The sequence below is a fragment of the Paraflavitalea sp. CAU 1676 genome (genome assembly GCF_029223285.1).
GTDB lineage: Bacteria > Bacteroidota > Bacteroidia > Chitinophagales > Chitinophagaceae > Paraflavitalea.
The window spans coordinates 692,059-749,729 of the sequence record NZ_JARHUJ010000005.1 but is presented as its reverse complement, the minus strand read 5'-3'; the positions used below and the strand labels follow the sequence as shown (position 1 = coordinate 749,729).

45 protein-coding genes (2 of these 45 only partly in view) are annotated in these 57,671 nt (G+C 51.3%); 30 read left to right on the top strand and 15 right to left on the bottom strand.

Annotated features, from left to right (window positions below; all coding sequences use genetic code 11):
• The 3 genes in view from P2H89_RS19455 to P2H89_RS19445 are tightly spaced (at most 9 nt apart) and all read right to left on the bottom strand, a layout consistent with a single transcriptional unit that may run on beyond the window.
• On the bottom strand, positions 1-3,005 hold the 5' portion of the coding sequence (locus P2H89_RS19455) for an error-prone DNA polymerase (RefSeq protein WP_275829923.1). It extends 223 nt beyond the left edge of the window; only the first 3,005 of its 3,228 coding nucleotides appear in the window; its start codon is at positions 3,003-3,005; the stop codon falls past the left edge of the window.
• 9 nt (positions 3,006-3,014) lie between these two features.
• Positions 3,015-4,517 carry a DNA polymerase Y family protein gene (locus tag P2H89_RS19450; protein WP_275829921.1) on the bottom strand — a complete coding sequence of 501 codons (1,503 nt, stop codon included), beginning with the start codon at positions 4,515-4,517 and terminating at the stop codon, positions 3,015-3,017.
• Position 4,518: 1 nt separating this feature from the next.
• Positions 4,519-5,250 (bottom strand): Error-prone repair protein ImuA, encoded by a 732-nt coding sequence (locus P2H89_RS19445; protein ID WP_275829919.1) that lies wholly within the window; start codon positions 5,248-5,250, stop codon positions 4,519-4,521.
• Positions 5,251-5,475: 225 nt separating this feature from the next.
• Between P2H89_RS19445 and P2H89_RS19440 the strand changes: the two genes are divergently transcribed.
• The 7 genes from P2H89_RS19440 to P2H89_RS19410 all read left to right on the top strand — a co-directional run bounded on the left by P2H89_RS19440 (position 5,476) and on the right by P2H89_RS19410 (position 12,556).
• Positions 5,476-5,658 carry a hypothetical protein gene (locus P2H89_RS19440; protein ID WP_275829917.1) on the top strand — a complete coding sequence of 61 codons (183 nt, stop codon included), beginning with the start codon at positions 5,476-5,478 and terminating at the stop codon, positions 5,656-5,658.
• A gap of 269 nt (positions 5,659-5,927) precedes the next feature.
• Positions 5,928-7,433, top strand: a complete 1,506-nt coding sequence (locus tag P2H89_RS19435; protein WP_275829915.1) for a phosphatase PAP2 family protein — start codon at positions 5,928-5,930, stop codon at positions 7,431-7,433.
• Positions 7,434-7,492: 59 nt separating this feature from the next.
• On the top strand, positions 7,493-7,852 hold the full coding sequence (locus tag P2H89_RS19430) for a PKD domain-containing protein (RefSeq protein ID WP_275829913.1): 360 nt from the start codon (positions 7,493-7,495) through the stop codon (positions 7,850-7,852).
• Positions 7,853-8,005: 153 nt separating this feature from the next.
• Entirely contained in the window at positions 8,006-8,218 is a 213-nt protein-coding gene (locus P2H89_RS19425) for a hypothetical protein (protein ID WP_275829912.1), read from the top strand.
• A gap of 137 nt (positions 8,219-8,355) precedes the next feature.
• Complete coding sequence (locus P2H89_RS19420; RefSeq protein ID WP_275829910.1) at positions 8,356-9,852, top strand: ankyrin repeat domain-containing protein; 1,497 nt, start codon at positions 8,356-8,358, stop codon at positions 9,850-9,852.
• Between the two features lie 11 nt (positions 9,853-9,863).
• Entirely contained in the window at positions 9,864-10,352 is a 489-nt protein-coding gene (locus P2H89_RS19415) for a DUF2271 domain-containing protein (RefSeq protein WP_275829908.1), read from the top strand.
• A 14-nt stretch (positions 10,353-10,366) separates the two neighbouring features.
• Positions 10,367-12,556: a PepSY domain-containing protein gene (locus tag P2H89_RS19410; RefSeq protein ID WP_275829905.1), complete on the top strand. Its 2,190-nt coding sequence runs from the start codon at positions 10,367-10,369 to the stop codon at positions 12,554-12,556.
• A gap of 56 nt (positions 12,557-12,612) precedes the next feature.
• Here P2H89_RS19410 and P2H89_RS19405 read toward each other — a convergent pair whose 3' ends face one another.
• Complete coding sequence (locus P2H89_RS19405) at positions 12,613-13,617, bottom strand: FAD:protein FMN transferase (RefSeq protein WP_275829903.1); 1,005 nt, start codon at positions 13,615-13,617, stop codon at positions 12,613-12,615.
• A 196-nt stretch (positions 13,618-13,813) separates the two neighbouring features.
• Between P2H89_RS19405 and P2H89_RS19400 the strand changes: the two genes are divergently transcribed.
• From P2H89_RS19400 to P2H89_RS19330, 15 genes are all read left to right on the top strand, one after another.
• Positions 13,814-15,289, top strand: a complete 1,476-nt coding sequence (locus tag P2H89_RS19400) for a DUF1254 domain-containing protein (RefSeq protein WP_275829901.1) — start codon at positions 13,814-13,816, stop codon at positions 15,287-15,289.
• A gap of 106 nt (positions 15,290-15,395) precedes the next feature.
• Positions 15,396-15,851 (top strand): cupin domain-containing protein, encoded by a 456-nt coding sequence (locus P2H89_RS19395; protein ID WP_275829899.1) that lies wholly within the window; start codon positions 15,396-15,398, stop codon positions 15,849-15,851.
• Between the two features lie 74 nt (positions 15,852-15,925).
• Positions 15,926-18,283, top strand: a complete 2,358-nt coding sequence (locus P2H89_RS19390; protein ID WP_275829898.1) for an arylsulfatase — start codon at positions 15,926-15,928, stop codon at positions 18,281-18,283.
• Between the two features lie 460 nt (positions 18,284-18,743).
• Complete coding sequence (locus tag P2H89_RS19385; protein ID WP_275829896.1) at positions 18,744-19,820, top strand: tellurite resistance/C4-dicarboxylate transporter family protein; 1,077 nt, start codon at positions 18,744-18,746, stop codon at positions 19,818-19,820.
• Positions 19,821-19,826: 6 nt separating this feature from the next.
• Positions 19,827-20,897 (top strand): hypothetical protein, encoded by a 1,071-nt coding sequence (locus P2H89_RS19380; RefSeq protein WP_275829894.1) that lies wholly within the window; start codon positions 19,827-19,829, stop codon positions 20,895-20,897.
• Positions 20,898-20,918: 21 nt separating this feature from the next.
• Positions 20,919-23,132: a molybdopterin oxidoreductase family protein gene (locus P2H89_RS19375; protein ID WP_275829892.1), complete on the top strand. Its 2,214-nt coding sequence runs from the start codon at positions 20,919-20,921 to the stop codon at positions 23,130-23,132.
• A gap of 19 nt (positions 23,133-23,151) precedes the next feature.
• Positions 23,152-23,721, top strand: a complete 570-nt coding sequence (locus P2H89_RS19370; protein WP_275829890.1) for a 4Fe-4S dicluster domain-containing protein — start codon at positions 23,152-23,154, stop codon at positions 23,719-23,721.
• A gap of 11 nt (positions 23,722-23,732) precedes the next feature.
• Positions 23,733-24,236 carry a Rieske (2Fe-2S) protein gene (locus P2H89_RS19365; protein WP_275829888.1) on the top strand — a complete coding sequence of 168 codons (504 nt, stop codon included), beginning with the start codon at positions 23,733-23,735 and terminating at the stop codon, positions 24,234-24,236.
• Complete coding sequence (locus tag P2H89_RS19360; RefSeq protein ID WP_275829886.1) at positions 24,229-24,501, top strand: DUF6755 family protein; 273 nt, start codon at positions 24,229-24,231, stop codon at positions 24,499-24,501. The genes P2H89_RS19365 and P2H89_RS19360 overlap by 8 nt, the downstream gene beginning before the upstream one ends.
• Before the next feature lie 270 nt (positions 24,502-24,771).
• Positions 24,772-28,014 (top strand): SusC/RagA family TonB-linked outer membrane protein, encoded by a 3,243-nt coding sequence (locus P2H89_RS19355; RefSeq protein ID WP_275829884.1) that lies wholly within the window; start codon positions 24,772-24,774, stop codon positions 28,012-28,014.
• A gap of 3 nt (positions 28,015-28,017) precedes the next feature.
• Entirely contained in the window at positions 28,018-29,442 is a 1,425-nt protein-coding gene (locus P2H89_RS19350) for a SusD/RagB family nutrient-binding outer membrane lipoprotein (protein WP_275829882.1), read from the top strand.
• Between the two features lie 410 nt (positions 29,443-29,852).
• Entirely contained in the window at positions 29,853-30,272 is a 420-nt protein-coding gene (locus P2H89_RS19345) for a DUF4345 domain-containing protein (RefSeq protein WP_275829881.1), read from the top strand.
• 288 nt (positions 30,273-30,560) lie between these two features.
• On the top strand, positions 30,561-31,136 hold the full coding sequence (locus P2H89_RS19340; RefSeq protein WP_275829879.1) for a ferritin-like domain-containing protein: 576 nt from the start codon (positions 30,561-30,563) through the stop codon (positions 31,134-31,136).
• A gap of 350 nt (positions 31,137-31,486) precedes the next feature.
• The gene (locus P2H89_RS19335; RefSeq protein ID WP_275829864.1) at positions 31,487-31,750 is read left to right on the top strand and encodes a short-chain dehydrogenase; all 264 of its coding nucleotides are present in this window, start codon (positions 31,487-31,489) and stop codon (positions 31,748-31,750) included.
• Positions 31,751-31,804: 54 nt separating this feature from the next.
• Positions 31,805-32,260, top strand: coding sequence for a cold shock domain-containing protein (locus P2H89_RS19330; protein ID WP_275829862.1), 456 nt, complete (start codon positions 31,805-31,807; stop codon positions 32,258-32,260).
• 357 nt (positions 32,261-32,617) lie between these two features.
• On the opposite strand, the gene P2H89_RS19325 is transcribed toward P2H89_RS19330, so the two are convergent.
• From P2H89_RS19325 to kaiC, 6 genes are all read right to left on the bottom strand, one after another.
• Entirely contained in the window at positions 32,618-33,745 is a 1,128-nt protein-coding gene (locus tag P2H89_RS19325; RefSeq protein WP_275829860.1) for an AraC family transcriptional regulator, read from the bottom strand.
• A 428-nt stretch (positions 33,746-34,173) separates the two neighbouring features.
• Positions 34,174-35,751 carry an arylsulfatase gene (locus P2H89_RS19320; protein WP_275829858.1) on the bottom strand — a complete coding sequence of 526 codons (1,578 nt, stop codon included), beginning with the start codon at positions 35,749-35,751 and terminating at the stop codon, positions 34,174-34,176.
• A gap of 197 nt (positions 35,752-35,948) precedes the next feature.
• The gene (locus P2H89_RS19315; RefSeq protein WP_275829857.1) at positions 35,949-37,238 is read right to left on the bottom strand and encodes an ATP-binding protein; all 1,290 of its coding nucleotides are present in this window, start codon (positions 37,236-37,238) and stop codon (positions 35,949-35,951) included.
• 1 nt (position 37,239) lies between these two features.
• On the bottom strand, positions 37,240-37,551 hold the full coding sequence (locus tag P2H89_RS19310) for a circadian clock KaiB family protein (protein WP_275829855.1): 312 nt from the start codon (positions 37,549-37,551) through the stop codon (positions 37,240-37,242).
• A 4-nt stretch (positions 37,552-37,555) separates the two neighbouring features.
• Positions 37,556-37,840, bottom strand: a complete 285-nt coding sequence (kaiB, locus tag P2H89_RS19305; protein ID WP_345799370.1) for a circadian clock protein KaiB — start codon at positions 37,838-37,840, stop codon at positions 37,556-37,558.
• Positions 37,841-37,886: 46 nt separating this feature from the next.
• Positions 37,887-39,611, bottom strand: coding sequence for a circadian clock protein KaiC (kaiC, locus tag P2H89_RS19300; RefSeq protein WP_275829851.1), 1,725 nt, complete (start codon positions 39,609-39,611; stop codon positions 37,887-37,889).
• A gap of 201 nt (positions 39,612-39,812) precedes the next feature.
• On the opposite strand from kaiC, the gene P2H89_RS19295 reads away from it, so the two are divergent.
• Positions 39,813-40,262: a DUF417 family protein gene (locus tag P2H89_RS19295; RefSeq protein WP_275829849.1), complete on the top strand. Its 450-nt coding sequence runs from the start codon at positions 39,813-39,815 to the stop codon at positions 40,260-40,262.
• Between the two features lie 99 nt (positions 40,263-40,361).
• The gene (locus P2H89_RS19290) at positions 40,362-40,808 is read left to right on the top strand and encodes a response regulator (protein WP_275829847.1); all 447 of its coding nucleotides are present in this window, start codon (positions 40,362-40,364) and stop codon (positions 40,806-40,808) included.
• Positions 40,809-41,151: 343 nt separating this feature from the next.
• Here P2H89_RS19290 and P2H89_RS19285 read toward each other — a convergent pair whose 3' ends face one another.
• Complete coding sequence (locus tag P2H89_RS19285; RefSeq protein ID WP_275829845.1) at positions 41,152-41,508, bottom strand: hypothetical protein; 357 nt, start codon at positions 41,506-41,508, stop codon at positions 41,152-41,154.
• Positions 41,509-41,924: 416 nt separating this feature from the next.
• Between P2H89_RS19285 and P2H89_RS19280 the strand changes: the two genes are divergently transcribed.
• From P2H89_RS19280 to P2H89_RS19265, 4 genes are all read left to right on the top strand, one after another.
• Positions 41,925-42,755 carry a helix-turn-helix domain-containing protein gene (locus P2H89_RS19280; protein ID WP_275829843.1) on the top strand — a complete coding sequence of 277 codons (831 nt, stop codon included), beginning with the start codon at positions 41,925-41,927 and terminating at the stop codon, positions 42,753-42,755.
• A 96-nt stretch (positions 42,756-42,851) separates the two neighbouring features.
• Complete coding sequence (locus P2H89_RS19275; RefSeq protein ID WP_275829841.1) at positions 42,852-44,294, top strand: alpha/beta hydrolase; 1,443 nt, start codon at positions 42,852-42,854, stop codon at positions 44,292-44,294.
• Positions 44,295-44,377: 83 nt separating this feature from the next.
• Positions 44,378-47,779: an ATP-binding protein gene (locus tag P2H89_RS19270; protein WP_275829839.1), complete on the top strand. Its 3,402-nt coding sequence runs from the start codon at positions 44,378-44,380 to the stop codon at positions 47,777-47,779.
• A gap of 14 nt (positions 47,780-47,793) precedes the next feature.
• Positions 47,794-48,222: a response regulator gene (locus tag P2H89_RS19265; protein ID WP_275829837.1), complete on the top strand. Its 429-nt coding sequence runs from the start codon at positions 47,794-47,796 to the stop codon at positions 48,220-48,222.
• Positions 48,223-48,308: 86 nt separating this feature from the next.
• Here P2H89_RS19265 and P2H89_RS19260 read toward each other — a convergent pair whose 3' ends face one another.
• Positions 48,309-50,714, bottom strand: coding sequence for an outer membrane beta-barrel family protein (locus tag P2H89_RS19260; RefSeq protein WP_275829835.1), 2,406 nt, complete (start codon positions 50,712-50,714; stop codon positions 48,309-48,311).
• A 126-nt stretch (positions 50,715-50,840) separates the two neighbouring features.
• Between P2H89_RS19260 and P2H89_RS19255 the strand changes: the two genes are divergently transcribed.
• Complete coding sequence (locus tag P2H89_RS19255; RefSeq protein ID WP_275829833.1) at positions 50,841-52,910, top strand: SIR2 family protein; 2,070 nt, start codon at positions 50,841-50,843, stop codon at positions 52,908-52,910.
• Between the two features lie 2 nt (positions 52,911-52,912).
• On the opposite strand, the gene P2H89_RS19250 is transcribed toward P2H89_RS19255, so the two are convergent.
• Positions 52,913-54,742: an ABC transporter ATP-binding protein gene (locus tag P2H89_RS19250; protein WP_275829831.1), complete on the bottom strand. Its 1,830-nt coding sequence runs from the start codon at positions 54,740-54,742 to the stop codon at positions 52,913-52,915.
• Between the two features lie 69 nt (positions 54,743-54,811).
• On the opposite strand from P2H89_RS19250, the gene P2H89_RS19245 reads away from it, so the two are divergent.
• Positions 54,812-55,807: a glycosyltransferase gene (locus tag P2H89_RS19245; protein ID WP_275829829.1), complete on the top strand. Its 996-nt coding sequence runs from the start codon at positions 54,812-54,814 to the stop codon at positions 55,805-55,807.
• Positions 55,808-55,891: 84 nt separating this feature from the next.
• Here P2H89_RS19245 and P2H89_RS19240 read toward each other — a convergent pair whose 3' ends face one another.
• Positions 55,892-56,680 carry a DUF2490 domain-containing protein gene (locus P2H89_RS19240; protein WP_275830006.1) on the bottom strand — a complete coding sequence of 263 codons (789 nt, stop codon included), beginning with the start codon at positions 56,678-56,680 and terminating at the stop codon, positions 55,892-55,894.
• Between the two features lie 30 nt (positions 56,681-56,710).
• On the bottom strand, positions 56,711-57,671 hold the 3' portion of the coding sequence (locus P2H89_RS19235; RefSeq protein WP_275829827.1) for a TonB-dependent receptor. Its footprint extends 1,592 nt past the window's final position; only the last 961 of its 2,553 coding nucleotides appear in the window; its start codon lies off the right edge, out of view; it ends in the stop codon at positions 56,711-56,713.

The following is a 57,671-nucleotide window of genomic DNA, read 5'->3' as shown; positions in this document are numbered from 1 at the left end:
ACTTTGCCTTCCACCATAATGAGCTGCGACTGCAATATCTCTTTCCGGTATTGATCGAATAGCTTTTGAAAGATCACGAGGTTGGCATTGCCTGTTTCATCTTCAATGGTCATGAAGCAGATGCCGCTGGCAGTACCCGGGCGCTGGCGCACCAATACCAGGCCTGCCACCTTCACCTGGTCTTTATCGGCTGCATCGGCCAACGCGCCTGTAGGCGTTATCCGCAACAGGTGCAGCTTTTCGCGCAGGAAACTCACAGGATGCGCTTTAAGCGATAAGGATACCGATCCATAATCATGTACCACCTGCTCCGACTCGGCCATCACCGGCAATTGGACCGACTCTTCTGCGGCATCTTTTTCCGACATGCCCTGGAAGATGCCTACGGGTGCATCTTTGCGGGAGGCTTCCCACAAGGCCTGCCGCCTGTCGAGCCTCATCGATCTAAAAGCATCCGCATAAGCCAGTTGCTCCAGCGAAGACACCGCTATCCCAATATCCCTTAACTGATCGATACGATCGAATCCCGATCGTCTCTGCGCTACCAGCTTATCCATTTCTTCCTGTCGAAGGCCTTTTACCTGGCGAAAGCCGAGCCTGATCGCTTTGTATTTCCCCTCCTGCTCTTCGAGCTTATTATCCCAATCGCTCAGGTTTACATCTACCGGCCTCACTACCACGCCGTGCTCCCGGGCATCCCGTACGATCTGTGCCGGGGCATAAAAGCCCATGGGCATGCTATTCAGCAAGGCGCAGGCAAACACATCGGGATAATGACACTTGAGCCAGGCCGATACATTGACCAGCAGGGCAAAGCTCGCAGCATGGCTTTCCGGAAATCCATAAGAGCCAAATCCTTCCAACTGGCGAAAGATGCGCTTAGCATACTCCAAGGTATATCCATTGGCCAGCATGCCGCGGATGAGTTTCTCCTCGAACTTCGTGACCATGCCATGCGACTTAAAGGTGGCCATGCTGCGCCGCAGGGCATCAGCCTCAGCGGGAGTGAATCCTGCACAGCGGATCGCGATCTGCATGGCCTGTTCCTGGAACAAAGGCACACCGAGTGTGCGCTTCAGTATCTCCTCCAATTCGGGTGAGGGATAGGTCACCAACTCTTCCTTATTGCGCCGCTTCAGGTAGGGATGCACCATATCGCCCTGGATGGGGCCGGGCCGCACGATGGCCACTTCGATCACGATATCGTAAAAGGTCTTCGGCTTCATGCGGGGCAGCATGGCCATCTGGGCGCGGCTCTCGATCTGGAACACACCAATGGTATCAGCGTGTCCGATCATGTCATACACCGCCACATCATCCATGGGTATACTGGCCAGGGTGAGGTTGAGGCCATAATGGGCTTTGCCGATATCGAATGCTTTGCGGATGCAGGTAAGCATGCCGAGCGCCAGCACATCGATCTTCAGGAAGCCGAGAGCGTCGATATCGTCTTTGTTCCACTCGATGCAGGTGCGGCCTTCCATGCGGGCATTCATGATGGGACATAGGTCGGACAGTTTACCCCGCGTGATGACAAAGCCGCCGGTATGCTGGCCCAGCTGGCGCGGAAACCCCATGTACTGCTGCGTTAGCTGCAGCACTTTCAGCAATAGCTTATCGCCGGGCTCCAGTCCCTGCTCTACTACCCGCTTTTCATCGATGTATTCGTGTGTAAATTCCCATACTATGCCCGACAGGCGTTTGATGGCATCGAGCGAGAGGCCCATGGCTTTGCCCACATCGTTGATGGCGCCCTTTTGGTGCAAAGTGGTTACCGTGGCTACGATGGCGGCCCTGTTGCGCCCGTACTTCTCATAGATGTATTGTATCACCTCTTCGCGACGCTCATGCTCGAAGTCGACATCGATATCGGGCGGCTCGTTGCGGGCCGAAGAAATAAACCGTTCGAAGAGGAGATCGAATTGGGTGGGGTCGACAGATGTGATCCCCAAACAAAAGCAGATGGTGGAATTGGCGGCCGATCCCCTGCCCTGGCACAATATATCCTTGCTCCGTGCATAGCGCACCAGGTCGTACACGGTGAGGAAATAAGCCGCATAGTTCATCTCTTCAATGAAAGTGAGTTCGTAGCGAATGGCAGCCGTGATCTTATCCGGCACTACGGCGCCATACCGTTCATGGGCGCCCCGCCAGGCCAGCACGGTCAATTCTTCCTGTGGCGTGCGCCCTTCCGTGGTAATCTCTTCCGGATATTCATAACGGAGCTCATCGAGCGAAAAGGAACAAGCATCGGCTACTGCACAGGTTCTCTGCACAGCCTCCTGGTAATGCATAAACAGGCGATGTAACTCCTCTACGGGCTTCATGTATCGCTCGGCATTGGCGTGCAGGCGAAAGCCAGCTATTTCGATGGTACATTGCTCCCGAATGCAGGTAACGATATCCTGCAACTCGCGGCGGGCTGCCTGATGATAATGCACATCATTGGTAGCCACCATGGGTATGCTGAACTTTTCTTCGATCTGCTGCAGCCTGAATAGCCGTTTACGGTCTTCCCCGCTGTAACTACAGGATGCAGCTATATACAAATTGGTGAGGTGGGCGCGCCATTCGGGCAACTGATCATAGAAGCTGCGATCAAAATCGAATTGCGCATTAAGCTTTTCGGGCGGAATGAGTATGAACAACAAGTCGCCGGCCAATGCCAACACATCTTTCTTATAGAGGTGACAGTCGCCTTTTTCGGCGCGCAGGTTACCGGTCGTCAGCAGGTTGCAGAGATTTTTATAGCCCTGCAACCGCATCGGATAAGCGAGCAGGGAAGGACCATCCAGCAGATCGAGCCGGCAGCCGACCACAAAGCGAATGCCCTTTTCTTTGGCAGCCACGTGCGCCCGCACAATACCGGCCAGCGTATTGCGATCGGTTAGCCCCACGGCTTCATAACCAAGGGCTGCCGCCTCCTCCACGAGTTCTTCGGGATGCGAAGCTCCCCGCAGGAAGCTGAAATTGGATGTCACTTGTAATTCGGCATACTTCATCATTAGTCCTCCTTAAGCAAAGAATCCGTGCAGGAACCATTGGCTTTTATTGTGTTCATCGTAATGACCACTGCGGTATACCCAAAAGCGCTGACCAGCTTCGTCTTCTACCACATAATAATCCCGGTGCTCACCGGTTTGCAGCCACCAGGCCTGTTCGATGCGCTCGGGGCCATCGGCCTTCTTAATATTGTGCACCTTGCCTTTATAACGGAAAAGGATGGGCGGATAATCGGGCACCGGTGCAGCTACCTGTATGGGTGCCGGCTGGTACAACATATGTACCGGCCGGCGCTTACCGGCAGGCCAGGCCTGGTCAATTTTTCCATGCAGCGTTGGCGCGTCGGCAAATGACCATTCCGGCCAATACTGCTCAGCCGGTGCAAAGCGATGAATTTGTTTGATATCGATGCGGTTGGCCAGGCGGTCGATCAACTCCGACAACCCGGTATCTTCCATACCAGCGCTGCCTTCCCATATCTTCTCTTGTAAGGGAGCGATTTCGTCTACTTTCGAAGCAATGAGCAGGAACAGTTCGATGCCCAGGGCAGGTTCTATTTGTGGTATCTTCTGTTCGAATAGCTTAAACAAGTGAGCAACATTCAGTGTAGCACGATGCGTACCCACTTCGATCTGTTCAATCATATTATCAACCCGGAATCCTTTTAATACCACCTGCCGGATGCCTTTGCCTTCTTTTTGCAGTTTGCTGCAAAGGGCTTCGAGCAGTTGTTGCAAGGCGAGTTCAATACCCGCTGCAGTCACGATGGGTTCCAGGCAGGGTAATCGTTCTTCATACAGCGATGGCAGTTCTACCGGATCAAGTGTTTCCAGCGCATGGCCGGTAGCCTGATCGAGCCGCAGTAGAAAATCAGTCCCAAACCGCCGCAACAACACCTGCCGGGGCATGGTTATAAAATGCCCAATGCGATCGAGGCCCAGCTGCCGTAAACGGGCCGTGAGCGCCGGCCCGAGGCGAAGCGCTTCCGGCGGTAAGGGCAGCAGGTGTTCGATATGAGTGGCAGGCGGCGCTATGGTGTTACCCTTGGAGAAGCGGGCCAAAGCCCAGGCCGCGCCGATCGTGTCGGCCATGCCGGTGCGAACGGTAAAGCCGAGTTGCCCGAAGCGCAGCAAGATCTCTTCCAGATAGGCTTTCTCACCACCCCACAGATGGGCACAACCGCTTACATCGAGCAAGAGGCCATCGGGTGCATCTACTGCTGCCACTGGGGTAAAGCGTATACACCAGGCTGCCAGTCTTTGCAGCAGTTTATCGGCCATGCCCGGTTCATCGTCCAGCACCTCTACGCCGGATAAGATGGTGCGCGCATCGGCTACGGTAATGCCTGGTTCAATGCCTTCCGCAAAAGCCGAGGGACAAACAGCCTGTACTACGGCGCGCCCATGATCGGGTGCGGCCAGTACAAATGGAGTATGCCTAAGGGAAGGTTGTCGCAGTACCCAATAATCTGCTTTGAGATAGCAGCACCAGATTGAAAGGAAACGCCTGCCCATATCATCCTATTTTTCTTTTGGTGGCAGGCAGGATGCTGATAGCAGGTGGTATTACAAACCGGAACTTACCGGCTTGCCACTCAACGATCCAGGCGCCCGGCCTTCCGTTGCGTACACGCTGCAGCTCTACTTTCCACCTGGGATGGGCTACGCCGGGCAAGCCATCGGACGATTCGCTGGCTGCCGTGGATATTTTCCATCGTGCTACTGCGGCAATGGTATTCAAGGCACGTTCGCTGTTGCGGATCACAAAGCCCGTTACCCGGCTTTTCTCTACTGCCAGCTGCAGCCGCCTCGACGCCGTGAGATCGATCTTGTGCAGGTCGCCCACTACTGCAGCGAGTCCGCCGTATTGCAATGCTTCTTCCATTACCCACAAGGCTTCCTGCTGTTTGCGTACATCGATCAACAGGAGCCGGTCGGGCTCGATACCAAATTGGGTAAAAGCGGGGGGATACAATTTCTTAGACTGGTTGATCCAGATCGCGGCGCCGCCTTTCTGCATAAGGCCGGTCAGGATACCGGCTATGAAGCCGGACGTGCAGGCATCATCTATTTCATTCCCCACCAGGAATTCATGCATATTACCGAGGGGAAACTGTCCATAGGGAAAGCATGCCGCCATAGGCCCTATATCGATGGTCCGCGCAGGATCAGCCGTTAAGGGCTTAAACCCCTGCATAAGCAGTATCTCCTGCTCCAGTTGCTTTTTTATCGCTTGCTGCTGTACCATCATTGCTAAAATCCCTGACGCAATATTACTAATATTTTTAGCACCCAGCAAGCATTTGTCCCATTCATTATCCACTTTTTCAACAAACCCCAACTATTATGGGAGAGGCTTCCACAGTTTTAAGATAGCCTAAGCAGGCTATAATATAGCTACTTCATTTTCAAGTCTTCATCTTAAAGTCTGGCGCTGGCATTAAACTTTTACAGGTTTATCGAAACAGAATTTGTGGAGACGATAGTTTTGAGAGCCCAGATCATTTACGAAATAAAATCCTTTACCGCTATGCTCCAAAAAGGCGCCCCCCTACCCGATCTGTACGCCACACGCGACAGGATCAAAACGTTGATGCAGCAACTCGACCAAATAGAAGCATCCCTGTCGCCACGAGATCCGGCACCGAACAACTAACAAGAACATCCGTACTATACTTGTCCTCAGGAGAGGTTTGGCGGGGCCAGACCTCTTCTCTTTTTTCTTCAACATTCTCCTTACATATCAAAAGTAGCTGCGAAAGCCCCCGTAAATGGATAAGGTCGGTTTGTATAACTCCTCTCAAGGTATATGGGTAAATAATACTGGTTGCATAAAATTAACCGGCAAATGCCCCGGGTGTGCCGTATTTTCGAAGTGCCTTGTCAGCTACCGCGTACCCGTATTACCACCAATTACCGACACTTATGAAGAAGTACGCTTGTGGACTATTGCTATTATTGATCGGTTGTGCACGTCCGCTATTCGCACAGCAAACCGATACTTTGAGGGAGCAAGTTGATCAGGCTAACCTGATAGCAGATCCTGACACCCTTGCTCCGGACTACGATGTTCAAAACACCATTGGCGTAAAACCACCCGCAGGCCTGCTGGCATCCCGCTTCTCCCTGGCCAATCCACCCGATTCACTCACCAACCGCCCCGGCTTCTGGCAATCGAAATTTGTTCGGATGACGGCCGTGCCCATCGCCTTATTTGCCGCATCGGCCCTTACCTGGGGTGAAAGAGAAGAGATCCGCAAACTGCGCAACCGGTATATACCCACCTTCCGGCATCACTACGACGATTACCTGCAATACGTACCCGCCCTGGCTGTATTTGGACTCAATGCAGTGGGGGTGAAGGGCAAGCACAGCATGGGCCGTGCTTTTGTCTCTTACGCTTTCTCGGCCGCCATTATGGGCATTACAGTAAATACGATCAAATACTCGGCAAAAGTGCAAAGGCCCAGTGGCGACGACCGCAATTCGTTCCCATCGGGACATACCGCCAACTCCTTTATGAATGCCACTTTCCTCAACAAAGAGTATGGCCAGTACCGGCACCCACTGTACGGCGTTGCTGCCTATACCATGTCGACGGCCACCGCTGTAGGCCGCCAGCTCAACAACCGGCACTGGATATCCGACGTGCTCGCCGGAGCCGGCATCGGCATCCTGTCTACCGAACTGGGCTATTTCTTTGCCGATAAGATTTTCAAGGATAAAGGGCTGCACAAACCCTTGCGCAGCGATCCTTTCCCGGTGGGCAAGCGCCCCAGCTTTATCGAGCTGAGGCTGGGTTTTGCCGTAGCCAGCTCAGGCGACCTCATTAAAAGCAACAAAGGTTTGCATGCCGAGCGGGGCTTCAACTTTGGATTAGAAGGCGCCTGGTTCTTTCATAAGAACTTCGGCATCGGCGGAGAGTTTGCTTTTACGAGTTTTCCCGCCAACGATGATCAACTGGTCGTTAACGACCCAACCGTCAACCTCATCAGCGATGAATATTACACGCAACCTATGGGTGTACGTTACCTGCACGTGGGTCCCTTCTTCAGTTTGCCGCTGCGCAACAACTGGTTCATCACCGCTAAACTGAACGCCGGCAGTTCGGTAGGTGCCGAAGGGAATGTGATGGTGGTGATACGTGAAGATTTCCAGGACCTGTTTACCGTAAAGGAATTGCCCTACATCCGCTATAAGCCGGAATATACGTTTAGCTGGAGCAGCGGTATGGGCATTCAAAAAAGGGTTGCGCGCAATCTGGGTATCAAAGCCTATGCGGCCTATTTCGATTCGGACCACGATTTCGACATCGATGTCCTGCGTGAAGTGAATACCGACGGTACCTATAAATACGAACGTTCTTTTTCGGAAAAGGTAAGATTCAATCACTGGACATTTGGCCTGGCCGTTACGGCGTTTATCTGGTAAAGGAATTCGTACACCAACAAAATGGCTAACTTTATAAGAAATCATTTAAACCTGTGATCATGAATATGCGGTTGTTCATAATAAGCGCACTCCTCACCTGTACCTTCCTTTCTTCCTGCAAGAAAACAGCCAAAGACATCATCGACTGCCTGGCAGAAGACCTTTATGTTACCCTTCACGCTACGCCTGATGGAAGCAATCCTAAAAAGATCGATTTTCATGTCAATTATACGGGAGACCATTCCGTGAGTTCTATTGAATGGATTTTTGGCGATGGCAGTACCGCCACGGTAAACGGCGTAAGCACTTCGCACACTTATGGCAGCGCTGGCAGCTATACGGTGAAAGCCAAAGTGAAGATCATCAATGGCAGTGCGACCTGTATTCCGGAACCAGAAAAGAAAATAACCATAAACTAGCCGCTGGAGCATGCCCCAACGACCGGAAATAAAATATCTGTCCATAGGCCTTTGCCTGTTCATGAGCCTGACAACGGCAGCCCGGCAAAATCCACCAGACACGGGCTTCCATACCTTCTCCGATCTGCACATACTGAGCTTAACAGACAAATGATGTCCTTGCCGATTCGCGAAGGCAGCTATCGGAAATATGCGGTGAACGGGCGCGTTCAGCCGGCCACCATGACAACCTCCGAAAAAAGCTGGACCTACGAGCGTACCACTTCTACGGAACCCGGCGATCCCAACAAACCATCGACCAGGCTGTACGAACCCGCCAACTTTTCCCAAATTGGTATATCGGTAGGCTTCGTGCACTACTTTTAACACTCCCTTTTTCCCGCATTCGTAACAATGCTACCCATAAATGGGTCTACATTCGCACCCTGAAAAACAGGTTGTTGCGGTAGCTTTTACGGGCTACCTCTCCACCAGCGACCTGATTAATACATAAAAGCCTAAACATGAGATATTTATTGATGCCCCTCGTGGCTTCATTGGTCCTCGGTACTACAGCCCGGGCGCAACGCCCCGCCCAAACTTCCGCCAACGCTTTGCTCAATCCTGGCTTCTGGCAGGAAAAACCCAACCTCGACGCTGTTAAGGCGGCGGTGGAAAAAGGCGCCAATGCGGCAGAACTCAATGGAAACTCTTTTGATCCCGTGGTGCTGGCCATCAATAGCGGCGCGCCCAACGACGCCATCCTCTACCTGTTGGAGCAAAAAGGCAATGATGTGAACAAGCTGACCCACGATAGCCGCACCTATATCTTCTGGTCGGCTAGCAAGGGTAATACAGAGATCATGCAGTACCTGCTTTCAAAAGGCGCCAAGGTAGATATACAGGATAGCCACGGCGCTACTCCCGTACTCTTTGCCGCCGGTGGCGCCCAGCAGGACACGAAAGTGTACGACCTCCTCATCAACAAAGGCGTTAACCTCAAGACCGACCTCAACCACGATGGCGCCAACGCGCTGCTGCTGGCGGTTGGCAACGATCCCGAATTCAAACTCACCGATTACTTCGTATCGAAAGGACTGGATATAAAATCAAAAGATGCGGCCGGCAATACGGCCTTCGATTACGCAGCCCGCTCTGGCAATATCAAAAACATGAAGTTATTGCTCAGTAAAGGCGTAAGCTTTACCAATAGTGCTTTGATCATGGCCAGCCTCGGTGGCCGTGGTAAAGGCAATAGCCTGGAAGTATTCCAGTACCTGGAAAGCCTCGGCATCAAGCCAACGGCAACGGCAAAGAATGGCGACAATGTATTACATGCGCTGGTACGCAGGCCCGGACAAAATGATATCGTTAAATACTTTCTGGACAAAGGTGTCAACGTTAACCAGGCCAATGAAGAAGGCACTACGCCCTTCATGAATGCAGCTGCCGGTAATCGCGACACAGCCATCTTTACACTGCTGAAGCCTCAGGTAAAGAACATCAACCTGGCCAATAAGAACGGTCAAACTGCTTTGGCATTGGCCGTAAAAGGCAATTCGCCCGAGGTCGTTCAATACCTGCTCGACAATGGTGCTGCCATCAACACCACAGACGCCAAAGGCAACAACCTTGTTTATTACCTGTTCGATTCTTATAGCCCACGCACAGCCAAAGACTTTGAAGCGAAGCTGGCCCTATTGAAGACCAAAGGGCTCGATGTCGCCGCTCCCCAAAAAGACGGCAACACCCTGTACCACCTGGCAGTGGCAAAGAATGACCTCGCCTTGTTGAAGCTGGTGCAAACATTTGGCGTGGATGTGAATGCCAAGAACAAGGAAGGACTCACTGCGCTGCACAAGGCGGCTATGATCGCGAAAGACGACAGCGCCCTGAAATACCTGTTGAGCATTGGCGCCAAAAAAGAGATCGGCACCAGCTTTAATGAAACCGCTTTTCAACTGGCCAGCGAAAATGAATTCCTGAGCAAACAACATATTTCTGTCGACTTCTTAAAGTAGTGTAAGCAACCATGAAACGATATATCTCTACCGTACTCGCGCTCGTATTGTTCGCAGTAAGCCTGGAAGGAAAGGCACAGGATAAAGGCACCACCAAATACAAGTGTATGATCCAGATGACGAACTATATGGGCCAGGGCGCCTACCTGGTAGTATCCCTGATCAATGCCAACGACACTTACGCCAAAACGTTGTACGTGTTGGGGTCCGACAAAAAATGGTACCCCGACGTCAAGGAATGGCACAAAGCCTTTAAGAAGAAACCAACCAATATCAGCGCCATCACCGGCGCATCGGTAGCGGGCGGCGATCGCAGCGTGGTAACCCTCGAGCTCGACAATGCGACTATCAATGCAGGATATAAGCTTCGCTTTGAAAGCGCGGTAGAGGACAAGGAATACCATGTTAAAGACCTCGAAATTCCCCTCACCACCGAAGGCCTCGCAGCTAAGTCGGAAGGAAAAGGTTATATCCGGTACGTGCGCTTCAGCGCCAACTAACAGCAATCAGTGATATGACGATATCCATATGGAGATACAGCCATTTTGCATTGGCGGTATCTTCTTGTCTTTTTATGGCCCTGGCATCTATCACCGGCATCATCCTCGCGGTTGAACCCATTGCCGGCAAAATGCAGTCTTACCAGGTGGAGGGTTTCGATACCCTTACCGTAGCACAGGTCGTTCCTGCTCTTAAGGATAAGTATCCCGGATTGCAGGAGATCAAGGTCGACGATAACGATCATATCACCATCACCTGGTCGGGCAAGGAAGGCGATAATCAGCAAGCAATTGTACATCCCCTCACCGGCGAACAATTGGGCAAGCCTGTTGCGCAGCCGGCGATCTTTCAATTTACCACTACCCTACACCGATCACTCTTCCTGCACGAAACGGGGCGCATCATTATGGGCATCACGTCCTTTTTGCTCATCCTGATCACGCTATCGGGTATTGCGCTCGTGATACAAAGGCAAAAAGGCCTACGGCGTTTTTTCAATCCCATTGAGCGCACCAACTGGGCGCAATACTACCATGTACTGTTTGGCCGCTTTGCCCTGTTGCCGATATTGTTTGTAGCTATCACGGGCACCCTGCTGGCACTGGCGCTCTTCAATCAATTTGCCCCTGGCAAAAAAGCATTGCCCGTAAATACTGATCATGTTGCTGAAGAGCCGGCCCGTAAACCGGCGGAGTTTGTCCCCTTTCAACAGACCTTTTTATCAGACGTACAAAGCATTGAATTTCCCTTCTCTGAATTTCCGGAGGATTATTATACGCTCAAGTTACGCGACCGCCAGGTGGCGGTAAACCAGTTCACCGGCGATGTGCTGGCGCAACAAGCCTATTCACAGGCTCAGCAGCTTAATAGCTGGGCGCTTCGCTGGCATACCGGCCGCAATCATATGGCCTGGGCAATCGTACTCGCGATCACCGCCGGCTACCTGTTATTCTTCCTGTATTCGGGACTGGTCATTACGATCAAGCGCCGCTCGGGCCGCATCCCGAACAAATACAAAGCAGAGGAGGCAGGCATCGTCATCCTCGTGGGTTCGGAGAATGGCACTACCTACCGCTTTGCTACATCCGTGTGTAAACAACTCATTGCGCATGGCGAAAAGGTTCACCTCACCGAACTGGATAAATACGCCCATTACCCAAACGCTAAGCACCTCGTGGTAATGACGAGTACTTACGGCCTGGGCGATCCGCCCACCAATGGAAAACATTTTGCAGCGCGCCTGCTCAAATACCCGCAGCAGCAGGGAGTACAGTATAGTGTGGTAGGATTTGGCTCGCGCAGCTACCCGGCGTTCTGCCAGTTTGCGGTGGAGATCGACCACTTATTGCAGCAACAGACCTGGGCACAAGCCGCAACGGAACTTTTTACGGTTGATGACCGTTCGCCGCAGGATTTCAGCAACTGGCTCACTGCCTGGTCGGCCCATACCGGCCTGCACCTTACGCTTAGCCGCGATTTGCTGGTGACCAATAAACAGGGCCTCGAAAAGCTGCGGGTAACCCACAAAACGGATGTGGATGAGAACGAGGCCTTCCGCATCAGGTTAAAGATCCGTAACCGGAAAGTAGCTTCCGGCGATCTGCTGGCGATCTATCCAAAGAACGATCATCGCGAGCGTTTGTATTCTATTGGAAAACTGGGCTCCGAAATACAACTCAGTATTAAAGTGCATCCGAAAGGATTGGGATCCCGGTACCTGGAGAACCTGTCGCCCGGCGAATCCATTAAAGCACGCATCGTAAAGAACCAGCATTTCCACTTTCCCAAAAAAGCGCCTGCCATAGTGATGGTAGCCAATGGAACAGGTATTGCACCGTTCCTGGGCATGATCGATGGCAATAAAAAGAATATACCCATTGAACTCTATTGCGGATTCCGCACCAACGGTTCCTTCAATCTCTACAAAGAATTGCTGGACGCCTGCACCGCAGCCGGTAAATTGAGCAAGGTACACCTGGCGCTTTCGCGGGAGGGCGATAAACAATATGTGAGCACCATCATGGAGAAAGATCAGGAAGCCATGTACAATCACCTGAAGGCCGGCAGCGTATTTATGATCTGCGGCTCCTTATCGATGCAAAAAGATGTATTGCAGGTGCTGAATGATATCTGTGTTGGTAAAGGGACAGCCACGTTGGAGGACTTCCGGGCTGGCGGGCAAATACTGACCGATTGCTATTGACAACCGTAGAGCGGAACGCAGGGCAACCTTGCCCGTTGGATAGCTGAACAGGTTGGCTATGTTTTCACCCGGTAACGCTTCAGGTGAACGCCCCGCGAAGTGTAGAACTTTTTATCATCACTCACCATGATGCAGCGGTAGTCGGGATATTGACGCAGCAGTTTGAAGCCTGCCTCCTTCCCCATCACCATAATAGAAGTACTGAAAGCATTGGCCAATTCGGCACTGGGTCCAAATACAGTAACGCTCATTAAGCCAGTTGCGGGATATCCGGTAGCCGGGTTGATGATATGCGAGTAACGTTTACCGTTTAGTTCAATATACTTTTCATAACTGCCGGAAGTAACGACAGCGCTGGTGCGCAGGGGCAGCACCGCATACAAGTCACCCCTTTCAAAAGGATCGGAAATGCCGACGGTCCAATGACTGCCATCGGGCTGCCGGCCCCAGGTACTCATATCTCCTGAGCCGTTTACGATACCGGCTTTGATACCGCGGGAGATCATCATATCGCGGCAACGGTCCGTGGCATACCCTTCGCCCAATGCGCCGAAGCCGATCTTCATACCGGGCAATTTCAGGAAGATGGTCGATCGTTCACGATCCACGACTATATTCCTGTACCCAACTTTAGATACCGCTTTCATTACTGCTTCTTCAGTCGGCATTTGAGTCATCGACCCATCATATTTCCAGATCTTCTCCATGGCGGCGAAGCTGATATCGAAGGCACCGCCGGTCTGCTCCGATATGCGGATGGCGCGTTCAGTGAGTTCCAATACTTCCCGATCTACTTTCACCGGGGCTATGCCGGCCTGTTGATTCACCTGCGATACCTGCGATGCGGGTTTCCAATCGGAGATGAGGAATTCGATACGCGACACTTCAGCAATACAGGTATCTATGTACCGCTCGGCACTCAACGAATCTGCGGCCACAATAGTAAAGTCAAATCGTGCGCCCATGAGTACGACCATGCGTGTGCGGGCTACCTGCGCAGTACCAGCCAAAGAGAGCAGCGTACATACCATCAATAGCGAGGCTCGAAGGGGTAATCTCATAGGGCGCAAAGGTAAATGAATTGAGCCTGGCTAAACAGCCGACCGGGTCAATCTTTCTACCGCAGGTTGGCGGCTTCATTCGCCCGGCCGTGTCTACCCTGTTGAAGGGTAATGGTAACACCAAAAAACGGAAACCGCACTTAGCAGAGGCGGTTATCCGTATGTATAAGCTATCCACTACAATAATGTATAAATCATGAAGGGATTAAAACGCTCTTTGGCGATCGCAGTGATCATCGCCTCCTGTGGTCAGCAACAGCAACAACCAGGCAATAGCACCGGCTCCGCCACCGACTCGCTCGGGTATTCCTTTACCGGCGGCTATCCATCCGAAGCTACCATTCAAAAAGCCTATGATGATGCCGACCTCACCCGCGCCATCCAGGCTTACAAATTCTTTTACCCTACGGTGTCCGGCTATGCGATACTGGTAGGCAACGGCAAAGTAGGAGTGGTGCCAAACAAAGTTTTTGGAAGACTCGACACGAAACCCAAACACGTGGGTTATACGCTCAATTCAGATACCCCCTACGGTCCTATCCTGCTCGATCTCAGCATAGGTCCCATCGTAATAGAAATACCGCCGGGACCGCTCATTGTGGTAGGCATGGATGTAAACCAACGCTGGGTAGCCGACATGGGCATACCTGGCCCCGATGCCGGCAAAGGCGGCAAACACCTGTTGTTGCCACCGGGTTATTCGGGCGAAATACCGGCCGGCTACCATGTTTGGAAAACTAGCGCCAACCTGCAGGTTATTGGAGCCAGGTCGCTGCCTGTTGGCGGTGATGTTGCTGCCGCCATGAATAGGTTATCGACCATAAAAGTGTATCCGCTGAAACCTGTAGCAGGCTGGACAGCCCCCACCTGGCCCGACCTCACCGACGGGCCTCAGGACACGACACCACTGGAGTGGGAAACCAATATTCAATATTGGGAACAACTACACAATGCGCTCGAGGCGCAGCCGCCGGTAGCCGATTATAAGCATTATTATGGCGAACTGGCGGTACTGGGTATTGCCAAAGGCAAACCCTTCAGCCCCGATGCCCGAATGAAACGCATACTCGAACAGGCGGCCCGCACGGCCAATGCACAGATTCGCGTACAATCCTTTGCCGACCGGAGACCCGACCGGGTAGTGTGGCCCGACAGGAAATGGGAATGGGCAGGCCTGCGTTTTGAGAACGGCGATTTCGCTACTCCGAACTACATCGACATCGATGCCCGCGAAGTATGGTTTTATCAGGCTATCGGTGCTTCACCCGCCATGTTCAGACGCCAGGCAGGTTCCGGGTCCCTTTACTGGCTCGGCTTGCGCGATAATACCGGCGCTTATGTAGACGGCGGCAAAACATACAAGCTCAGTCTGCCGCAACCCATACCTGCAGGCCTGTTCTGGTCGATCACCATTTACGATGCCGAAACAAGAAGCCAGGTACAGACCGACCAGGGCAAAGCAGCGTTGCGCTCGCTCTTTGAACTGAAAGACCTGCCAACCAATGCTCCAGTGGAATTGTATTTCGGGCCAACGGCGCCCGCAGGTAAAGAAGGACAATGGATCAAAACAATACCAGGTAAAGGTTGGTTTGCCTATATACGCGTATACGGACCGCAACAGGCAGCCTTCGATGGCAGTTGGAAACCCGGTGATTTCGAAGTCGTGAAATAATAAGCAGGACGAAGTGGAGAGGAAACAGCTGCCACATTGAATGTTAGCAATGAGGTACCTTTATGCATTAAACCTTCCAGCCATGCGAATATATTTACCACTTCTTATGGCCGCAATACTTTCGTCCTGCAACGACAAACCTGCCACGACCAACAGTACCGTCACCGTAAAAGGGGAACCAGTTTTTCCCCAGGGCAACCGCGCACCAGAACAGCATTTTACCGGTGCCGTTTGGCTCAACAACCTGGTGCCGGCCGACAGCGTTTTTGACTGTATGGTGGGCAATGTTACGTTCGAACCTGGCGCCCGCACCAAATGGCACAATCACCCGGCCGGACAGCTATTGCTGGTTACCGAAGGAGAAGGATACCTGCAGGAAAAAGGCGGACAAAGGCAAACCATCCGCAAGGGTGATGTGATCAAATGTATGCCGGGCGTTGAGCACTGGCATGGCGCCACTCCAACCACCGGCCTCACCCATATCGTTATCATGACCAATACCGGGAAAGGAATGGTCAACTGGCTGCAGCCGGTAACGGATGCAGAATACGGCAGTCAGTAAACGTTGCCGCTCACGGCTGTTGGCGGACAGAACCGGTGAATCGTGTCTTACCGTTTTCCACCAACAGATCAACCATGAAATACAGCTTACTCATTGCCTGTATGGTCGCCCTATTGCAGGCATGTGGACCCAGGGAGCGCCAAAACAATGCAGAAACAACTACCACCGCAACTACTTCCGGCGTCAACGCCATCCCGCAGTCCGACCCTGCTTTCAACGGCACAGTGACCCCCACCTTTGTAGATGCCAAAGCCGATTTTCCGGCACCATTGAAAGCTCCTGCCGGAGCCCCCAATGGATTGATCATCCTACTCGACGATGTTGGTTTCGGACAAACCAGTGCGTTTGGAGGCCCCGTGCCTACGCCCACGCTCGACAAACTGGCCCAGAATGGTTTGCGGTACAACCGCTTCCACACCACAGCGCTTTGTTCTCCCACCCGTGCCGCTTTACTGGCGGGCAGAAACCACCATAGCGTTGCTACCGGGGTGATCATTGAAATGGGTACCGGCTTTCCGGGGTATACCGGTATTTTACCCAGGAGCACGGCGCTCGTTTCTAAAATATTACAGGGTAACGGATACGCCACCTCTATATTTGGCAAGTGGCACAATTCGCCCGAGCCGGATATCAATCCCGCTGGTCCATTCGACCGCTGGCCCACAGGATTGGGCTTCGATTATTTCTATGGATTCAACCAGGGCGAAACACATCAATACTACCCTGTGCTGTACCGTAACACCACACCAGTCGATCCACCGCAAACACCCGAACAGGGCTACCATTTTGCCAAGGACATGACGAATGAAACCATCAACTGGATCGACAATACGAATGCCGCTCAACCTGACAAGCCCTGGTTTATCTATTACTCAACCGGTGCTGCACATGCACCTCATCATGCCCCCAAAGCCTGGCGCGAAAAATTTAAAGGACAGTTTGATCAGGGTTGGGATAAACTAAGAGAGGAAACGCTGGAACGGCAGAAGAAACTGGGCGTTGTGCCGGCCAATACCAAGCTCACGGCCCGCCCTGCAGAGATACCTTCCTGGGAATCTCAATCGCCCGAAGCACGCATGGTGTACACCCGCTTAATGGAGAATTATGCTGGTTTTCTCGCCTATGCCGACTATGAAGCAGGCAGGGTGATCGGCCACCTGGAGAAAAATGGTGAGCTCGACAATACACTGATCTTTTACATCGTGGGCGACAATGGCCCCAGTGCAGAGGGTGGTCTCGAAGGCACCTTCAATGAAGTGGCATCGTTGCTAGGTTACAACCCGGGCTTGAAGGGGATTGCTGCCCGGGTAGACAAGATCGGTGAACCCGAGTCGGAACCGCATGTTCCCGTTGGCTGGGCCTGTGCGGCGCCTTTTCAATGGACCAAGCAAGTGGCCTCTCACCTCGGCGGCACCCGTAACCCCATGGTGGTGCATTGGCCAGCGGGCATCAAAGCAAAAGGTGAAGTACGTTCTCAATTCCATCACGTGATCGATATCGTGCCTACCATTCTCGAAGCATCGCAGGTCCAGGCGCCTGAGTATGTAGAAGGCATCAAACAAAAACCCATGGAAGGGGTCAGTATGTTGTATTCCTTCGATGATGGAAAAGCGGCCGGTAAACGAACTACCCAATATTTTGAAATGATGGGCAACCGCGCATTGTACCACGATGGCTGGATCGCCTGTGCCCGGGTGGGTGTACCCTGGAACACGCTGCACAAGGACATCTCCGAGCTCAACAATTCGGCCTGGGAACTCTATAATCTCGAGGAGGATTTCAGCGAAGCCAACAACATCGTAAGTAGTAACCAGGCTAAACTGGAAGAGCTTAAAAAGATCTTTGATGAAGAAGCAAAGAAATACGATGTCTTTCCGATCGATATCCGGATGTCCGAACGAATGGATGCCTCCTTACGGGTTGCAGGAAAACCCAAAACTTCCTGGCAGTACAATGGGCATGTGCGACTGCCGTTTGCTGCTGGTCCCATGATCTGGACAAAGCCCTTCGTGATGACGGCCGAACTCGATATCCCGCCTACCGGCGCAGAGGGAGTCATTACCTGTACCGGTGGCGCCAATGGCGGCTGGAGCTGGTATTTGCAAAACGGTAAATTATGCTTCGACTATAATTACTTCGATTTTGAAAGGTACAAAGGTGTTTCGCCACAAAAAGTACCATCGGGCAAAACAATGATCAAGGGAGTCTATACCTCCAATGGTCCCGTGACTGGCGGCGTTTTTAAAATGTACATCAACGATCAGCCCGCCGGCGAAGTGGCTTTACAAAAAAGTGCCTTTGCACTCGGTATTGAGCCGTTCGAAATTGGTCAGGATGCTATTTCACCGGTGAGTCCGACTTACAAAGCAAAAGGCAAATTCGCTTTTACCGGCGACATTCGTTCTGTAAAGTTTGATCTGACATCGCCGTAAAGACATACATAAGAACAGCACAAAAAAATAGCAGAGCGATACGGGCCGGCCAGTAAAACAAAAGCCCCCTTAACGGGGGCTTCAATCTTTTACACGAAAGGACGAGCACTTAACTTTCTTCACAAAAATTGGACCTTGAATATAGAGATTGGTTGCTGTCGATAACAAGAAACAATCCTGGCCTTATTGGGTACGGTTAACAACGGGCTTTTCATTGATACAGGGCGGTTTTCGGGGTATTGGCTTTTCAGGATCGTTGCATTTATCAACTACACACAAACTATAACTCGCCGCGCATAGATGCAATAGGAAATATACGATCATCAAAAAATGAATATCCACACAATAAATACCTACACAATAATCGCACAGCATTCACCAAAAAGCGGGAATGATAAATTGCTTATTTTTAGTAATTGAAATAGAAGCTCTTATACCAATCCATTAAATCGCCTCCATTATGAACAGTCCAGCCAGTGCCATAGGCAGGTATCCGGGACAACCACTTTCTCAAACAACACTGGAGAATTTTTTTCCGGGATATTTTGCGCTGGTCATGGCTACCGGCATTGTTTCGATCGGGCTTTTTCTCTGGAAATGGACATCGCTGGCCACTTTTTTCCTCGGCCTTAATGCATTTTTTTATGTAACCCTATGGATCATTCTCATTGCGCGCGTTGTAAAGTTTCCCAAAGTGGTATGGGACGATCTGCACCATCCCGCCCGCGGTGTCACCTTCCTTACCCTGGTGGCCGGCAATAATGTACTGGGCAGCCAGATCGCCGTGATTGCGCAGCGGCAGGATATTGCGCTTGTTTTCTGGATCATTGGCTTTACCCTCTGGATATTGTTGTTGTACACCTTTTTTCTTGTCAACATCATGAAGGAGCCCAAGCCAAGCCTCGAGCAAAGCATCAGCGGGGCCTGGCTGCTCATCGTGGTCTCTACCGAATCGGTGGCTGTGCTGGGCGCCATCATCGCCAACAGCAGTTCTTATCATCATATCATTGCATTTATTGCGCTATGCGCCTACATGATCGGCGGCATGTTCTACTTGGTATTGATCGGCCTCATCCTATACAGATGGCTCTTCATCAGCATGAAGGCAGAGACCCTTACTCCGCCCTATTGGATCAATATGGGCGCCGTAGCCATCATATCCCTTGCCGGATCGCGCATCGTGATGTATGCCAACACCCATGAAATGCTAAGCCACTGGGCCAATTTCATCCGCTCCTTTACGCTCTTCTTCTGGGCCTTCGCTACCTGGTGGGTACCACTGCTGTTCATCATGTTCGGCTACCGGCACTTCATTGCACGCGTGCCCCTGCGTTATGATCCGCAATACTGGTCGATGGTATTTCCCATGGGCATGTATGGCGTATGCACGTTTACCTACGCAGGCATCACCGGCTTCAGTTTTATAAAACCCATTTCGGCGATATTCGTTATATTAGCAGTAACGACCTGGATCATCGTCTTCATCGGATTACTGCTCGAACTGCCCGTATTCAACAAGAAGGTTAAAAACCAATAGACCGGTATGAGGCATCGATTCCCGATTGATAAGAAAGCATTTCTGGCTGCAGCGGTAGCAACCTTGCTCTGTGTGGCATTTTCCTTCTACGGATCGCGCAAACTGCAAAACTTCGATCCCGCACTCATCGCCTATCTTTTCGGAACGTTGTTCGCCCTGGCTGGCGCGGTTTACCGCTATGCCGTATGGCTACAGCGGCCGCCCACCTGGCTTTACTTCAAACGAACCTGGCAATTCGTATTCAACGGCAGCCTCCTGGCACATCTATGGTTGCTGACCAAAGAATCGGTACGCAACCTCGCTTTTCAGGCTTTCATTTATCCAAGAAGCCGCCTGCGCTGGTTCGCGCATTTCATGCTCGCTTCCGGTTGCCTCGCCGCCTTCGCCATTACCATACCACTTACCCTCGGCTGGATACATTTTACCCTCGACCCTGCCTCTGCCGCTGATCCCGCAGCCATTAAGATCTACAACGCCCACTTCTTCGGGTTTACCGTGATGAACTTCGAGCTCGGCAGCACACTCGCTTTTCTCATTTTTCACGCCCTTACCTGGTGCTCCTGGTTGGTGATCATCGGTTGCCTCATCTTTTTGATCAAGCGGCTTACCAACGCCGGTCTCATTGCCACGCAAACTTTTGAAGGCGATCTGCTCCCCCTGATCCTGCTGATCATTATCTCCGTAACCGGCCTGGGCCTCAACTTCAGCTATGCCTTTCTGAAAGGCTTTGCCTACGACTTCATGGCCGTTACGCATGCCATCTCCGTCATTCTCTTCCTCGTATGGATTCCCTTTGGCAAATTCTTCCACATCATACAACGGCCTGCCCAGATAGGCGTACATGTGTACCTCAAAGAAGGCGAAAAGAAAGGCATGGCCATTTGTCCCCATACCCACCAGCCCTTTACCACCCAGTTGCACGTAGACGACCTGAAAACCGTGACGAAAGAACTTGGTTTCGATTTTACGCTTGAAGATGGAAGCTCTCACCTCGATTATAGTCCGGAAGGGAAACGTTCCTTACTCGCCAAAGCGCACCTGGCTGCCAGGTGTGAAAGCGGCACCTATTTCGGATAAACGGGGAGTTAATCAATCAATATGGCAAGATTACCGGTATCACCAGAGAAGATCATTGAACAGTTCGGGCCGCACCTCAATTATGCACCCAAGGAGGGATATGTGGGAAGAGATGAACCCGACCGCACTGTTAAAACTCATTGCTGCTTTTGCGGCATGCAGTGCGGTATTCAACTGCTGGTAAAAAACAATAAGGTGGTGGGCTTTGAGCCCTGGATGGAATTTCCGTTCAATGAAGGTCGTCTTTGTCCCAAGGGCGTACAACGTTATTTACAGGATAACCATCCCGACCGTTTGCTCGATCCGCTGGAACGGGTAGAAGGAAAAGGATTTCAACCCACCACGTGGGATAATGCGATGGACCGGGTAGTATCGGAGATCAAAAGAATTCAGGCACAATACGGCCATGATGCCTTTTCGATCTTATCCGGCGTATCGCTCACCAACGAAAAAAGTTACCTCGTAGGCAAGTTTGCCCGCGTAGCCGTCAAAACCGCCAACCTCGATTACAACGGACGGCTTTGTATGGTGAGCGCCGGCGCCGGTAATAAGAAGGCATTCGGGCTCGACCGCGCCTCCAACAGCTACGCCGATCTCGAGCACGCCGAAGTAATCATCGTAACCGGCGCAAATGTGAGCGAAACCTTTCCTACGCTCACGCACTGGATATGGCGCGCCCGCGACAACGGGGCTAAGCTCATCGTCATTGATCCGCGCGTTATTCCTCTCGCCCGCACGGCCGACATTCACCTCGACATTAAGCCGGGTACCGACTCGGCCCTGTACGGCGCCATGCTCAAATACCTCGCCGATCATGACCTGCTCGATGATGATTTCATCCGCAACCATACCTCCGGTTTCGAAGCCACCCTCGAAGTTGTAAAAGACCATACCATCGAATGGGCTGAAGCAGTGACAGGCATAGCAGCCGATAAGATCATCGCGGCCGCCGAATTATGGGGCCGTGCCAAAACCAGTTTCCTGCTCCATGCCCGCGGCATAGAACATCATTCCAAAGGCGTGGAGAACGTACTGGGCTGCATCAACCTCGTACTGGCCACCGGCCGCATCGGCAAACCTTACTGCGGCTATGGCACCATTACCGGCCAGGGCAACGGGCAGGGAGGCCGCGAACACGGCCACAAATGCGATCAGCTGCCCGGCAACCGCGACATCACCAATCCTGAGCACCGGAAATACATTGCCAATGTATGGGGCATACCCGAAGCGGAAATGCCCGGCAAGGGGCTTACCGCCTATGAGCTCATTGAAGCCATACACCGAGGAGAAGTAAAGGGATTGCTGTCGATCTGCTTCAACCCACTGGTATCCTTGCCCAATAACAACTATGTACGGGAAGCGTTGGAGAAACTGGAGTTCTATGTATGTATCGATTTTTTCCTGAACGAAACCGCCCGCCATGCAGACATCGTACTGGCCGGTTCGCTGCATGAAGAAGAGGAAGGAACGGTAACCACCGCCGAAGGGCGTGTGGTTCGTATACAGAAGGCCGTAGACCCACCGGGCAATGCGCGGCCAGATACAAAGATATTGCTGGAGATAGCCCACCGCCTCGGCGCGGGCGACAAATTCACCTACGCCAACAGCGAAGCCATCTTCAACGAATTGCGCGTCGCCTCGAAAGGAGGCACTGCCGATTATTATGGCATCACCTATAAGAAGGTAGAAGAGAATATGGGCATCTTCTGGCCCTGCCCAACAGAAGACCATCCCGGCACGCCGCGCCTGTGGGAAGACCGTAAATTCCATACGCCCGATGGCAAAGCACATTTCAACCCCGTCAGCTACCGCCCACCGGGCGAAGTAACCGACCAGGAATACCCGGTCGTACTCACCACCGGCAGGGTCGTATCACAATACCTCAGCGGCACACAAACCAGGCGCATCGGCAAACTGGTGGGTATTTATCCGGAACCCCTGGTAGAGATCCATCCCGAGCTGGCAGCACAGTACAACATACGCCAGCGCGAACTGGTACGCGTGGTAACGCGCAGGGGCATGGGAGAGTTTCCGGCCAATATTGTTGAAACGATCCGGAAAGACACCGTTTTCCTTCCCTATCACTGGCCGGGCAAAAAATCAGCCAACCAGCTTACCCCGGGCACCCTTGATCCTATATCGAAAATACCGGAGTTTAAAGTATGCGCCTGCCGGCTGGAACCTACAGGCATTATCAGCGACCCTAAGCAGGCTCATGCCTGGGATAGTATTTAACAACGATAAACCACCTCCAATGGAAACAACGGCGTACAAAACAGACATGGAGTTCTTCGTAGACATGCAGCGCTGCATCGGATGCCGGGCCTGTGAAATGGCTTGTGCCGAATGCGAAACCAATGGCCATGAAAGTATGATCCATGTAAACTACGTGGAGCGCTCCACCACCATACAGACTACCGTACAGGTATGCATGCACTGCGACGACCCGGTATGCGCTAAGGTTTGCCCCGCCGACGCGATCAGTAAAGACGATTTCGGCGTGGTGCACAGCGCTAACACTTCTCGTTGCATCGGCTGCTCCAACTGTGTGATGGCCTGCCCCTTCGGCGTCCCCAAAAAACAGGAACAATACGACCTGATGATGAAGTGCAACATGTGTTACGACCGCACCAGCGCGGGTAAAAAACCGATGTGCGCCACGGTATGTCCCAGTCAAGCCTTGTATTATGGCACCCGGGAAGAAATAGCCCGTATGCGGCCCAACAGTACACCTGTTAATACCTTTATTTTTGGTCAGCTAACCGTCACCACCAAGGTCAATATCATGATGCCCAAAGGCAGCACCCATTTGAAAGTACACTAACCAGTAAAACCATGGCAGACGAAACCAACCCAGCACCACACTGGCAAACAGATTTCCCCATCGAACGTACCGAAGCCACCGCCGTGAGCCGGCGCGACTTTGCCCGGTATCTATGCCTCGTATCGGGCGGCCTTGCCGCTGGCAGCGGCTTTGTGGCACTGAAGGCGCAACTGGCCCCACCCGCCGAAGTGGTAGGCGAACACCTGGTGTGCAAAGTGAACGATGTGCCCACCGGTGGCACCCATGCCTTCGTGATCGCAGGAAGTACGATCCCTTATATTCTCATACGCCTGGAAAGCGGCGAATGGCGCGCCTACGAACAAAAGTGCACGCACCTTTCCTGTGCGGTATACTATAAACCGGGCACCGGGCAGATCGAATGCCCCTGCCACAACGGCTTTTTCGATGCACGCACCGGAGAGCCAATAGCCGGGCCACCTCCCCGTCCCCTGCCATCGCTTGAAGTGGTGGTAAAAGGAGAAGACATATACGTAAAAGCATTTCGTCATGAGTAATTTCAGAGAAGCACAAAGCAAAGCCCACCCCAACAAGTCCAACACGCTCCTTTCTGCATTAATTTGCGTGCTGATCTTTAACATCGGTATGCAGATATGGCTACTCTACACAGCCCTCAACAACGCCCTGGGTAAACACACCCGCATTGCCTGGCCTGCATTTATTGGATCGCTCATTCTTTTCCTGATCGGATTCTTCTGGCTCTATTTTATTCCTATGGGCAAAGACAAAAATCAACAGCCCGGGAAAAACAAGTACAGATAGGCAACTAGCTGACAGCACAGCTTTTCCCTTCCGCATTATCGCCTCATCGGGCAACCTCAACTATTCATGTCGGCCTATCCAACTGCAGTGACGGACAATCTTCACTTACCCATTGCTGTAAAAATCAGGCAAGCTTCGGCACCCGCCGAACTTCAGCCAACCAAACCTGCTGCTTCGACTGGCTATTCAGGCATCCCGGACCGGGCAGGCCTATTTCCCTTTCGTACGGTTGTCTATATCTAATCTATTTTTTTATTAAACAAAAAGCTTATGAAGAAAATTGTCAGCTTCATGCTGGCACTGCTCCTGTTGCATACCGGGTATGCACAGCAAAAAACAGTGACCGGTACCGTGAAAGATGAAAAAGGGGCGCCTGTACCTTTCGCCACCATAACGGACATGTCCACACAAGCGGCTGTCCAGGCGGGCGAAAATGGTCTGTTCTCCATCACCGTCAACAGGGGCGCCAAACTACAGATCACCTCTGCGGGCTTCGTTTCGCAGGTGGCGGATGCTGATGGCAACCTCTCTAATATCGTGTTGAAACGTGGGCAGGACCAGCTCACCGAAGTCTTCGTAACAGCACTCGGAGTAAGCCGTGGCAGGAACCAGGTGCCGTATGCAGCCCAGAAGATCGCCGGTGAAGAAGTGGCCAAAACCCGCACCAGCAACTTCATTCAAAACATGTCGGGCAAAATAGCCGGTCTTGAGATCAAACAGGGTAACACGCTGGGCGCCTCTACCAATGTGATCATCCGTGGCTTTAAATCCATCACCGGCAACAACCAGGCCTTGTTTGTCGTAGATGGTGTACCCTATAGCAATGCTACCGGTACTACGAGTTCGCAAACGGGCACGCAGCGTACAGCTGGTGGCGGTTATGATTATGGAAACGCTGCCGCAGACATCAATCCGGATGATATTGCTTCCATCACGGTGTTGAAAGGAGCGGCCGCCAGCGCCTTGTATGGCTCACAAGGCAGCAATGGAGTGATCCTGATCACTACGAAAAAGGGTAACAGGGGCCTGGGCATCACGATCAATTCGGGCATTACAGCAGGCAAGGTCGATAAAACAACACTCCCTGCCTACCAAAAAGAATATGGAGCTGGTTATTATGGCGTGGTTGACTACCCTGACCCTTCCGGGCATTTTCTGTACCAGGACATAGATGGTGACGGCGTGAACGATCTTTTGGCGCCCATCAACGATGACGCCTCTTATGGCGGCAAATTCGATCCATCCCTGATGGTTTACCAATGGCAGTCGTTTGATCCTTCTTCGCCCCATTACCGGAAGAAATTACCGTGGGTGGCCGGTGCCAACGACCCAACCACCTTGTTTGAAACAGCCCTGTCTTCCAACCAATCGGTTTACATAGACGGAGCCTCCGACAAAGGAAACTTTAAGCTGGGATATACCCGCAACGACGACAAGGGCATATTGCCCAACAGTAAGATCACGAAGAACCTCATCAACTTCGGCGCCAACTATAACCTCACCAACAAGCTAACAGCCGGCGCCAGCATCAACTTCTCAAACATCAATGGGCGTGGACGTTATGGAACAGGCTATGATGGCTCGGGAGGCCGGAACCTGATGACCAGCTTTCGCCAATGGTGGCAAATGAACATCGATGTCAAAGAACAAAAAGCGGCATTCGAACGCACGGGACAAAACATAACCTGGAATATCAAAAATACCGACCCGTTTGCCCTGGTCCCCAATTTTTGGGATAACCCATATTGGGTATTGAACAAAAATTATGAGACAGACACACGCAACCGTTATTACGGCAATGTAAACCTGAACTACCGGGCCACCGACTGGCTCAACTTTACGGGCCGTATTTCTGTCGACTCCTACGATGAGATCATTGAGGAACGCAGGGCCATCGGCAGCACAGGTACTCCATCCTATTCGAGGTTCAACAGAACATACCGCGAGACCAACTTCGACTTCGCTGCCAACTTCAACAAGAACATTGGCAAAGACATCAACCTTAAGGCCTTGCTGGGAACCAATATCCGTCGTCAATACACTTCCTACATAAGGGCCCGCACCAACGGAGGCTTAATTGTGCCGGAAGTATACGCTTTGACCAACTCACTGAACACCCCCAATGCACCGGAAGAGTTTGAAGGGCTCAGGGAAGTAGATGGCGTATTCGCCGGAACTACCATTAGCTGGAAAGACCTTATTACTGTTGATGCCACCCTTCGCCGGGATGCCTCCTCTACCCTGCCCAAAGGCAATAACAGGTATTACTACCCCTCTATATCGACCAGCTTTACTTTTTCCGAATTGCTGTCGTCCGTGAATTGGCTCTCCTATGGAAAACTGAGGGCCAACTATGCCCAGGTGGGTTCCGATGCACCGCTGTACAGCGTAACGGATGTATACGCAACAACACCTCCCTTTGGCGAACACCCTCAAAGTGCCGTTACAGGAACCAATAACAATTATACCAAAAACAATCCCAACCTCAAGCCCGAACTTACCCGTAGCGCAGAACTCGGGCTGGAAATGTCCTTCCTGCAAAACAGGTTGGGATTCGATGTTACCTATTACAGTACCAGGACCATCAACCAGATATTGCCTGTAGCCATCTCCCGGGCAACTGGTTACGAAGCGAAGTACCTGAATGCCGGATCGATGGAAAACAAAGGCATCGAGGTATCGGTAAATGCGACCCCGGTAAAAACAAAAGACTTTTCCTGGAACATGACCCTCAACTGGTCGCAGAACAGGAACAAGGTCGTTGACCTCTTCGAAGGAGCCGAAAACCTGCAATTGGGCACCTTCCAGGGCGGCGTATCGATCGATGCCACCAAGGGGTTGCCTTACGGCACCATCCGCGGCACCGATTTCATATACACCAATGGGCAGCGTACCGTAGATGCCGATGGATATTACCTGGCTACCACCACCTCCAATGAGATCATCGGCAATGCCTTCCCCGACTGGCTGGGCGGCATCAACAATACATTACGGTATAAAAACCTTTCCTTCAGTTTCCTGGTCGATATGCGTAAAGGTGGCGATATATTTTCGCTCGACCTCTATTACGGCATGTCCGAGGGCTTGTACAAAGAAACCGCTGGACTTAATGATCAGGGAAAGCCTTCCCGCGCACCCATTTCAGAAGGCGGCGGCGTTATTATGCCGGGGGTAACCGAAGACGGCAAGGCCAATACAACGCGCATAGAGAACGTATACGGGACTTTTGGCGACATTACTATTCCCAACAAAGCCTTTGTATATGATGCCAGTTATATCAAGCTGAGAGAAGTTGTACTTAATTACTCACTGCCTGCCAAAATCGTCAGCAAACTAAAGGTGGTAAAAGACATTGACTTCTCGCTTGTGGGCAGAAACCTCTGGATCATCCACAAGAACCTGCCTCACGCCGATCCTGAAGAAACACTTGGATCGGGCAACCTGCAGGGCTACCACTCCGGCGCTTACCCCGCCGTGCGCGCGCTGACATTCAATGTAAAACTGAAATTCTAATACATGAAACTAGTAAAGATCACCATACCCGTATTGCTGCTCCTGGTGGCCTGCAACAAGGACCTTACGGAAAAGAACAAGGATCCCAAGAACCCCGTGGAAACGAAGGCCACTTCGTTATTGACAAACGCACAGCGCCGTTTGTCCAGTACCATGGTCTCTGCCAATGTAAACCTAAACATATTCAGGCTCATTGTTCAGCATTGGCAACAAACCACCTATCCTGATGAAAGCAATTACAACCTCGCCAAGAGGAATGTAACAGACGCGGTCTGGAGCTCCCTGTATGAACAACCACTGATCGATCTGGAGGAAGCGAAACGACTGATCCCGCTGCAGGAAAAAGACGAAACGGTGCGCAAGAACCAGCTTGCTATTGCCGATATACTGCAGGTGTATACCAACTACTACCTGGTTACCACCTACGGCAATATTCCCTATACCGAGGCTTTGAATGTAGACAATCCGTTCCCCACCTATGATGATGCCAAAACAGTGTACGACAACCTGCTTTCACGGCTCGATGCAGACATTGCCGCGCTCAATACAACATCAGCCAGTTTCGGTAATGCAGACATCATTTACGAAGGCAATACCGGCCAATGGAAAAAATTTGCCAATACACTTAAGTTGAAAATGGCGCTCACCCTTGCCGATGCAGATAATGCCAAAGCGAAAACGGCCGCAGAAAATGCCGTGGCCGCCGGCATCTTCACCAGCAACGATGACAACGCGTTGTTCCATTTCCTGGCGAGCCCGCCCAATACCAACCCCATCTGGGTGGATCTTGTACAATCGACGCGGGATGATTTTGTGGCTGGCAGTACCCTGGTGAATGCGATGAAAAATGTGGGCGATCCGCGTATCGATGATTACTTTACCAAAGACGCCAATGGCGGCTATTCAGGTGGCGCACCCGGCAGGGGCAGCGACTTTGCCGCTTTGTCGCACGTAAGTACAAAGATCACCGCGCCCAATTATCCCGGCGATCTCCTTGACTATTCCGAAACAGAGTTCCTGCTGGCAGAAGCTGTTGAACGAGGTTATAATGTAGGAGGTACGGCAAAGGAGCACTACGACAAAGCGATCACCGCGTCGATCGAATTCTGGGAAGGCACTGCGGCAGAAGCAGCAACCTATCTAGCCCAGGCAGCGGTCAATTATGCGACCGCCACAGGCACCTGGCAGCAAAAGATCGGCCATCAAAAATGGATATCCCTGCACAACCGCGGCTGGGACGCCTGGATCGAATGGAGAAAATTCGATTACCCGCAACTGGCGCGGGCAGCCAACTCGGTTTCGGTGATACCACTACGCTATCCTTACCCGGTGTCGGAACAAAACGTCAACCGCAGAAATTACGAGGCAGCGTCCACAGCCATAGGCGGCGACAGAGTAGCTACTAAACTGTTCTGGGATAAATTCTAAGAAGAACACGGTTTTTAAGATGGGGCTGGCCATTTTAGGCATCCCATCCAAAGAAAGGGCAATAGACCAACGCGTGGTCTGTTGCCCTTTCCAGTTTATCTGGATGCCAGCATCCAAAACGCCCTGATCTAACCCTCAGCATCCTCCCATCCTAGGGTCATCTTAGGGTCATCCCAGGGTGTTCTTAGGGTTATCCCAGGGTTAACATAGGCTTAATTTCCTGGCAATACCTTACCATGACCCTAAGATAACCCTGGGTAGGTAATACCTAATCAGGTTAAAAGAAGCAGGAACTCCCCTACAGCCAGCCAGGGCGGCAACTATTTTCCCTATTGTCTTAAATCTTGGCGGTCGCCAAGATTTAATGTTGGCCGCCGTGCCACTTTTGTGTCGGAATAAAACAAACCAACATGAAAAGCATAAGAACGATCAAAGTATTATCCCGTGTTTTCATTTTCTTTTCCGCCGCCAGCTTATTGTATGTAAGCGCCCTGGCATTCATCAATCCGCAGGCGGTGATGGACCTCGTACAGACGAAACTGCCCAACAATGACGCCTTCAGCTCTATCCGTGGCGTATACGGCGGTGTGGGGCTTACCATCAGCCTTTTCTGCATCGTCTGGGCCTTTACTAACATCCTGCAAGGCCTGCGTTTCCTGGCGGTCATGTGGGGCTGCTATGCCCTGTCGCGCCTCATCACGATAGGCGCAGAAGGTCCGCTCGGAGCTTTCGGCACACAATGGCTGTACATCGAGACCACCTTTTGCCTGCTGGCCCTGCTGCTGAGCTTTAGCCTGGCCCGCGCCTCTAAAAGAATACCTGTTAAATAGGACGTAGATCTATAGCCTGAAAGATGAAGCATCGTGAGCCGGCTTCCCACCAAGGGGGTCGGCTTCTTATTACCATGTCTACCCATCACGGTTACTGGCAACGATCAATGAGCAACCGGAGTTCTTTATTGCCTATAAGAATGAGTATTGAATTCTACGCTACACCGCACAAGTCCACAATCTAAAGACATCCCGCTCGCAGTACGACGCCTTCATCTGCGCAAACCGTTGCAGGCACAAGGTTTGAGTGAACCATCTCAATTGTTCACCACCAAAATTTCAGTAATCATGCCTACGATAACAAAATCACAAACCAAGTGGAAGGCGACCAACACCGGTGCCGCCAAAGGAAACACCCAGCTGGAGAAGTTCTTTGTAGATGCCTTGAAAGATATTTACTGGGCCGAAAAGGCGCTCACCAAATCCCTGCCCAAAATGCAGCGGGCAGCAACAACCGACGAACTGAAGTCTGCCATAGAAGATCACCTTGTCCAAACCCTTGAGCATGTGCTCCGGGTGGAAGAAGCATTTGAATTGCTCGGCAAAAAAGCCCAGGCAAAAAAATGCGAAGCCATGGAAGGGTTGATCAAAGAGGGCGAATCCATACTCGAAGAAACCGAAAAAGGCACTATGACCCGGGATGTGGCCATCATCGCCGCCGCTCAGAAGATCGAACATTATGAGATCGCCACCTACGGCACCCTGGTAGCGCTGGCCAATGTGATAGGGCATACCGAAGTAGCCGAACTCCTGGCAGAAACCCTGGAAGAAGAGAAAGAAACCGACCACCATCTTTCCTATATCGCAGAAGGCAGCATAAACTGGTCGGCCGAACAGGAAGACGAAAATGAGGATGAAGAATAATGATTTTCAAATAGTAAAGCACGATGACGTGCCGGGGCCGGGTGAAAATCCGGCCTTTTTATTGGAACGCGCACCCGCTTAATCCAAAATATAAACACTATAAACCAATTACTTATTGTACCTTTACGCATTCGTTTGAGCCGCGCATTGGTATCGATATTAACCTGTTTACTCACGGCGCTTCGGGCCCTTGCCTCCTGCTATTCCGGCCGTGGCCTATGTCTTTTCAGATTGAAAACCAATCCTTTATCCCGGCTGTTGAACATAACGCAACGAAAACTGTTATACCTGTCATAAGGTCACTGAACCGGCCTACAGGCATCAACAAATATTCAACAATTATCATTACTATGACAATCGAACAGATCGAGAGCTTTTTGCAGAAAAATGACACAGATCGCCATGCAGTAAAAGTGAGCTTTCGTACCCGCAATTCATTCAACGGTATCTTTATCAAAACAGCCGATTACAACGAATTGAAAGGCAAGAACTTCTGGCGTATCATCAATGAATCCAATATGGAGAAATACCTAAAGTCGAAAGATACCGGCCTGGCCCGCATATTCAACGGATCTGAGTTTGTAAAGCTCAGCGTTGGAGAAACGATCGGCTAAAACCGGCAACAGACAACCATATGCCTGCTTTGCAGGCATCACTAAAAACAAATTATGGCAAAATCCCAGGAAACATTTTCAAAGAAAGAGAGAGAAAAACAGCGCATGCGCAAGCAACAGGACAAGAAAGAGAAGATGGAAATGCGCAAAAGCAACAAAGAGAAAGGCAAGAAACTGGAAGACATGATGGCCTATCTCGATGAAAACGGTAACCTTACCGACCGCCCCTCAGATCCCCGGATCAAAAGAGAATTCCGCCAGGAAGATATTCAGATCGGTGTACCAAAGATGGAAGACCAACCGGCAGCCATGTTCCGCACCGGGATCGTAGCATTTTTCAACGACCACAAAGGCTTTGGCTTTATTAACGACAGCGATACCCGGGAGCGGGTTTTCGTACACGTCAATGACCTTACGGAGCCTATTAAAGAGAATGACAAAGTAACTTACCGGCCTGGAAAAAGCCCCAGAGGGCCTATTGCACAGGAAGTAGCCATCCTGCGTTCCTGATCGCTTCAGGCCTAAGCCCCTACCGAATAAAGACCTGCTGCCCTGGGCAGCAGGCCCCAATGCGGTATAACTGACCCAATCTTATTCCTGCATCATTAATTACCCTCCCGATAGTCCAGCGCCTTGCCGTATTTCGTGACAGCAAGATGCCCTGAACATGTTTGTTATGGGTTAAAAAAATAAAAGTGAACTCAGGAGTCCACTTTTATTCAGGTCGGCGATAGAACCGGTTGAAACCACCCTCTGTTTAACCAATTCACCGCCAACTGTTTGAAACCGCTGCAAAAATACAGGGGACATACATCAGCCACAATAGGTAACACTACTCATTTTTAGGATACTCTTCACGACCCACCTCTACCGTAAACTCGCCACGTATTCCGAAGGGGTAATACCCTTGAATTTCTTAAAGGCCGACGTAAATGAATTGCGGTTGTTGAAACCACACCGTTCCGAAATCCCTTTCATATTCAGGTTTGCCATTTTTCCGCCTTTTATCAACTCGATGCTGTAGTTGATCCGTTGCAGGTTGATGTAGTCATGAAAACTATGTCCTGCTACCTGGTTCAAAAAAGCAGAAGCCTGGTGAATGGTCATATGCAGATCATCGGCCAGTTGGGCCAATTTATAATCACTGTTCAAATACGGTTTACTATCCTGCATCAGCGCTTCCAGTATTCTCTTCGATTCGCTCCCCACTACGTCGCCGGCCACCCAGCGCATTTTTACCGGCACAGGCTCCTTGGGTTGGGAGAACCCATACAAGATCCTTGGACGCAGGAACAGGGTCATGCAAGCCAGCAGTGCAGCCGCAGCCGGCGGAATGCAGGTGCACCAAACATAGGCCACACTGGTCAGCATCGAAAAAATAACAATGGGAATGGGCAACAATTGCAGTACGGTAAGGGTAACCAGCCAATTGTACCAGTGTTGCTGCTGCGCTCTTTCTTTCCGGGGAAGTTGCACCAGTAAACGGATCTGTAAATAACCATAAAAGCACATCACCAGCACACGAAATACCACCTGGCCATTCGCCGGCAACAACCAACCCTGCCGAAAACTGTTCGAAACGGCGAGGTTTTGTATATCCGCCATGATCAGATCGTATTTAGTGGCGGCGCTCAATAAAAGAAAGGGGCTGAAATCAATAAGGAAAAAGACCAGCGGAATAAGGTGTATCAGATCGCGCCAGGAAAGAATAACGTGTTTCACCGCTACCCGAATGTATAAATAAGCGAGAGGAAGGGCCACCAACCAGGAGATATTACCCGTTCTGTAGAAATGGGGAAAGCTGAGGATATGATTAGTAAAAATGAGAAAAACCACCCAAAGCGTCCAACTGAAAGCGAGGAAATAGGCCCCCAATAAGAAGTTTACTTTATTAGGCGCCCTTGGCGCGAATAGCAACAGCAACGAGGCTGTAAACAAACATAGCACCAGGGATAACAATAGAAAAATGGCAGCAGGCGTATAGGTAACGTGCATAGAATGGTAATTGGAAATTCCCCACAATGTAATGACCGGGCAAAGGGAAGAGGCTGGGCCGCGAAGCCCTGGTTTTTAAAGGTGTAATTGCTATTGTAGAGAATGAGCCTTCAGCGGGTATCGAAAACGTTGGGATCGTTTCAAAATGTCCTGCTCATAACCTACGCAAGGTAATACATCGGAACCTTATTTAAAACAGTAAAAACACCCTCAGTGTTACAACAATATAAGTCCCGCATATTCCTATGGCTTTTACCATTGGCAACTCTGATGCCAGCGGCCAAATACAAAAGGCTGCCGTAAACCGGCAGCCTTTGCAAAGAATGTAGCTACTTATGGCGCTCATAGAACAGCATTACAGACTGCTCACTGCATGGTCTGCCATTGAGCATGATGCGATGCAGAAACGAGCCGGTAGGTAGTTGCAGCTAATTACGCGGTGCCGAGAGCGTCTCTAATTCCTGTAGCCTTTTCAATGCATCCTGCTGCCTTAGCAATCCATAACCGATACCACTCGGGTTTAGCGTACTACCTGCCTGATAAGGATATTTATCAAAGTCCTTGAAGAATTCCTTGATCTTTTGTTGCACGGGCACCAGGATCCACATATTCCTGGCCAGGAAATCAACTGCCCCTCCACCCTCTTCCAGCCCCCGCTCATACGGGTCCATACGGAGGTTGGCGATCAAGGCCCAGGCCGATACCTGACGGGTACCGGTGGCGATATTACCGTGTGAGGTAGCGAACGACAGCTTCCAGTCGTTCCAGCGGATGGCGTTGAGGTTGCCTCCCTGGTCGAAATAATAGATCGCATCGCGCGGTCCGGAGGTTTGTTTACCCTCGAAATAAGGCATGAAATTATAGCCATCAAGATGTACTTTAAAGGTCTTCCCATTGGTATTAAACCCTGTCAGCATCTTCTGTTTTACATCGCCGGCACCTGCCGCTGCACTGAGCGTAGGGAACCAATCAAGCAATGAAATGATCTCGTTCGATACTGTTCCAGGCTTTATCACACCGGGCCAGCGCACCATCATGGGGCAGCGGAAACCGCCTTCCCAAGTCGTGCCTTTTTCACCACGGAACATGGTCATCGCACCATCGGGCCACAAAGCCAGTTCTGCTCCATTATCAGTGGTGTACAGTACAATCGTATTGTCGGCAATCTTAAGGTCATCCAACAGTTTCAGCAACTCTCCTACCATGCCATCATGCTCCACCATACCGTCGGCATGGATACCCTTACCCGTTTTACCCAAAGACTCTTTTTTCAGGTGCGTAAAAACGTGCATCCGGGTACTGTTGAACCATACAAAGAATGGTTTATTGGCCTTGGCCTGCCGATCAATAAAACCTTTGGCAGCGGTGAGAAATTCTTCATCCACGCCGGGCATACGGGCTACATTGAGCGGGCCCGTATCTTCTATTTTACCATCCGCAGAAGAACGGATCACACCGCGGGGTCCGAACTGCTTCCTGAAATTGGCATCTTTGGGATAGAAATAGCCCTCGGGCTCTTCTTCCGCATTAAGGTGATAAAGGTTGCCGAAGAACTCGTCGAACCCGTGCTTGGTGGGTAAATGCTCATCCCGGTCGCCCAGGTGGTTTTTACCAAATTGGCCGGTAGCATATCCCTGCCCTTTCATCACATCGGCGATGGTGGGCATCCATGAGGTGATGCCATGGGGATCACCCGGCATACCAATAGTGAGCAGCCCTGTGCGGAAAGGCTCCTGCCCCAGGATAAAAGAAGCCCTGCCTGCCGTACAGCTGTTTTGCGAATAGGCATCGGTAAATAAACAACCTTCACGTGCAATACGATCGATATTCGGCGTCTTATAACCCATCAATCCTTGCGTATAAGCACTGATTTGGGGAACGCCTATATCGTCACCGAAGATCACCAGGATATTGGGTTTCTTTTGAGCAAACATTGTTGTACTTAGCAACAGGCAGGACAGAATAAAACCTACCCTGGCCCGGTGGGATGCATTGACAAGATTCATAAACTTTGATTTTAGCTTAGTCCATCAGGTAAATGTCCTATAGACACTGCTGCCTGCTGCAAACCGCCAAAGGATAGCTTAATTATCTTCATTGCCCCTTAATACAAAAACGTGCCGATTGATTTTTTTTAACGTGAGGAGGACCTTGACTGTGACAGGCTGGAATTGCCGGTTGAGGTCAACAACAACGGCCTGGTTCAGCGAAGATGTTTTACAGGGAGAATGATCTGGAATTCACTACCCTGACCCACCTTACTTTTAACATGGATGAGTCCATCATGCTTCTCTACGATCTTCTTGGTGATCGCCAGGCCAATGCCCGTACCATCGTATTTCTCCTTGGCATTGAGCCGTTCGAAAAGAGCGAATATAGTAGGAATGTATTTTTCTTCGAACCCGATCCCGTTGTCGGTCACACAGATCATGTAAAAAGGACCATCTGCCTGCGGAGCACTGTCAAACTTTTTCAAAGCCAGCCTTCGGCCGGTGATGGTTACTACCGGCGGCACACCCGGCCTGGAAAACTTCAGCGCATTCGACACCAGGTTCTGGATCATCTGCCGGATCTGCCCTCGATTGATCTCCAGTATCGCCAATGCCGAAAGCTCGATGCGTGCCTGCTTTTCCTGGATCACCAATTCAAAGTCTTCGAGCAGGTCTTTCACCAGCCTATTGAGATCAACCATCGAAAAACCGCCTTCGCTGCCCGCCAGGCGCGAATAGTTCAGCACATCCACGATCAGGGTTTTCATCCGGTCGGCAGAAGCAATGATCTTATCGAGGTAGTTTAGCTCACGGGCGCTCAGGTTCGATTTACCGCTGGTCTTGATCAGGTCGCTGAATAGCTGGATCTTTCGTAGTGGCTCCTGCAGATCGTGCGAAGCAACGGAAGCAAACTGCTGCAGATCATGATTACTGGCTTCCAGGGTTTTATTCAAGTGCTCCAGTTGCCGGTTGTTGTCTTCGAGTTGTTGCTGGGCCGCTTTTTGAAAACTAAGGTCAGTGAGAATAATGCTCATCGCTACACCATCCGCGAGTTCCAGCATATTCAATGACAACTGGATGGGTATCGTATAGTCCAGGCACAAGAGCGCTACTTCACCCTTGCAGTCATTGGACCAGGAGACCTCAAACAAGCCCAGGTAGTAGGGCCGCGATGCGGGCGCGATAAACTCCCTAAAAGGCAAACCAATTATCAGCGACAAAGGCTTGCACACCATGGCTGCAAATTGCGAGTTGGCATAAAGAATATTCCCCTGCCTGTTTAAAGTAACCGCCCCTTCGTTCATCTTCTCGATGAAAACTCGGTAGGCATGGTCGGCAGTATGAAGCGTATACAATTGGTGCTTGCCGCCGTTCTGAACTACCAGGGCATCCACCTGACCGGTACGGATGGCCTCGATGATCTCCTCCGCTTCCAGAAGTTGGCGACGGGTTTCCTCCAGCTCCTGCAGCAGCTCTTCAGTCGATTTTATTGAGTTGTTCATGTCATTCATTTAAGCCGAGCGCGTTCAGCACCCTTTCAGTCTCCGACAGGTCGCCGATCAGTTTCCTTTCCGGCAAAGGCATTTTCCTGATCAGGAGGGGCAGTGCAATGATCTGTTCCGATTGAGCTACGGCAGGCTGCTGGTACACATCAACGATCTCCAGCGAGTAGCGACCTGCCAGATGGGCTTCACAGATACGCTGCAAGTTGTTGATGGCACGAACAGAGTTAGGCGTGCTTCCCGTAACAAACAACCGGAATTTGTAAGCCGGTAACACCGACTCTTCCTTACCCTTCTGCACTCTTTTTTCCATGATGTTATTTTACAGGTTTAAGGTCCAGGCCCACCAACACTTTTTCTTCGTTCGAGAGATCGCCGATGATCTTACGCACCGGTACCGGTACCTTACGCACCAATGTAGGGATGGCCAGTATCTGGTCGCCCGCCGCCAACTGCGGATGTTTTAGCAGGTCAATGACTTCCAGCTCATATCGGCCTTCGAGATGGGTTTCACAATAACGCTTAAGATTAGCCAGCGCCGTTACCGATTTCGGCGTATTGCCCGCCACATAAAGCCGCAGCTGCCATCGATCGGGATTCATTTTGACAGCCTTCGTCACCGGAAATACCGGTTTCACTGGGGTTGATTTATTTCCTTTTGCCATGGCTGCTGTTTCTGGTATTCCTGGTTTTAGTGAGTTCATCACGGTTCTTCTCCATGATCTCGTTTTTCAGATCTTCCTCCACAAACGTCTTATTGAGTTCGTCCCGCACCGATTCAAATTCCTCTTTGAGAGTAGCGATCTTTGACTCGAGCACCATTCGCTTGCGTTCCACTTCACGGTCTTTACGGCTCTTGGCATAATGACGGAGTTCCAAACCGGTCACTTCACTCAACTGTTGCGCTTCGCGGGCCGACCCTATCAAAATACCGTCCGGCCCCAGGTACACATCGACCAACTCCAGGCCAGTGTCGTTGATCACGAACTCGCGCACCTGGTTGCTGTGCTTGGTACCCCGCGACTTCATAATGTAAATACCCCGGTTCCTTTCACCATTCGCTTCAATATCCCGAACCAGTAGCCAGGTGTCGACCAGCGAGGAAATACCTTCATCGGTTTGCACAGTGGCATCTTTGTCATAGACAAGCGCGGTAAAAAGCACCGTAATGCCTTCCCCCTGTAAAAAATCGATGAGGCGGATCAGCATGGACTTTACTTCCGACATCGACCCGATCGTTACCAGGTTGGTGATAGGATCGACGATGACCATACGCGGTTTAAATTTCTTCACTGCCCGGTGTATTGCCACCAGGTGCATTTCCAGGCCGTGAAGCGTAGGTCGAAGAGAATGTATCTCCAGCAGGCCGGCATCCATATGACGCTTGAGATCGATACCGATCGACCCCATATTGCGAACGATCTGCTTTGGTGATTCTTCAAACGCGAAATACAAACAACGCTCCCGGCGGTTGCAGGAAGCCTCGGCGAAATAGGCGGCAATGCTCGTTTTGCCGGTACCGGCGGTACCGCTCACCAGGCACGAACTTCCGCGGAACAGGCCGTTTCCGGAAAACATACTATCTAAAGAAAGGATACCGGTAGAGATACGTTGCGACGATACGGCATTGTCCAGGCCCAGTGAAGTAACGGGCAGCACCGAGATGCCTTCTTCATCGATCAGGAAGGGATATTCGTTGGTGCCGTGCAGCGACCCGCGGTATTTGACCACCCGTAGTAACCGCGTGGAGATCTGATTGGTAACCCGGTGCTCGAGCAGGATCACGCAGTCGGACACATATTCTTCCAGGCCCTGCCGCGTGAAAGTGCCCTGGCCTCTTTCGCCGGTAATGATGGTCGTTACGCCCTTGTTCTTAAGCCAACCGAACAGTCGCCGCAACTCGGCCCTTAGGATTCCTTCGTTTGAAAGGCCACCAAAGAGATTCTCGATGGTGTCGAGCATGACCCTTTTGGCGCCGATGCTGTCGATGGCATGACCGATCCTGATAAACAGGCCATCCAGATCATATTCGCCGGTCTCTTCAATTTCACTGCGGTCGATATGCACATGATCGATCCACAACATGTTGTCTTTTTGTAATTTCTTGAGATCAAAACCAAGGGAAGCCACATTTTTCTCCAGGTCGGCAGCCTGCTCCTCAAATATTACGATCACACCGGGTTCTTTGAACTCAATGGCGCCACGAACAATAAACTCGATGGAGAACAACGTTTTCCCCGCACCGGCTTCGCCGCAGATCAGGGAAGGCCGGCCGGCCGGCAAACCACCACCGGTAATTTCATCAAAGCCCGAAATGCCGGTAGGCTTTTTCTCGAGGGGTTGTAAATTGCTTTTTCTCGCAGAACGGGACATGCAAGTATTATTTAATTGATTGTAGGAATTTAGGAGGGCTTTGCGGGCCCCACCCTTTAGCAGTATATAAAAACTGGCCAACCCGTTTTCGATACAAGGAGTGTGTAATTGACTACCCATTTTGGGGATCAACTAAACCCAGCAGCCCTCCAAACGACACGAGTAAAGATGTATCTTGCGCTGATAATCAATCCCATTTAAATGAGATTCAACCAGGTACTTCCACAAGCCTTTCTTCGACTTGCATTGGGCGTAGGTTTCATCTCCCCCAGCCTGGACAGGCTAGGCGGCTGGGGACCATATGGAACACCGGGAGTAGCCTGGGGCGACTGGCAGCACTTCTCTGCCTATGCCCACCAACTAATGTATTTCCTGCCCGATGGTATGGCTGAAGTATTCGCCATCCTGGCAACCATATTGGAACTGTTGCTTGGTGTGTTATTAATTATCGGTCTATGGACCAAATGGGCAGCATTAAGCAGCGGAGTGCTCGCATTGACCTTCGCTATCTGCATGACGCTGGCCTTTGGCATCCGCGCCCCGCTCGACTATTCCGTGTTTGCGGTAAGCGCGGCTGGCTTCTTCCTCTCAACAATTACAAACTATCCCTGGAGTATAGATAACGCCATAGCTAAACGGACTCGCCAATAAGAGCAATTCTTGCACATCTTACTTGAGCGCAACACGACGGATCGCTTTGCCCGATTCAGGCCCGCACCGTATCTTTGCACCGACCCCCTACCAATAAAAATGCCCTACTCAAAGTACTTTATCATGCTGGCGGATGATGATCCGGATGATCGTCTGTTGTTCCAACAGGCCCTCGAAGACCTGTCCATCGAACAGCACCCCCTCACCTTCCCCAATGGCAAAGACCTCATAGACTATCTGCACAAGGCCATCGTATTGCCCGATCTCCTTTTCCTCGACATCAATATGCCGCTGAAGAACGGGCTCGAAACCCTCAATGAGATCAAGACCGACAAAACACTGCAAAACGTGCCCATCGTCATGTTCTCCACCACCATAAACCCCAACTTTGTACAAAGCGCCTACCTGGCCGGTGCCAATCTGTACGCCGCTAAGCCATCCAGCTATACCCAACTCGTTACCCTGCTCCGCAGGATACTCGAGCTCGATGCAGGCGGCCTACTGATCAAAAGATCGTTGGACCGTTTCCTGTTCGAGACCAATTAAAAAGGACCTTGGCGAACACTATCACCACACCTGGCCGGCGCTTCACCTCGAATGACCCACAAAAAAAAAGCCCCCGTTTCCGGGAGCCTTTTAAGCACGAACCTATAACCTTAAGATTTTACACACTTGCTCTTGTCGCAGCAGGGTTTGCCAGGCTTGGAGCAATGTTTCTTGCAACATTTTTCGGTTTTAGCCTTGCCCGTTATTGGCTTGTCACCATTGGCAAAAGTCACCGCATTTGTCAATAAAAGGCCAGTAGCCGCCAATAAAAATAGCTTCTTCATATCGTTCGATTAAATTGATAATAATGAGGTTAAAATAAAAAGGAAAATCCGGCACGGATCTAACAGGCATCCGGTGGCTTCCAGCTTACCCGGTAATAAGTATAGAAATAGTGAGAAGAATAATAAGGATAGATCCTGACAACAACACGGCATTCAACACCACCACCGTTCGCACCACCCAAAGGAATTACATGACTCAGCGGACTGCTGAGGCAACAATTCGTTTTACAGCAAGCCTCCTGTGTTGGCTTGGAACAGGGAGCTTCTGTCACCCTGCTTCGGCAACAGGCTGGCTTGCGCTTTACCTCAAGGACATGCACGTGCGCAGGAGCGGCAGGCAGCATCAACGGAATCAACACCAGTTCCAGTACATACACCAGCAAACAAACAAATAATATGGAAGCTTTGAATCGCAAATCAACTGTTCTATGCCAGCAAACCTACAGCCCACCGGTCACTATACCAATCCAACTACACTAAACGGTAGCAAATATTGTGTATAGTGCAGCAAAAAGCCAATAACCCGTATCTGTCACACCTACCTTTCCCCAATATTTAGTACCCTGGGATATCCGGCCCCGTTTCCCCCTCCTGCCCGCCCACCCCGTTCCCCGCGTACCCTTTAAACTTAGTTTAACAGAAAAAATTTGGAACCCGCATAGCCATGATCGTATCTTTAATACGCAACGGCGCCGCTACTCACCTTTCCTTTTTAACTCATTTTCCCATAGCCAGTTTCCATCTTGTTCAATTTTGGTGTTTTCCATTTGGTTAAGTGCTCTGATAGTAGTTTTTACTTGCAACATCTGCGAAATCCATGCATCTTTACAGCATGGTGGAGATACTTGATGATATCCGGAAACTTTACCGTTTCGCACAGCCATGCCCCGTGCTGCACCCCTTTGTAGAATTCTATTCGGAAACCTCTCCCGAAGCCATGCAGCAATACGTGGGCGACGCTCCCTTTACCGTCAAAATGTTCCCCAGTTACACCCCCACCATCTGGATCAACCTCGGCGCACCCTACCAGCTCAGGCACGGCAACGACCTGCAGCAGGTAGACCGGCAAACCGATGTACTCGTACTGCGCAGTGGTATTGTGGAACGATGCAACCTGCCCTCCGACAATATCTTCACCATCAAATTTAACCCCGGCGGTTTTGAAGCGATCTTCGGCACATCGCAAACTACCATAGGCCATGAGATCGTATCCGTAACACAATTGATCCCGGCACCGCTCCTGCGCAAACTTAAGCGGCCGGCAGACTTCAACACCCGCCTCCAGCTCGTGGAGCAACACCTCCTCGATCAATACACCCGCCATCGCACGCTGGCCCATCCACTGTCATTTGTTCGCCAGGCCATCGACCAGTTTTCAGCCTCCGGTATGCAACTCAATAATCAACAACTGGCCAGTCACCTGCACCTCACCGAAAAAACATTCTACCGGTACTTCACCGATGCCATCGGAGTGGGTCCCAAACAATTCTTTGCCACCCTCCGTGCCCGCAACGCCCTCACCGCCTGGATCAGCCAACGCACCAGCTTCGATCATACAGCCTTTGGCTATTATGACCAGAGCCACTTTTACAGGGACGTCGAAAATTTTACTGGCACCAGGTTCAGCAACATCAGCAACAAACCCGCGGCACAACAACCATAGCGGGCAACAGCCCCCTCCTCACCCAATCTGGAGTTTGTCCGTTTTTTACTATTCCCCGCAAGCCCGCGCGCCTTAATTTGCGTCAAAGTTTCAGTCATGAAAACATCCCCTATACTCATAGCCCTTTTGCTGATAGGCACCGTAGCCACACAGGCACAAGGATACAAACCCATCATTGAAGCTACTCCCTCCCGGGTGAAGATCGCGCCCGGCCTCCTTGCCCGTTCCGGTTACCTCGTTGTACCGGAAAACCGCCAAAAGCCGAAGGGCCGCACCATCAAAATACCCTTCCTCTTTGTACGTCAGCCACAACAGGATTCCGTAAAGAACATATCCCTGTTTACCACCGGCGGCCCCGGCTACTCTACGATCGCCAACTTCGACAGTATCCGCTACAACTCCGATTGGTTCAAATTTGGCGGCGTGATCTTCTTCGACCAGCGGGGCACCCAACTCGCCCAACCCTGCCTCGATTGTCCCGAAGTGCCTGCCGCCCACCAGCGCGCTTACCGCGAAAACCTCGCGGCCGATAGCCTCGAAGCCCTTGCGGTAACCCAATGCCGCAAGCGACTCAGCGCCCAGGGCATCGACCTTTCGGCCTATACCACCATCGAAAGTGCCGCCGACATCAACGATCTGCGCAAAGCGCTGGGACTCGATTCCCTCACACTTAGTGGCATCTCTTATAGCTGTGGACTCATGCTGACCGTGGCCCGCAACCATCCGGAAGCTGTTCGCATGCTGCTGCTCAACTCGCCGCTGCCCGGCTACGTCAATTATGAAGAACATGCGCTGTTCAATTTCAACGAAGGCATCAACCAGGTATTCACGAATACCGAAACCGATTCCACACACGATAACCGTTACGCCAACCTCCGCCAGCGCTTTCAGCAATACTTTACCGGCATTACCGGCAAACGATACGCCATCCGGTATGCACCTGCAGGTGCCGCCGATAGCTTCACCACTTATTACACCAAGGCCGAACTGATCGATGCCATCACCGACCGCATCAACAACTGGCAACTGAAAACGGTGCCCGCCGCCATGGTCGACATCATAAACGGTCATCATACAACCTACGTCCGCGAACAACTCGATAATGTATTTAACAGTAACAACAACCTGTCCGAAGGCATGCGCTACAGCATCTACTGCAGTGAACAAATAGCTTACGCCAGTCAGCAGCTTATAGAACTACAAAGCAGCATACTACCCTGGTTTGCCGGCGTTCCATTCAACAATGTCGATCACCGCATCTGCGATTGCTGGAAAGTAAAACCAGAACCACCTGTTGCCAAAACACCCGTTTACTCCAACGTACCGGCACTCATTGTGGCAGGCGATGCAGACCCCTGGTGCCGCCCCTTTTACAACCGCACCATACAGCGAACCATGCCTTATGCACAGGTAATGATCGTGCACAACAACACACACGGAGCTCGCTATTTCGTAAACGGGGTCGACTTCCTCGAAATGTTTATAAAAGCGCCGTACAGCAAACTAAAATCTGCCATCAAAGAGGTAACCATTGAATAGGCAAACCGGGATGCAGCCCACACACATACCGGAGAACACTACTATGACCGCCCTGGCGCAATGATTGTATAGAACTCAATCATATGCACCAGACCCTTATGTCCAACACATTGCCCGAATTCCTGGCCGGCGGCGGCGAAATGGGAGAACGTATCCGTGCATACAACTGGAACGACACCCCACTAGGCCCCGTAGAAACCTGGCCACAGAGTCTTAGAACCTGCGTCCGCATTATGCTAACCTCCCGCCAACCCATGTGGATCGGCTGGGGGACCGAGCTTACCAAACTTTACAACGACGCCTACCTGGATATAGTCCGGGGAAAACATCCCTGGGCGCTGGGAGCTCCCGCTGCCCAGGTCTGGAAAGACATTTGGGACCTTGCCGGCCCCCTGGCCCGCAAAGCCATGGAGCAGAACGAGGGCTCTTACATGGAGTCTCAGCTGCTGATCATGGAGCGCAACGGCTATCCCGAAGAAACCTATTACACTTACTCCTACACCCCTATTCCCGGCGATGATGGCCGCACGGCAGGCATCTTTTGCGCAAATACCGACGACACGGAGCGCATCATCGGCGACCGCCAGTTAAAGACATTGGCCGAACTGGGCGCTAACCTCACCGACTGCGCCAGCAACGATGAAGTGATCAGGCAAACCATTTCCACCCTCGCCCGAAATCCGCAGGACATTACCAGCATGTTGTTCTATTCCATAACACGCGATAAAGCCTTACTTACCCATAGCACGCCCCTCGGCTCCGCAAAAGATACCGTTCCGCACACGATTGAATTAGCTTCGGGTAATAATCTCCCCACTTTAATAAGGGAGGCAATTGCCACCCGCAAACTGCAGGTACTCGAACAGCCCCACGCAGTCTTCGGCCCATTGCCCGCCGGCGCCTGGAAAACAGCCTCTTCTAAAGCCATCCTGCTACCCATCATCCAGGCAGGTGCGGCTGAGCCTTACGGCATCATCGTCCTCGGACAAAATCCCCATCGGCTGCTCGATGCAAAATATCGATCCTTCTTAAACCTTATCGCCGACCAGGTAGCAACCAGCTTTGCCAACCTGCATGCCCTGGAAGAAGAGCGCAAAAGGGCAGCCGCACTGGCCGAGATCGATCGGGCCAAAACGATCTTTTTCTCCAACATCAGTCATGAGTTTCGCACACCACTTACCCTTTTACTGGGGCCGATAGAGGAAGCATTGCTTGACTCTGGCTTGTCCGACGAACAAAGACGACGGGTTGAACTGGCCCATCGCAACGCCTTGCGCATGCAGAAACTCGTCAACACCCTGCTCGAGTTCTCGCGCATCGAAGCCGGTCGCCTGGAAGGCAAATTCACCCAGGTAGATATCAGCCGCTTCACAGCCGAACTGGCCGGCGTGTTTCGCGCAGCCATCGAAAAAGCGGGGCTCCAACTCGAAGTACGGATCCAACCAATTGCTGGCGAGGTGTTCGTCGATATCGAAATGTGGGAAAGGATCATCCTTAACCTCATATCAAATGCCTTTAAATACAGCGATAAAGGGAAAATACTGGTAGAAATAAAGCAACACGACAATGAAGTACATATTTCCATAACCGATGAAGGGATCGGCATTGGCGCACACGAATTAGATAAGATATTCGATCGCTTTTACCGGGTAGAAGAATCAGCGGGCCGCAGCCAGGAAGGCACCGGTATTGGCCTCTCGATGGTGAAAGAACTTATACGCATTCATCATGGCAACATAACGGTGAACAGCGAAAAGGGAAAGGGTTCCACTTTTTCAATAACCATCCCCATGGGGAAAGACCACCTCGATGCCGCAAAGATCGTTGCACCGCCTGCCGAACTGGTGCTGCGCAATACGGCTGCCTTCGTGGAAGAAGCCAATAAATGGATCGACACAGGGTTCAGCGCCCCCCATCTGCAAGCACCAGGAGAGCTCCCTGCAGCCCTCTCTAACGGAAAACCAACCGTACTGCTTGCAGACGACAATGCAGACATGCGCGAGTATGTACAACGCCTGCTCGCCGATCAATTCAACGTCATAACGGCTATCGATGGCGAAGACGCCTACCAGAAAATGATCACTCATCAGCCACAATTGCTGTTATCAGATATCATGATGCCCAGGCTCGATGGGCTTGCCCTGCTCGAAAAGTTGCGCGACCATCATGCCACCCGGCATATACCCGTCATATTGCTGTCGGCCCGCGCCGGAGAAGAGGCCAGGATAGAAGGCATACAAACTGGCGCCGACGATTACCTGGTAAAACCCTTTTCGGCCAAAGAGGTAGTAGCCAAAGTAAAAGCACACATCAACATGGCCGAAAACCGGCGTCAAACAGAATCCCTGCTTCGCAATTTCTTTATGCAGGCGCCTGCCGCCATTGCCATCCTCCAACCGCCTTCATTTGCTTATACCCTTGCCAATCCGCATTTCCAGCAGTTGTTTGGTCACACTGAAGAACAGCTGATCGGTAAACGCATCGCCGAGGTATGCGAACCGGACAGCGCCAACTTGTTCAGCAACTACCTTACCCAGGCCTATGTAACCGGCGAACCCGTACTCACGGCCGAATTCCCCGCCACCATCCACAAAAACGGACAATCCCGCCAGGGATACTTCGACATCGTCATACATCCCATCACCGGCAGCCATGGCGCCATCACCGACATCATGCTGCACGCCTATGAAGTCACCGCCAAGGTAGAAGCCAGGCGAAAAATGGAAGAGAACACGGAAAAACTCGAACAGGCGGTACAACAACGCACCAAAGAATTGCAACGGTCCAACGACGACCTGCTTCAGTTTGCACATGTGGCCAGCCACGACCTGAAAGAACCGGTACGCAAGATCAAGACTTATGGAAGACGAATGCAGGACGAATACAACAACTTCTTACCGGATAATGGACAAACATGGCTCAACAAGATACTGGTGGCCACCGACCGCATGATGGCCGTGATAGAAGGCATACTCAGCTATTCGGCAGTGAGCGCTGCTGAACAGCCCTGGCAATCAATCGACCTCAACCAAACCATCCACCACATCGAAACAGACCTCGAGCTCATGATCCAACAAAAGGGCGCCACCATTCAGGTCGATGTACTGCCCGCCATTGATGGCATACCTATACTCATGCACCAGCTGTTCTACAACATTCTGCAAAACGCCTTGAAGTTTGCCAAAGAAACCGAAGCGCCAGCTATCCACATAAGCTCTACCACATTTACAAACGACGTGGGTATACCCCATGCTCAAATAGGTATACGCGACAACGGGATCGGTTTTGACGAGCAGTATGCCAATCGTATATTTGAAACGTTCGCGCGTCTCCACCAAACCGCACGGTACGAAGGTACCGGGCTTGGCCTTGCACTCTGCAAGAAAATAGTGGAACGCCACGGTGGTACCATCACCGCAAAAGGCACGAAGAACGAAGGCGCAGAATTTTCCATAATATTGCCCATCACCAAACCAGGACCTTAAACCTTTCGCATAGTATGTACAAGACCATACTGCTGGTAGACGACGATGCTGACGACACCGAACTCTTCCTCGAAGCCATTGGGGATATCGATGCCGGCATCACCTGCTACAACGCAGCCAACGGAGAAGAAGCCCTCCAAAAGCTGCAGCAAGCTGCCAGCACAAAACCCGACATCATCTTTCTCGACATCAACATGCCCGGCATGAACGGCTGGCAATGCCTTGCCGAGCTCAAAGCCAGCAATCTATTCCGGCAAATACCCGTCATCATCTATTCAACCTCTTCCGCACAACGCGACCGCAACATCGCCGCCGGACTGGGCGCCCTCGGCTTTTTGACCAAACCCGCCGACTACAACGAATTGACAAAGACGCTCCGGATGCTCACCCTGCAAAACAGCGAAAGGGAGCTACAACAGAGTATTGAACAACTTAGTACCTGATCGCTAACCATACAACTATCGCCAGGCATCAACAAGAAGGCGCCCCTTTCGGTGGCGCCCCCGCGTTTCTATAGCCTCACGTTATATCAAAATTTATAAGAGTACCCAATTCTGAAAACCTGCGTTTCATAGTAATCTGTACTGATATAACGAAACCCATTTCCATTGATCTCCTTTTTTAAACGGAGCGTATTGGCCACATCCGTAGCATTCAGGAACAGTTCACCCTTACCTTGCTGCACGGCTTTCTTGATGCCCATGTCGATCGAAAACCGGCTGAATACTTTACCCTGCGGTACCAGGTCCGGCGCCTGGTAAATAGCACTGATCTGTGCCTCCCATTGTCTGGATAAGTGGAACAAACCGTTCAGCTTCACGTTACCAGAAACAATATCTTCCCTCTCTGCGGAATACACATTCTCTGCAGGATACTTATTAACCACCGTAAAAGCATTGATAACATTTTGATAGCCGTTTAGCTGAAGGTTGAATTGTGCCCATTTGCCCGCCGCCTGCGACAGCATCAGCTCAACACCCGAAGTACTGCTTTTGCCGGCATTCTGGAAAATAGCATAGATCAGGTTGCTGCCCGGTACCATGCTGGCAATACGGGTAATGGTACCATCCATCCATTTATGATAGACCGAGCTAAACAGGTAACCGCGGTTCCAGCTACTCTTGAATCCCAGTTCGAGACTATTCGTAAACTGCGGACGAAGTCCCGGGTTACCCACCTTGATGATCTCCGCATCATCATACTTGGGGAAAATGCGGATATCCACTTCATTGGGACGATCAACCCGACGGTTGTAAAACAGCGATAGCTTATGAATATCATCGAACTTATACGCCAGTCTTATACTGGGAAAAGGTTGAATGTAATGATACGCCTCACTTTTATAGGTAGGGTGCGTGGGGTTCACATCATACTCCAGCCGCACGTATTCCATACGCAACCCGGCCTCTACTTCCAGATGCTCTGACTCGTAAACATAATTACCGTATAAAGCCGGGATGGTCTCACCATAATCTGCCCAGCCGCCCGCCAAAGAGTCGAGTGGCGAATGCTCCCCCGGCTTGAACTGCATATTGACAGGAATAAAGCGACGGCGGAACTTCAGTCCGGTCTCAAAACGGCCATGCTTTAACGGTTGAATATAATCGACAGCAAGGTCGGCAACATGCTCATCCGAGATCAGTTTAAAGGAATCCAGACCCGTGAAGGAAGGCATCACATTCGTAAAGAAGTATTTTTCATCTTCGCGGTGAAAGGTATAATTGAACGCCGCATTCAATACCCTGCCAGGTTGTTTGAACTTATGCTGCCAACTCACAGCAGCCATTACCGTCGTCTTTAATTCATCTTCCAGGAACTGCCACAACCGGTAGCGCTTCGAAAGGCCCGCATTGAAGAAAGGCTCATCACCATGGTCGAGTATCTTCTCGCTACCAAAGAGTCCCGACAAGGTGATCGTATTATTGGGATCCTTGAACCAATCCACGCCGGTGCGCAAGGTGAGAAAATTGGTGCTGCGGTTGCGCTTGGTTTGTTGCCGCACCGTATCTCCGTTGTCATAGAAACGATCTACAAATTCATTCTTGTTAAGCGTTTTGGTATAAAGGTCATCACCCTGAAAAAAGAAGTTCAACTTATTCTTGCGGTAATTGAGCGATACGGATGGATTGATCTTGGGAGTGGCAGCATACTGTGGCCGGATGCTGGGCAGGTTCTCCTGCTTGATCCAAAGAGCGCCCAACCCACCGGTAAGTCCAACCTTGCCGTTAAAGCCTTCTTTCTTCTCTTTCTTATAGATGATGTTAATGATACCAGCCTGCCCGTTCGCATCATATCTCGAGGAGGGATTATTGATGATCTCAATTTTATCGATAGCCGAAGCTGGAATATTATCGAGGCCCGTCTGCGCCCCAAAACCCGTCAGTGCCGTTTGTTTGCCATCTACCAGTATCATCACCTTATCGCTGCCCCGCAATTGAACTTTTCCATCCTGGCCGGTAGTGATGCCGGGCAGGTTCTTCAAAGCCTCCAGCACCGAGCCGCCCGACGCACTGGTGTTTTGCGCCACGGCAAACGTCTTCTTGTCCATACGCTCCGATACTGCCTCTACACCAGCCCTAACCGTTACCGAATCAAGCACACCTTGTGCAGCGCTAAGGTCAATATTTCCGAGATCGATGAAATTGCTGAGCTGACCGATAAGCACCGGCTTGCTTACTGCGGCATAACTAATATGCGAACACTGCAACAGGTATTGACCGCTCTTCACATCCGGCAAACTAAACCGGCCGTCCTCAGCAGAGATGGTGCCCGCCACAAAAAGACTGTCGCTGGCAGTTGACAGCCTGATATTCACAAAAGCAAGCGGGGTTTTACGCTGAGCATCCCGCACCACACCCGACAGGGTGACTTTCACGGACTGCCCCTGGGAAACTGAAACGACCAGCAAAATGGCGAGGGTCAAAAGAAGACGCATCGGGATTATCATACCGCATAGGTAAAGCACGAATTTGAAGAAAATCTAAACACCGCAGCCAGCCACAACATTTCCCCGGCGCATGTTGTAAATTTGCCGCTCGTATCATATACAAAAGCAACCCATATGGCCTCGAATAATACATCATCATCGAACGACGGACTTGTCATCTTTGCCGGCGCCGGCTGTTCTATGGCGCCGCCAGCCTCTTTGCCCGGCTGGAATGCCCTGAACGATGCCATACTCGATACCCTATGGGAAATGCTGCCCCAGTATGGTATAAAAGATAACTTTCGCGATAAGATACTCGGCGCCATCCGGCAAAAGCGCAGCGAGAATACCTTTCCGCCCGACTACCAGGCCCAACGCATGGCAGAACGCGCCGGCATACGCTATTTCGAGCTACTAAGTGCGGTTGACTCAGACACCTGGAATGCCGTACAGTACTATACTGCACAGTTGGCTCAAACCGGCATCATAAGGGCTGTCGTCACCACCAACTTCGACCGCAATTTCGAACGGGCATTCGAAGCCGCCGGCATACCCTATGCAGCCTATTATGACGAGGAAGGATTCAACCAGCTCGCCGCAACGGAAAGCCATGGCACCATACCCATCATAAAGATCCATGGATCCTGTGCGGCGCCGGCCTCGATGATCGATACCCGCCAGCAACGCCTCAGGGGCCGTGCACAGGCATTACAAAATGTGCTCAACTGGTACCTGCAACAATATCACTTCCTGTTTGCCGGCTTTTCCGGGGCCGATTTCGAAGGCGACCGCAACTACCTGGGCTTCTACGAGGCCGCACCCCAGGCAAAAGGGTTCACCTACCTCTATATGCCGGGCAGCCAGGTACGGCCAGGCATGCAAACGATTATAGATCGTTTTGGCAGTCACAAAGCCACCATAGAAGCAATAGACCCGGCACAATATTTCGAAAGGTCATTACAGGCAACAGGAACAACATATACGCCCTTTCAGCCAACAACGTCATCCAATATCACTATTCACGACCGCCTGCGCCAACATATCGCTGCGCTCGAACCGATGGATGCCCTCAACATGCTCACGGCCCTGGCCGAATCGTACGGCGATGAAGTGAGTGCCCGCTACCTCTACGATAAGGTATGGCATGAACGACTGCAGAAAGACTATGAAGGCGAAGCCCTTTCCCGCTTCCTGCTCAACCACGGCCGATCCTACGCCTTCAACCTCGAAAGCAAAATAGAAAGGGCAGCAGATGCTGGCGTCCATATCGCACAATCAACAATAAGCGACGGTGCCGAAGCATATGATGAGCTCTACACCAATCCGGCCAGGTCGAACCTGCGGCATACCCAAAACACGTCGACTGAAACGCCCGCCCTCATTGCCCTGGTGCAAACATTCCTCGGAAATCCTATCCTCTTCAAAGAGTTTCCCGAAAACCTTGCAAAGTATTTCCAACGCAAGCCCACACCGGCAGAAATGGCCGATATCGTTTATTATTATTCCTTTTATGCATTGAACTATGGCGATCTGGAAAGTGTAGGGCTCCTGCATTACGTAATCGACGAAATGGAAAAAGTATGCGATGAACCAAGACAATCGCAACTGCTGAGCCGGCGGGCGATCATGAAGTTCCAGGTCGACCACCCCGAAGTAGTGGCTTCCGGCAAGGAGGACATGGACAAAGCTTTTGCACTGGCGCAAACCTACCACGAGCCACACCTTTTAGCGAACGCCGCTTTGGCGAAAGCCATCTACGCCCGGAAGCAACAACAATTCGAAGAAGCATTACAATACATACAAGAAGCAGAAAACAGGTATGCCCATTTGAGAAGAACACCACAATATGTGGAAACAGCTGTCGAGTACCTGAAAATATTGCTCCTGGGATTCAGTATGGAAACAGTGAGCAAACAATCACTGCTACACTTATTCCAGCAGGTCGACGACCGCGTAAATGGTGGCGACCTCATTAAACGGGCCGCTGTATATGAACCGGAATATTGTTATTACGGCGGGCTCATCATGGGTAATTACACCACGGCCCCACGCGAGCATGTAGTATCCTGGTTTGCAGACGCCCTCTACCGTGCCGAAATATGCGGGCAACAAAAGAATGTTGAATACTATCGCGAGAGTTATCAAAAGTTCAACATACTCGAAGAAGTAGAACGATCGGTGGAAGCATTGAAGACGACAACCTGAACTCAGGCAGTCGTTACCACGAAAGACTGCATATCGATCAGTTTCCGGTATACACCATTCAGCAAAAGCAGATCCTGGTGCGATCCTTCTTCTACGATGCGGCCATGCTCAAGCACAATGATGCGGTCGGCATTCTGGATCGTACTCAGCCGGTGAGCGATGATCAGCGAGGTCCTGTTCTTCATCAGGTTGTTCAAGGCCTCCTGCACCAGCTTCTCCGAAGCGGTATCGAGTGCAGAAGTAGCTTCATCCAGCAGCATGATCGGCGGATTCTTCAAAACCGCCCGCGCGATACAAATGCGTTGCCGCTGGCCGCCCGACAACTTGACACCCTTGTCGCCGATATTGGTTTGGTAGCCATCCGGCGTGCTTATGATAAAACTATGCGCATTGGCAATGCGGGCCGCCGCTTCCACTTCTTCCTGAGTGGTATGGGGCAACCCAAAAGCGATATTATTGAAGATGGTATCGTTGAAAAGAATGGACTCCTGGTTTACAATGCCCATCAACGATCGCAAGGAAGCAATGGTATATTGCTGCACGTTGACCCCATCGATCAATACCTGGCCAGAGATCGGCTGAATGAATCGGGGAACCAGGTCCATCAACGTCGACTTACCCCCACCCGAATGCCCCACCAGGGCAATGGTTTGCCCCTTGGGGATTGAGAAGCTAACGTTGTGCAACACCTCTTTATCCTGGTAAGCAAAAGAAACATTTTCCAGTCTGATCTGTTCCCGGAAACCAGGAACCGGAACAGCACCCGGCGCATCAGCAATCAAGGGTTTTTCATCGATCAGCGCCAGCACACGCTCACCGGCAGCAATACCGGAATGTATCTGGGAAAAAGAAGCCGAGATCGCTTTGGCTGGCCGCATTACCTGGGAAAACAGCGCGATGTAAGCGATAAAGTTGGCCGCATTGAGATCGCTGTTCTTCAACAACACCAGCGAACCGCCATACAGCACTATGCCTGCCACCATCAGGATACCCAGAAATTCCGACACCGGAGAAGCCAGCTGTTGCCGCTTCGCCATCGAGCGGATAATGGAAGAATAGCGTTCATTCTCCGCATTGAACCGGCCGGTAATAAAACCCACCGCGTTAAAGGCTTTGATCACCCGGATGCCGTGCAGGGCTTCATCGAGGTAACTGATCATTGCCGCATAGGATTGATGTGAAGCGATCGCCTGCTCCTTCAGTTTGCGAACGATCTTCGAAATGATCCATCCTGCCAGCGGGATCACCAGCATGGAGACCAACGTCAGTTTATAGGAGATGATAAAAAGCGTAACAAGGTATACGATCAGGGTGAGCGGCTCTTTGAAGATCACCTGCAGCGTTCCCGTAACGGAATACTGCACCACCTGAACATCGGCTGATATCTTCGACATGATATCGCCCTTCCTTTCGTTGTTGAAGTATCCCAGGTGCAGGTTCATCACATTGTTGAACACCGCCTTGCGGAGGTTCAGCAGCGTATGAATACGCAGGTTTTCCATCGTACGTTCCGATAGATACCGGAAAACATTGCCCAGCAATACCGAAGCAATGATAACCCCACAGATCATCTGCAGAATGGTAAAGATCGGGTATTGCTGTGCAGCCTGGGCCGCATAGTAATTGAAGGCCTTAAACACATCGAAGAAGTGATCGGGCGGAGGCGGCAGTTGCCCTTTTGTATTCTGACTGAACAGGGTACTTAACAAAGGAGCCACCAAAGCCAGGTTGAGCGTACTGAAGACCACCGAAAGCAACGTAAAGAGGATGTAAGGGATCGCATACCGCGCCATCGGCCGCGCAAAAGATAAAAGCCGGAAATAGGTCTTCATATTATTGAAGTTACTGATTTAAGACCTATTTTTAGTCATTATATATCCAATGAAACCGCTCCCGCCATCATGGACTATACACTCGTGATCTGTACTTACAACCCCGATGAACGGTTATTACAACGCTGCCTGCAGGCGGTGCAGCAACTCGACACACAGAACATAAGCACCGAAGTGATCATCGTCGACAACAACAGCGAGCGCCCCGTTGCAGCCCTGGAAGCCGTCAAGGCGTTCACGAGCCAGCACCCCAATAGCCGGGTACTATTTGCAGCCCGGCAAGGCGTACAACATGCGCGCATAGCAGCCATCGAAGCAGCCAACGGAAATCATACAGTGTATTTCGACTATGATAATGAGCCGGAACCAGACTACCTGCAGCAGCTAAAGCTGTTACATGCACAACATCCCGAAGTTGCCGCCTGGGGCCCCGGGTACGTATCCGTCGACTTTGTAGACGGCATCGCCCCTGCACTGGAATTCCATGCCCGCATCGCCTTCCAGGAAAAGCACCACCACAAAAAAAGCTTTGCGAGTTTACCGGGCTGGCAGGATTGTTATCCCTTCGGTACCGGACTCTGTACCCGCACGCCAATACTGAAAGAATATGTGGCACTGGCCCATCAGGGACATTTTACCCTGGCGGGACGAACAGGGAAACAACTCACCAGTGGAGAAGACACACAAATGGTGCTGCTTTGCATTCGCAAGGGGTTTGCAGCCGGCAACTCTCCCGCTCTCCGACTCAAACATATGATCACAGGCAACAGGGCCAATACAGCCTATCTCAAAAGGCTTGCCTACGGCACCAGCTTTTGTTATGCTACCTGCCTGTTGCAGGTATATCCCGAACAAAAAATGGTGCTGCGGTTACAGCAATTACCTGCTGCCAAATTCAGCCGGAAATCGATCAAAAAGGCCATCGCGGCCACCCTGCGGCAAGACCCGCACCGGCAATTCGCCCTCGCCACCTGGCTGGGTCAGCAGGCCGGCGTATGGCAGGCATTGGGTAAACCACTACCCCTGCCCGTACGTACCGTGATCCGCTGCCTAAAACTCTTTTGAGGCCTCCAGCGCATTTTTCCAGAGCGTGATCAGCTGCTTGAAGAAAACCACAACAGCAACATTAACGTTCCGTTAGCGAGAACCTCAATCAGGTTTGCGACCCTTAAACCGCGAAAAGAGTTGATCCAACGTCAGTACCATCCACAGCGCATGTGCATCATCAAAGTCCTTGCCCGAGATCCGTTGCTGCAGGATGTTCAGGTAGCTGACGGATATTTTTGTATGCTTCCATACATCCAGCGAAAAGCCGGCACTGATCCTGTTCTGATCAAATACATTAGGAAAATTGCGTACCGCTTTGCCAAACTGGATAAAGACCTCATCACCGGCATAGAAAGAAACAGGCTTGTCATGTGAAAGAATACCGTACACCGGTTTCTCCAGTTTCAGCATATAGCGAATACGCCAGTTAGGTTGATACACATTATTATGCTGCAGGTCGCGCCGCCGGTATTCTAAACTGTACCGGTTGGAGACATTAAACCACTTCAGCTTTTGTTCGTGCTCCAGGCGCACCACCCAGCGAAACTCTTTAACGCCGGGAATGTCGGCATCAGCCGGGTTGGTCAAAAAAATGTAGGAATCGAAATAACCAAAAGGAGAAACAGAGACTTTGAGGTTCTTAGTAGCAGCATAGTTGAACCAGAGCCAGGCGCTGGAGAAATGAGGAGCACCGAAAAGCCCCTTCTCTCCCGGAATATTCTGGGTTCTTTTTTGCAAATAGATTTCCCACTTCAATCGATCATTGATCCTGTCTGCCAGCACCAGCCTGCCCCAAAAGACGCCATGATGATGAGTCGTTTGAGCCAGGCTGATTGAGCAGCAGAAAAGAGCAAGACAACTTAGAACACTTGTATGAGCGACCGAAAACATCTTTCGCATAAGCGAAGAACATATGCGGGATTACAATGAGTAACGAACTGTAACGCCATATGTACGCTGATCCCCCAATACGGCAGCATAATGACCCGCATTGCCCGCAGCTGGCAGCAGCTGTTCAAAATAGTCCCTGTTGGTCAGGTTGCGGCCCCATACGAATAAGGTCAAACCATTGATCGCACGGAAACCCAAACGGCCATTGAACAACGCATAGCCCGGAACATTCAGGAATTTGGAAGGCGACGGACTGGAAGAGAAGTCAGACCGGAAGTAACTATCAGCACCGAAAAAGAACTTACCGCCCAGACCCAGCAGTCTGCCACCATTGGTAGTGATCTCACCACCCAGCGAACCGGCCCATTTTGAAATACCGGGCAGGTCACCACCGGAAATATCTTTGAACGCGCTGGGCGCTCCCGTTTCTTCGAGCGGCACAGGAGCATTCTTGAACGACACATACTCACCTTCTGTATAAGCCAGGGCGCCATAGAGGGATAGGTTTTTACCTACGTTCACACTCGCATCGAACTCGATACCCCACACACGCACTTTTTCTGCATTGGCCAGGTAACCACGGTTTACACCTACCTCGGCAGTCTGTACCTGCGTTTGAAAGTCTTCTACGTCTGTATGATGGAAGGTAAGGTTAGCGGTAGCATTGGCAAAAGGCTTCGACTTCAAACCAAACTCGTAGTGAGTTACGTATTCGGGTTTGATCTGCGCCAGCTCGATCATCGTTTTTCCATTGCTGGTGGGCAAACCACCAAGGTTTACACCAACGGGTTTATAACTGGTAGAAAAAGTAGCAAAAGCATTCAACCGGCTGCTGGCTTTGTAAGCGAGCGTGATCTGGCCCGAAAGGTTATTCTCGTCAGCTTCCACATCGAAGGCCTGTGCCGTATACACCAGGTTCTTCAGGGCAATGAGCGAAGGATCGGAGGTTTCCAAACCGCCATAGGTCTGGCGATCATAGTTCACCTTCTTT

Excerpts from the sequence above, each read along its gene's own strand:
- P2H89_RS19450 (WP_275829921.1), bottom strand. The coding sequence starts at position 4,517 with ATGGGCAGGCGTTTCCTTTCAATCTGGTGCTGCTATCTCAAAGCAGAT.
- P2H89_RS19445 (WP_275829919.1), bottom strand. The coding sequence starts at position 5,250 with ATGGTACAGCAGCAAGCGATAAAAAAGCAACTGGAGCAGGAGATACTG.
- P2H89_RS19435 (WP_275829915.1), top strand. The coding sequence starts at position 5,928 with ATGAAGAAGTACGCTTGTGGACTATTGCTATTATTGATCGGTTGTGCA.
- P2H89_RS19430 (WP_275829913.1), top strand. The coding sequence starts at position 7,493 with ATGAATATGCGGTTGTTCATAATAAGCGCACTCCTCACCTGTACCTTC.
- P2H89_RS19425 (WP_275829912.1), top strand. The coding sequence starts at position 8,006 with ATGTCCTTGCCGATTCGCGAAGGCAGCTATCGGAAATATGCGGTGAAC.
- P2H89_RS19420 (WP_275829910.1), top strand. The coding sequence starts at position 8,356 with ATGAGATATTTATTGATGCCCCTCGTGGCTTCATTGGTCCTCGGTACT.
- P2H89_RS19415 (WP_275829908.1), top strand. The coding sequence starts at position 9,864 with ATGAAACGATATATCTCTACCGTACTCGCGCTCGTATTGTTCGCAGTA.
- P2H89_RS19410 (WP_275829905.1), top strand. The coding sequence starts at position 10,367 with ATGACGATATCCATATGGAGATACAGCCATTTTGCATTGGCGGTATCT.
- P2H89_RS19405 (WP_275829903.1), bottom strand. The coding sequence starts at position 13,617 with ATGAGATTACCCCTTCGAGCCTCGCTATTGATGGTATGTACGCTGCTC.
- P2H89_RS19400 (WP_275829901.1), top strand. The coding sequence starts at position 13,814 with ATGAAGGGATTAAAACGCTCTTTGGCGATCGCAGTGATCATCGCCTCC.
- P2H89_RS19395 (WP_275829899.1), top strand. The coding sequence starts at position 15,396 with ATGGCCGCAATACTTTCGTCCTGCAACGACAAACCTGCCACGACCAAC.
- P2H89_RS19390 (WP_275829898.1), top strand. The coding sequence starts at position 15,926 with ATGAAATACAGCTTACTCATTGCCTGTATGGTCGCCCTATTGCAGGCA.
- P2H89_RS19385 (WP_275829896.1), top strand. The coding sequence starts at position 18,744 with ATGAACAGTCCAGCCAGTGCCATAGGCAGGTATCCGGGACAACCACTT.
- P2H89_RS19380 (WP_275829894.1), top strand. The coding sequence starts at position 19,827 with ATGAGGCATCGATTCCCGATTGATAAGAAAGCATTTCTGGCTGCAGCG.
- P2H89_RS19375 (WP_275829892.1), top strand. The coding sequence starts at position 20,919 with ATGGCAAGATTACCGGTATCACCAGAGAAGATCATTGAACAGTTCGGG.
- P2H89_RS19370 (WP_275829890.1), top strand. The coding sequence starts at position 23,152 with ATGGAAACAACGGCGTACAAAACAGACATGGAGTTCTTCGTAGACATG.
- P2H89_RS19365 (WP_275829888.1), top strand. The coding sequence starts at position 23,733 with ATGGCAGACGAAACCAACCCAGCACCACACTGGCAAACAGATTTCCCC.
- P2H89_RS19360 (WP_275829886.1), top strand. The coding sequence starts at position 24,229 with ATGAGTAATTTCAGAGAAGCACAAAGCAAAGCCCACCCCAACAAGTCC.
- P2H89_RS19355 (WP_275829884.1), top strand. The coding sequence starts at position 24,772 with ATGAAGAAAATTGTCAGCTTCATGCTGGCACTGCTCCTGTTGCATACC.
- P2H89_RS19350 (WP_275829882.1), top strand. The coding sequence starts at position 28,018 with ATGAAACTAGTAAAGATCACCATACCCGTATTGCTGCTCCTGGTGGCC.
- P2H89_RS19345 (WP_275829881.1), top strand. The coding sequence starts at position 29,853 with ATGAAAAGCATAAGAACGATCAAAGTATTATCCCGTGTTTTCATTTTC.
- P2H89_RS19340 (WP_275829879.1), top strand. The coding sequence starts at position 30,561 with ATGCCTACGATAACAAAATCACAAACCAAGTGGAAGGCGACCAACACC.
- P2H89_RS19335 (WP_275829864.1), top strand. The coding sequence starts at position 31,487 with ATGACAATCGAACAGATCGAGAGCTTTTTGCAGAAAAATGACACAGAT.
- P2H89_RS19330 (WP_275829862.1), top strand. The coding sequence starts at position 31,805 with ATGGCAAAATCCCAGGAAACATTTTCAAAGAAAGAGAGAGAAAAACAG.
- P2H89_RS19325 (WP_275829860.1), bottom strand. The coding sequence starts at position 33,745 with ATGCACGTTACCTATACGCCTGCTGCCATTTTTCTATTGTTATCCCTG.
- P2H89_RS19320 (WP_275829858.1), bottom strand. The coding sequence starts at position 35,751 with ATGAATCTTGTCAATGCATCCCACCGGGCCAGGGTAGGTTTTATTCTG.
- P2H89_RS19315 (WP_275829857.1), bottom strand. The coding sequence starts at position 37,238 with ATGAACAACTCAATAAAATCGACTGAAGAGCTGCTGCAGGAGCTGGAG.
- P2H89_RS19310 (WP_275829855.1), bottom strand. The coding sequence starts at position 37,551 with ATGGAAAAAAGAGTGCAGAAGGGTAAGGAAGAGTCGGTGTTACCGGCT.
- kaiB (WP_345799370.1), bottom strand. The coding sequence starts at position 37,840 with ATGAATCCCGATCGATGGCAGCTGCGGCTTTATGTGGCGGGCAATACG.
- kaiC (WP_275829851.1), bottom strand. The coding sequence starts at position 39,611 with ATGTCCCGTTCTGCGAGAAAAAGCAATTTACAACCCCTCGAGAAAAAG.
- P2H89_RS19295 (WP_275829849.1), top strand. The coding sequence starts at position 39,813 with ATGAGATTCAACCAGGTACTTCCACAAGCCTTTCTTCGACTTGCATTG.
- P2H89_RS19290 (WP_275829847.1), top strand. The coding sequence starts at position 40,362 with ATGCCCTACTCAAAGTACTTTATCATGCTGGCGGATGATGATCCGGAT.
- P2H89_RS19280 (WP_275829843.1), top strand. The coding sequence starts at position 41,925 with ATGGTGGAGATACTTGATGATATCCGGAAACTTTACCGTTTCGCACAG.
- P2H89_RS19275 (WP_275829841.1), top strand. The coding sequence starts at position 42,852 with ATGAAAACATCCCCTATACTCATAGCCCTTTTGCTGATAGGCACCGTA.
- P2H89_RS19270 (WP_275829839.1), top strand. The coding sequence starts at position 44,378 with ATGCACCAGACCCTTATGTCCAACACATTGCCCGAATTCCTGGCCGGC.
- P2H89_RS19265 (WP_275829837.1), top strand. The coding sequence starts at position 47,794 with ATGTACAAGACCATACTGCTGGTAGACGACGATGCTGACGACACCGAA.
- P2H89_RS19260 (WP_275829835.1), bottom strand. The coding sequence starts at position 50,714 with ATGCGTCTTCTTTTGACCCTCGCCATTTTGCTGGTCGTTTCAGTTTCC.
- P2H89_RS19255 (WP_275829833.1), top strand. The coding sequence starts at position 50,841 with ATGGCCTCGAATAATACATCATCATCGAACGACGGACTTGTCATCTTT.
- P2H89_RS19250 (WP_275829831.1), bottom strand. The coding sequence starts at position 54,742 with ATGAAGACCTATTTCCGGCTTTTATCTTTTGCGCGGCCGATGGCGCGG.
- P2H89_RS19245 (WP_275829829.1), top strand. The coding sequence starts at position 54,812 with ATGGACTATACACTCGTGATCTGTACTTACAACCCCGATGAACGGTTA.
- P2H89_RS19240 (WP_275830006.1), bottom strand. The coding sequence starts at position 56,680 with ATGTTTTCGGTCGCTCATACAAGTGTTCTAAGTTGTCTTGCTCTTTTC.